Genomic DNA, 45362 nt, shown 5'->3' on the forward strand with positions numbered 1-45362 from the left:
CCATCGAAACCCGGCGCTTGCTTCACCGCAAATCCGCCGCTTAATCTGACCAACCAGATGCGCCAGACCCTCTCTTAGATCACGCCGCCAACTGGCCCAAAACCTCTGACGTCAAACACGGACTATCTCTGCAGTTCAATATTGTGCTTCTGAAAGTCTGTCGTGGAGTTTGTATGCGGATAGCTTTGATCCGGCACAGATACTCCGAGGAACTCACAGAGCGGCTCCCATCCTGAGCCCAGTTCATATACGAGAAGACGGTCCGCCGGGATCACTGACTTCACCTCGGCAACATGCGCCTCGAAGTCTTTTATTGCCCGTTCCTCGGTGTCGAAGCGGTCGGCGAGAAAGACATCCACGAACTCCTGGATTTGGCGCATATGTGGCGCCTCCGGCGGCATTTCGGTTTCGCGAAAAACTTTGATCGTTTTCGAGTAGGACGCATACCAGCCCTCCGGATCACGCACCGACAGGATTACCTTCGCGTTCGGGTAGTATTCAGCCGACTCGCGCCAAAGATGGGCGCCAGGCCAGTCGACCTGCGACCGATAGCCGTCGAACAACAGGTCGAGATCCAACGGCGACCCACCACAAAAATAATCATGCCATGGACCCGCTTTCTCCGGATTGTCCCGGATCTCATGCATGTGGTGGCAAGGTCCGAAGCCGAGAACCGCCAATGCTTCACGGAGGGAGTCCGTGCCAGTACGCCCGAAGCCGGCGCCAATAATTTCGAGGGCCATCAGATGAAATCCTTGCTGCGATGTGGAAGCTTTACCCGAACTACAGTGCGGCCCGAAGCAGTCTCTGGCAATACCCTACATGATGTAAGTCGCCCGGTGCCCACCGGTACTGGATATTCACGGCGTCAAGGAAAGGACCGCTCTGGGCTCCGCGCAGTCATCCGACTTTTTTGCTCAGATGCCTATTATTCGGGGTAAAGCTGGAGTTGGCGGTAGCGAAACGGCGATTTCAGGTCCGAATGTCAGCTTCATTCCTGGAGCAGCCATTCGCAAAAATTCGAGCAGCGTCTATTGTGCGGGACTTAGCCGCCTTTTGCTCACGCGGCTACTGCTGACGCAGAATCAGTTCGCACTCGCCTAAGAGATATTGCTGCGCAACAGCGCACGTCACCGAAGCCGTCATTGCCTGCCTCTTTTGAGGGTCGCATCAAGACCGTACCTTTGCGGTACCATGCATGGACACGAAAAAGAACGGGCGGGAAGTCGCTGAAGCCCCGATTGGAAAGACAGACCAATCTAGCGCCGTGAGGACGACGGTTGTGCGGGACCAGTCGATGCGGGTGGTCGGAGCGCTTTCAAGATCGAAATTCGTCAATGTAAGGTCCCGCGTTTCACAAGGACGCACCTTCAGCCTGTGCGGTCCAAGGACCATGGCGGTGCGATAGCGATAGCTGTCGTGCGTGCGATCGTGATCGTCGGCATGCGGCAGACCTAAGCAGACCGACCGCCAGAACGACGCCGACCCTGGCTGACGCCTTCCGGCACAGCCGCGCGCCATGCAGTCGTGCCTTTGCACCTTGCACAGATACGCTGGCCGAATCCTTCGCTCCAAAACGAAGTATTACACCGCAGGCAGAACCGCGGCTTCGGCACATCGCCGATCGCGCGGATGGGATGATCCATCAGGGCGTCTTCTAACTTTGATCGCATCAGATCCTCGCGTTCATTTGACCCCTGAAATTACGCTTTCAACGTCAATCGGAAACGGATGACATGCGCGGTCGGCATGGCATCCCTTCGTTTTCGGCGTCGTGAATTTCCGAACGGTCCCGCAAACGCTCCTGTTCGGTTCCGGTTTCGGTCTTGGTATCGAGGACATCCTTGTCTGTCTGTGCCGTCCGCGATCCCGAGTAGAGATGGCGCAATTGCGCCTCCGACACCCCGTCTGCCTGCATGACGAGTTGCACCATCGGATCGGCCAGCATTTCTTCGAGAAAGACCTGTGAGAGGTCCTTTCCGGACAGTTTGTCTTTCGCGCGGGCATGGTCGAGATCGGCCAGCGACACTGACAGGCTCCGCGTCAATCCCGGATGGGACAGGCGTGGGTGCAGTTGGACCACAACCGAAGCCCTCCAGGCTTCCGGGTCCTTGTGACCAGGAGGCGAAGCGAGTTCCGTCTCGATATCATACTCACCGGCTGGAAGCGTTTCGTCAAAGCCGGGAAGTTTGAAAGGCCGGTCAAAAACCACGACGGTCTTGGCTGTTTGATCGTCCATTGCGTTTGATCCTTTCAATTGAGCAGTTTTCCGCGACATGGAGCAAAACCAGCCGCTTCCGGTGCATTCTTCAGGTTTTCTTCTGCCCGGGAGAACCCGCATTTGCAGCAGTGCCCGGCGCCTTGAATGGCGGTTCTTTTTTCGACGGTTCTGCAGGTTTGGATTTCAGTATGGCACCGACCTTGGTCGTCAGGAGTTTGAAATACATGTTCTTCATCCTTTTTGGGTGTTCCGCCGGAATTTCCGGGCCTTGATCAGGCTCGAATTCTCGAACGCGGCTTATTTGTATATGTGTATTGACCGGCCACTTTACTATGGCGCGGTGTCGGTTAAGTCGGCGGCACAAGACCGTCGTAGGCCCCGCTGGGATCATCTGGACGTTATACCAGGGTCAGGAAGGGGTGGGTCTCGCGGTCCTTGGCACTTCCGTTAATCCTTTGCTTGCCGTGAACAACCTTGGCGACATCTGGGGCCCTCATCGCTCGCATGAGGGCGCTGTGGTTCATGCCCATTTTCATCTCGGAGCCAACGGACACGGCGGAATTGGCTGTGTCGACAACGATGTGGTCGCTTGTCGCGCCGATAAACGTGATTCCTGAGGGAAACGTAAGACCGCTTGTGTCGGTGTCCTGTTGCCCGACAGCAAGGATCGTTCGGGCTCGGAGGTCATCACTCGGAACCAATTTGAGCATCCCAAGCTCCGGAGCAATTGACGCAGGTGGTCTTGCGCTTGGTTTGTCCCTACTTTCGATCACCTCGGCAAAAAGGGCAAACGCGTCCGTATGAAGGCCAGTGATCGGTTGCCCTGTCACGGGGTCGGTGCCCAACAGGATCGCCTCGCCGAGGCGGAGGTTGTTGACGCGCCCGGTTGAACCTTCGCCAAGCGCCCATGGCAAATTGGCTGATCCACCTCCTGAAACAAGCCCGACAAAAGGTCCGCAAGCGCCTTCGACTTGGTCGGCCAGTCGCGAGAGCATGTCCATGTCACCGGCCGTCGGTGCCACGTTTCCCATGCAGGCGAAATTTGCAGCGATGCCTTTGAGCGCAACACCGGGTGTCGCGCTGACCCGAGTAGCGAAGTCGTTAAGGTTCTCGGGCAAAATGCCTTCGCGCATATCTCCCATTTCGACCATCAGGATGACACCGTGCGACGTTCCTTGTTGCTTCGCTGCTGCGCCAAGCTTCAGGATTGTGTCCATCTCTGTGTTGTAGCTCGCGTCACAATACCGGACGACGTCTTCCATTTCGCTCACCAGCGGAGCGCGGATCATAGAGATCGGGCATTTGATCCCTTCCATCCGCATCCGAACGACGTTCTTGATGCGTGCGTCGGCCAGACCGACAACGCCGCCGTCCAGCATCGCCACGGCCACGTCAGGATGCCCGCAGACGGCCTTGGTCACTCCGGTGACCGATATGCCGCGCGCGCACAGGCGACGGACGAGATATCGCGCGTTTGCCTGGATCTTGCCCAGATCAATTTCCACCCGCGGCGAGGTCATTCCGCGGCCGCAAGAGGCACGGGCCGTAACTGCGGAAACGCGGCCAAGACCATGTCGCTCAGGTGCACTTCAGGCCGGGCCAGCGCGTCCGTTACCGGAATGCCGAAGTCGCGTGAAAGACTGTCAATTGCACGAATGACTTCGGTGCCCGTCATCGCTTCGTGATTCAGTGTGATACCAATCACCCGTGTGTCAGCAAAAGCTTCGATGAGGGCGATTTCGCTTTTCAGCCCGGGCATTGGCATGGCGGGAAAGTCGCAGCGGTGGGCCCGCTTGGGCGCATGTTGAAGAACAACACCGTGCGGCTGGCTGCCGCGCAGAATGAATGCCGAGGTGCAAAAGGCCGGATGGCTGAGCGCGCCTTGTCCTTCGATCAGGATGACATCCGGATCATCGCCGTGAGACGCCGCGACGATTAGGCGTTCAAGCTCCCCGCAGCAAAACTGGGGTGGCACCGCGTCCATGGCGATCCCGTATTTTGCGCCCTGCATAAGCCCTGTCTGGCCAGTGCCGACGAGGATAGTCTTGATACCGCGTGCGTTCAGTTCCCTGGCCAGAATAGTCGCAGTCGTCCGCTTGCCGATTGCACAATCTGTTCCCAATACGGCAATGCGAATTGCCTTCACCTCGGACACACTTCCGTCAAACAGACGCATGTCCTTGCTTGGCCGGGGTTTGCGGATATCGCGGATCGTCACGTTGGCCGCGTAAGCAGCGCTCGAAATCTCGGGATCATCACTGAGGTATTCGTGCAGGCCGCTGACGATGTTCATGCCGAGTGCGATTGCATCCAGCACTACCTCTCGATCTGCAGGTGACATCCTACCCGTAGAGGGGGCCATGCCATAGATCAAAGTGTCGGGGATATGCACTTCACGCGTCACCGCAGCCTCAAGATCTTCAACGATGGGTATGCCGTTGCTAACATTTTCCAGCACCTGACCGCTGTCGTGTCCTTCAAGTTTGCTGTCGATGACCGAAAGAACGCGATAGGCTTGGCTGTGACGAACAAGACCGTTTGCGGTTTTCCCGTCAATCTGCCCGAAGTTCCCTTCACAATAGACCATCGCTGTGGGCACCCCCATTGTTATAGCTTTTTTGCCGCGAGATCGACGGGATGCGGATACGTCAGGTGGGGCTTGAGGGCCCATCGTGGACAGCCTTGCCATCGGGTTTTTTGCAATATCAGATTCCATGGTCATTCCTTTACCGGGCGGGCTTATCCGGGGCCGGTCGTTTGAAGCGTTCGTGCCGGTAGCCGCGTTTCAAATTTGGATTGCGCGCGTTAGTCGTTCAGGACGCAACGCCCTTGCGAGCGCTGGAAATTCCGATGGCACTCCCACCGGTTTCCCGATCTGTCGAGATGCGCATTGTCAGGGAGTTCAATCTCTGTGCAGCCGTCGTCGGACTCTGCAAAGCCGCGATTACACTTCCAGCCTGAGCCATAGCTTCTTGCATCGTAGAAATATGCGTTCTCCGGGACGACAACAGCTTCACAGGTGTCATCGCGTTCGAAATAGCCCCGCTCACATGTCCAAGGCTGCCCGTATCCGGACCCATTCAGAAAGGCGTTCTCCGGGACCACGATTGCGACGCATGTGTCGCCTTCGACCTGGTAACCACGGTTGCAAAGCCAAGCGGCGCCATAGGAGTCAGCCGACAGATACGCATTGTCCGGCACAACGACTTCGAGGCAAATGTCGTCGACCTTCGTATAGCCACGAATGCAGTTCCATCTCTGTCCCGACGGGTCGAGATATCCGCCGTCGGGCACGACGACCTCAAGACAAGTCGCGTCATCGACCTCCTGAAACCCATGTAAGCACTCCCAGCCTGCGCCATAGGTTCGGTTGGTGGCATAGGCGTTCTCCGGAACGATGATGGCAAGGCAGGTATCGACGTCACGCCGGTATCCACGATCACATTCCCATTCCTCGCCATAGCTTCTGGCGGTGGCGTTGGCAGGCATAGGCGCATCCTGCGCAAACGCAGGGAAAGCGAAGGACGCGAACACACCGGCCACGGCTACCATCCTCACGATCAGCCTTGAAAACGGGCGTGTCGTTGGTTCTCCGTGGCGTCTCATTGGCACTTCCTTTGCAAACCGGAGTCCGTCGGTCGCCGCGCGTGTCTTCGTCAGCCCAAGCGTCAGCGTTCCGGTGACCCGTCGGATGGGCGCGATTGGTGGCGAGGAGCCATTGAAACCTGGTCCCGGCGGCATGCCTTCGTTTTCGGCCACCTGGATCGAGAAGTCCTGCGGGACTATCGGATGAGTGCTACCGGTCATCGCTGGGACAACTTGTGCAAAGCCGCAGCGGCAAGAGCATGTTCCTTCTGGTGGTAGTCGCCGCGGAACTTGCCATTGACCCGCACCTCCCAGATGCCATTTCTTTCGCGGACCTGAACTCCACTTCGCTGCACCGGCCGGCCCGTGGAAGAACCCTGCTCTCCTCTGCTTCTCGGCGGCTCGGGATTCTTGTCGGTCACGTCCGGCTCCTTCACTTTGGGCGCGCGCGCTTCTCCGAGGAGCATCACAGCGCGAATGAATTCTTCCGCGTAGTCGTCGGTTTCGCGGTGGTCGTGTTCGTGCCGGGCCATGCGCATCGGTTCGACGAACCGTTCTCGCAGGTGGTCGATGAAACGTGGCTCGGTGCGGGCCATGTAGGCGATCAGGGCCTGAAGCACCTTTTCATGGGCGAGCACACGCCGTTCGAGATCGGTTGTCTCGGGTGACGCTATCGGCATGGCGCGGTTCACCCTTCATCGACCGCGCGTTCCGCGCGCTCCGGTGATGCATCGACATCAAGGGCTGCCAAACAAGCCTGCGCGATGTCTCGGTCAGGGGCATCGGTTCCCGGCATGGTCGCCCAGCCTGCCGCCATTAGTGCGTCGCGCCTCTGGTAGGTCGAGGCGGCCCGGATCGTGGCCAGCGTGGCCGCCCGTGCCGGGTCGGAGCGCGCCATGTCGAGGCAGACCGGTACCATTGAGGCGACGACATCGTTTCGGGACATCGCCACCGCCCGGTCATTCGAAGTGCCGCCGGTCACCCAGCCGCCCCACGTGAATCCGACGACACCGACAAAGACAGCGCCGATCACGGCACCATAGATACCGGGTTTGAGCCATTCGGGAGTTTTCATTTCAAGTCCTCCTGCGGAGAAAGCGCCGCATCGCTGTGATTGTTCGTTTCGGTTGTGGCCGCATCCCGGCTCAGCGCTTCTTTCAGGTCTTTTTCAGAAATGGCCCTCAACTCGGAACGTCCTGCATGAGTGCCCCTGCCGCGCACTGTCAGGTAGGTCGCCGTCCGTCGGTAGGCCTCGAAGCTCAGACCATGGAGAAGCTCTTCTTCGACGAGAACTTCGTAGTCGCCCGGGGGTAAATCGCCCGGGTATCCTGAAAAGGTGAACGGGTTCGAAAACGTCACCGTCGATCTGGTCGACCGCATGGTCATCTCTGGTCTCCGCAATGTTGGCAGATCCGTCGCTCACCACTGTTGGCGGCACCTCGAAACCGGGGCCTGATCAGTCGAGCGATTTCTCTTTTTGTACGTCAGGATCGTTCGACCGGTGCTGACGCAGGTTAGTCCCGGACGCTGAATCGGTTGCGAACTCTTTTGTGGACAGCCGTCAGCACTGATCTGTGTAAGGGCACTGGGGTCAACTTTCGCGTAGCCTTCGGGGCAAACAGGGCAATCTGCGGTCCTGTAACCAAGGAATGGAATGGCAATGACCGAATCCAATATTCTCAACCCGCACCCGCCTGAGTATGAGCAATTTCTCCATGCTTCGGTCGGCGAGGACCGGAACGGATCCGTTGTGACGCTCCTCTCCACGCTTGCGCGGCTTGGGCTGGACCCCTGGACAGAAACCACTGACATGGTCACGCTGGGGCGCGACGCGGCGCGCGCGAGGTTGGAGGCATTGCTTTCTCAATTTCGGGACGTTCCGATGCTTGCAAGCGAACACGGCAGGGTCGCACGAGAACTAAGCCAACTACTTCCCGAAAGCCCGAAGTCAAAGACCCTGGGGCAAGGAACTTCAGCGGTCGCCGACAGTCGCTTGGGGACTATGGGGGTATTCTGGGCAATAGCCACAATTATTTTTGTGCTGTTTCAGATGTTCATGGTTGGCGGGCCGGGGTCTGGTGAATGACCGTTTCCACTCAGACATCGACGCCGATGGGTCATTCTGCGCACAAGATCGGGACGCTTTCGCCACGCGAACAGGGCGTTCTTTGGGACATGGAGGAACATTTCTGGACCAGTGGTGCCGACAACGCGCGGGCGACGACAGCAACCAACGCCGTTATGATATTCCCTTATCCGCCTGGCATCCTTCAGGGCGACCAGATCTGGACACATCTAAAGCAGAGCAACGGCTGGCGCTCTGTCGTCATGGCCGAACGGCGCGTGATTCGGTGTCATGACATCGCCATTCTCACCTACCGTGTCTCGGCGGAGAAAGCCGACGTGTCGATCTACAAGGCACTCTGCGCCTCAACCTACCTCAACGATGATGACACCTGGCTGAGGATCTCCCACCAGCAAACCATGGTGGCCTGAATGCCGCAGTGTCATTCAACCTGCCGCACGCGCCGGGACTAACCTGCGTCAGTGCGGTGGGGCGTTGATATCGGCTAGAAGAGATGTACCCGCCGAGTATTTGGTAGGGCATTTTTTCCGAGTACCTGAGAAGCGTGTGGGCTTGCCGAACCCCAATAGGTCGGCATGTCGGCGCGCTTCTTATTTCTCGGAACGTCCATGAAAGGACAATTCCATGAGTGAAAAAAACCAAACTGCGAAAAACCAGACCGTGAAACACATGGCCTCGGTCAAGGCTGTCTGGGACAAGGCGCCCGAAGGCCCCAAAAAGGTCGCAGCGCTGAAGCACTATCAGGCCGCTGAAAAGGCCCATGAAGCCGAAAACGACGAAGAGGCCCACAACGAGCTCAAGCAAGCGAGCCGCGCACTGATGTAATGTCGGTATGCCTGTGAAAAGACGACAGGGCCGCCCAAACTTAGGGCGGCTTTTTTACGGCAAGAGAGGCCTCGACTGATCGAGATAGGCCGGATCGAAATCCGCCAACGCAACCAGCCCCTCGTAGTCATCGAACGTGACACGCCCGCCTCGAAACGTGACGAGCCCGCCTTCGCGGAGTTTGCGAAGGACGCGGTTGACGTGAATGGCGCTTAACCCCAACGCATCCGCCAGATGGTATTGCGTGAGCGGGCAGTCATAACCTTCCCTGCTTCCCTTACCGACTAGCGACAGTCTAACACCAAGTTCCAGCAGGAAATGCGCCATGCGCGCATCAGCATCGCGCCTCCCTAGACCAACAAGATGTTCGACGACCATCGCCTCATCCCGCGATACGGCCCAGAGAATGGCCGTAGCCAGCCGGGGCGTTTCTGCGAAGGCTTGCAGAAGATCGCTCACCAGAACTTCTGCGGCTTCGATATCAACGATTGGCTCAATGCCATGATCGGATGTGTGCAAAAGAACGCTTCGCAGCCCCAGAAAATCCCCCGGTATCTGGAAATCAACAATTTGCCGCGACCCGTCAGCCTGGATCTTGTAAGAAACGACCCAGCCCTCCGCCAAGATGTAAGCAGCTTGTTCGGATTGACCCTGATGAACCAAGTCGCGACCTGCAGCGAAAGATTTCCTCCGCTGATGCAAACGCTCAAGAACGGCCAGCTCAGTCTCCGACAGTGCAACAAACGCGGAGAGCTTTTGAGTGAGTGGACTGGCTTCGATGTTCATTTTCGGTCCCTCCCGAACCGGCGCAAACTTCAGGAAGATTTCGGCGTTGAGACTGATTTCGATCAGTACGGGATACCAAACTCTTTGCGAGGTTGTGACGATCAAGACCCAACCCGGTCGTTATACAACGAACGAAAGTGGAATGCCCGATGTCAGACCAACGAGACCCCGCAGGCATGGCAGCCTTGTCGATTTGCGAAGCCCTCCTACTTGCCCTGCATGAACGCAATCTGCTGCCGGAACGCGAATTTGTCGGCATTCTCCGCGATGCGGCAGCGCTCCACGAGAATGCCCAAGGCCCAGAGGCCGAGCGAAAATTGCATACCGCGACCGCCAAACTGATCAATGAAATCATCGTTGGCGGCAACCTATCGCGACGCTCGTAACGCCGATCCTCTTACGTTGGATAAGAAAAGCCTAAATGCTCAGCCTCTCAACCCGTTTTTGGGTCGGTCGGCTCGGTCTTTGCTTCAGGAGGTCGTTTGGTTGCAGTCTGCGGTTTCGTATCTTTTTCTTGCGAGGCCTTTTTGTCGGCGGCCTCTTTCTTCGCCAAGTCGTTAAACGACATTCTGGCTTTCCTTTTCTGGCTGCCAGGGTATCCGGCAGCTTGTGATCCATAGTGGATCAATGCTCTCTTGGCAAAGGGAACATTGGCCAAAGCACTGAGTGCACCTTGTAATCCTCCCCGGCAGCCACCACGTTTTATGGGCTACTGACCTCCATTCGACCCTCTGTTTTCCTTCACTGGCTCGCAGCGCTCGACACTGTCGTGAGAAGCCGGGCTGCCGCATGTTGTGGGCAGCGATAAAGTAAGGAAAATTCACATGGCCAATGGCACAGTGAAATGGTTCAACACCACCAAAGGATTTGGCTTTATTGCCCCTGAGACAGGTGGGAAAGATGTATTTCTGCACATCTCCGCACTCGAGAAGTCGGGCATGACCACCCTGAACGACGATCAGAAGGTGACCTTCGACGTCGAGGCCGGCCGTGATGGCCGCGAAAGCGCAACCAACATCGCGCTTGCCTGATCTTTACAAATGGGCGCTCATTTGGAGCGCCCCATCGCCCGACGGCCATTTGTTTCTTAGTTTTCTTCCACCGACTAACGCAGCAGTTCCATTGCCCGGATCGGTAACCACCGAACTGGCGCTGCACTGGCGCTGCGACCTGCCATCCTCAGGAGGCCAGCCGATGCCAGACTACACAGCGCCGAACAGATCAGATGCGGGACGTGGCGTCTTCAAGGCTATGTCGAAGAAATCGAAGGCCAAGTACACCGATAAAGAAGCCCCTATGTCGATCCGCATGGGCGAATATGGCCGATATCAGATCAAGTCCGCTTGTGTCGCGGGCGTATACACGGCTCGGGCATTCCCAAAGCCGCCGACGAAAGCCCGTGGTTTGATTGCCGAGGCAACCGGTAAGACCGAAGAAGCCGCGATCGCCGCTTTGCATTGCGTCATCGATGCGCGTGAAACCCGCAGGAGCGAGGACCGAAGGACAGATCCAAGCACCGGGACACAGGTACCAACATCCGACGAATACGTGGAGGCCCTCAACACTGTAAATCTGACAAAATCGCAAGGCGCCATGTTGATGGCGTTATCGCTGGCGGAAGCGGACGGGCTGACAGAGGAGAGGGTCGCGAATGCGGGCAGTTACAAATCCACTGCCTCAGCCAAAAAAGCGCTAGCAAGCGCGGGTCGAATGATTGCTGGATATTTGTCTACAGAGACAGGTTCCAAGGTGCCTTCAACGAGTTTGGATGGAGTTGCGCTGATTGGATTTTGCAGTGATTCCGGACACGAAGAGAAGCCCGGGAACTGGATACTGCACCCCGAACTTTGCGCCGCCATCCGTATCGCTACATGAGCCAAAGAGTTAGCCGTCTGAGTGATTGGTCAATTGGGGTTGATTACCAATTCGATCGATCTTGATCTATTCAGGGATGACTGAGGCGACCAGACAACAAATAGATTTTTGGCGGTGCTGGTCATTTTATGTCAAACGTGATGCGTGCGGCGGGTCGGCCCACCAAGGCGAGCGGCTCCAGCCGCTCGCCCAATGCCTAAAGGTCAATATTCTCCGCAATACCCAGCGCATCTTCGAGTTCAACTCCCAAGTAGCGCACCGTGCTGTCGACCTTTGTGTGTCCTAGCAAGAGCTGAACTGCGCGCAGGTTAGCTGTTTTCCGGTAGATCTCAGCAACTTTGGTTCGGCGAAGCGAATGCGTTCCGTATCCGGTTGATTCCAGACCAATTGACGACACCCAATCGTGCACCAACCGACCATATTGACGGGTTGAGATATGCGGGCGATCGTGAAAGCGGCTGGGAAACATGAACGAGCAAGCCAACATTTCGGGTGATTTGACCCAAGCCAGGACAGTTTCCCTTGTGTTTTCCGTCAGTTCAAACTGAACAGGTCGTTTGGTTTTGCTCTGGATGACCGAAACACGTTCTCGGACGCGGTCCACTTTGACCAGATCGACCACAGAAAGCCTGACCAGATCACACCCGCGTAGCTTGCTGTCGATGGCCACGTTAAATAGCGCCAGATCGCGAAGGTTGTTCGCCAGTTCCAGTCGCGCTCGGATCGCCCAAACCTGTTTTGGTAGCAGCGGTCGCTTCTGGCCGACGATCCGCCCCTTGTTCCAGGCTTTACGTTTCGGGGTGACAACAGGAAGTTGGACTCGAGGCATGATTTGCCCTCCCTGCCGCCCTCCGAACCCAAGCATCAGCACCGCGCTGACGTTGGAATGCTACTCGCAAACCTGATTGTAACTGATCTACCGCCCGTGGGTTTGTGCTCCGAACATAATAGCAGCCCGAATGAATGGCTGGATTCACCGCCGCCTTGCCGCGCTGAGATCTCAGCGCCTGCAGCAATTTCCGTGCTGCGAGCGCGCGCAGCGAGGAATCAAGACTTCTGCTGTGGGCTCGAAGGGGACATCTGACAGAAATGCGCCGATGTCCGGACCGCGGACCTACTACAAAACCTGAGCGCATAACGGCCCCGATTGAATGGCGAAAAACGGAGTGAACTGCGTTTTGCACCAATTCCTACTTTCCGGCTCTGGTTAACTTTTACCAAGGCGCAATTTGTGTTGGATTGGTCGGGACGCAAAGCTCGGGCGCACTGATCCTCGAACTCCATTCGAAGTCTGATAAATCATCGCGGCACCTCGTGGCTCGTGGGCCTGGAGCATGCGTGAGATGTCCTTACGTATGCGTCCTTGATATGATTGGTTCAATCGGCCATCCTTGGATTTGTCACGGGCAGATTGCGCTGTTTGATCCGCCCCCGGAACCTTCAGAAGGGCGCCAATGCGATTTCGAAGTTGGATCGTCACCACCTTGGTGATTGGAATCGCGCTTGCAGTGCTCTCTGTCCTAATTGTCCTGCAGCACAACGCGCTCTACTCCCAACTGCTGCGCCAGCGCATCGCCGTCATAGCCCAGACGACGGCAGAGACGTTCCGACCAGTTCTCGACCTTGGCCTGCCGATATCGATGCTACGGGATGGCGACAGCATCGTGGCCCGTGGCATGTACATTGATCCCAAGATCGTGGCGGTGCACGCGATAAACCCCAGTGGCATCGTCGCCCATACCACGGGAACGAAACCCACAACACTGCCACAGGATGTGCTGACAGCCATGCGGCTTGCGGACGGCGACTTCTGGGGGCACGAGACCGCGGACACGCTTTATAGCGGCTTTTCCATTCGCCGAGCGCAAGACGGGCCGGTATTGGGGGCCGTTATCGTGGAATATCCGCATGAGCTCCTGGAAACTGCGTCGCAAGACATTGTACGTATCACGTTGCGCAGCGCACTTGTGATCCTGATCGGAACATCCACTCTCGCTTTCATTCTGATCTATCTGGTTCTCGACCGACCGCGGCGCAGACTGGCGGAGCTTTTGAGTACCTACAGCCATGGAAAAGCTGTTGCGTCCGCCGTGCCGCCGGACAGATCGCCAGAACATGGGGCTCTCGACGCAGAGTTCTCGCGTCTGGCGCGGAGCCTGCACGACGCCGAGGCGGCCTATGACGAGGCGCAGCGGGCCATTGCCGCCTCTGCGGAGGGCCGGCCGTTCTCTTCCCAGTCCCCGTCCGCTCAGACCGAAGAGGTTTCACCGGAGCGAACTGGCCGGTTGAAAACCCTGATACTTGCGCAGGTTCTGCCGATCACGATTGTCTTGCTCATTGCCTCGGCCATGATGCTGGGCACGGTGCTTATGCGTGCCGTCACCAGATCGGTCGAGCCTGAACTCGCTGCGCGAACCGACCTGATCGGTACCGTCGTCAGCGAGAACGTCCAGCACGCTCTCGACAGCGGAATAGGCCTCGATGAGATCGTCGGGGCGGACCAGTTCTTTGGCGACATGCTCAAGCGGCTGCCGGAAGTGGCCTACATCGCCATCGCAACCGGGCGGATCGTGATTGAGGCAGGCGAGCGCATCGACCCCTATCTCGCGCCGCCGAGAGAGCGGCGCGGCGTGCGGAGCCATCCGATCCTGCATGACGGCAAAGAGATCGCCTATGTTGTCATCGACATAGACCCGCGCCTGATCGCGCAACGGTTCCGGGACGTCTTGCTTGACGAAACGGTGATCCTGCTGGTGACGGTCCTGCTTGCGTGGGAGGTGATGCTGCTGCTCACCGGACGCACTCTGACAGGCGGATTGGCGCGGCTGCAAAGGCTGAGCGCCATGCAGGCGGCGGGCGATTTCTCTCGGCGGGTCGCTGTCGTCGGACAGGATTCGGTTCAGGCAATCCTGAGCAGTGTCTCGAACCGAGCCGAGACACTGCACGGGGCCTTTGCCAAGGCTGTCGAGACCGCCACCGCACCGGGCCGCGCCGCTCTCCAGTCCGTCGGCGGGCGGTTCGGTCTCTCTCCGGGCGGACCAAAGCTGCTGGAGACATCGTCCTTTTCCGACATTCGGCTTGCGCTCTTTCTGTTTGCAGCGGCGGACGAATTACCGCTGGCTTTTTTGCCGATCTATACCCGCGCGGCGGACAATCTTTGGCCATGGCTGAACCAATCCGTCCTGATCTCGTTGCCGCTTGCCGGTTACCTGTTGGCCATCGTGATCATGTCGCCCTATGCGCGCGTGCTGGTCGAGCGCTTCGGGGTCAGGGGGCTCTTTTTCGCCGCGGCAATCCCGACGCTGGCCGCGCATATCGGCCTGTTCGCGGCCAGCACGGCTCAGGAGATCATCCTCTGGCGCGCGGTTACCGGTTTCGGTTACGCGCTCGTGACCCTTGCCGCACAGGACTATGTTCTGAGCGTCGCAACCAAGGCAGACCGGGATCGAATGCTTGGCATCTTCAGCCTCGTCCTCTTTGGCGGCGTGTTTTCCGGAGTGGCGCTGGGTGGCGTGTTGGCCGACCGACTGGGGCCATCGAATGTCTTTCTGGTCAGTGCCGCCTTGATTGCGGCATCCGCCCTGCTGAGCTGGAAATTGATTGCGCCCGACATCGGCCGGATAGACATGGAAGAGGCCGCCACACCGACCCGAGGCGCGAAATGGCGTGTTCTGGCTGATGGGCATCTCGCCGCCCTGATTTTCGGAATTGCCATCCCTGGGGCAGTGGTCTTGCAGGCCTTTGTCTCCTACCTCGCCGCGCTCACCCTGAACGCGCAGGGAGCGTCGGCAGCCGAAATCGGCCGGATTCTCATGCTCTACTTCGTCACGGTCATGGCAGTCAGCCCGCTTGCAGGGCGCCTGGAAGGCCTGTTGCGGATGCCCGGCACGGTTCTTTGTATCCTCGGAGCGGCCCTTGCCGGAATCTCCTTGCTTCCCATTGCCGCGGCGCCGTCCCAGCTGACCATGGCGCTTGCCATGATCGGCACCGGCGCGGGCGGCGCGCTGGTGCGGGGAACCCAGGTTTCCCTTGCCCTGAGCCTCTCGGAGGCGAAAGTCACCGGGCTCGGACCTGCAACCGTCCTTGGCGCCCTGCGCACCGGTGAACGCCTTGGCAGTGTTGTCGGCCTCATCCTTGTGGCTTGGCTCTCGGGAGCAACGGGGCACGCTGCCGCGACGCTGGCAATCGCGGTGTGGACGATGGCCGGAGGTGCCCTTTTCGCCGTCATGGGCGGCATGAATTTCTTGACATCGCAGCGGTCTGACCGGTGACTGTTCTTGTTGATCCGACTGAAGTACCCGATGAAAACTGTCGTTTCAAAACTTGCTATGGTCTTTTGTCTTCATGTTTCCTTCTCTGTCCCGGCGTGGGCAGATACGAAAGTCATTCTCGGGGTATTCTACTACGGGTGCGATGAACTGTGCCACGGCGTACAATCGGAATTGGCGCAAAGCGGCTATGATGTCGAATTGGACGTCCGCGATCTTCAGCAGGACATTTCGCGCCTGCCGGCGCTGCTTGAAGAGGCACGGGCCAACAAGGTGGATCTCGTCATTACGCATGGGACTAGTGCAACGCTGGGAACGATCGGACGGTTGGAGGATTTCGGCGACCCGCGGTTCCTATCCGATATTCCGGTTGTCTTCACTCAGGTGGCCGACCCATTCGGCACCGGTATCGCCGAAAGCTTCGCACGTAGCGGGCGCGAAAATGTTGCGGGCACCTTCAATCGCGTTCCCGAGGCCGTGAACATTGAGGTCGTGCGCAGTTACGACGTCAAGTTCGACCGGCTCGGCCTTCTTTACAACAGCAACGAAGAGAACTCGGTCATCAAGCGCGACGAACTTGCCGCGCTCGCCCCGACACTTGGCGTGGAATTGATTGCGCTCGAGGTCCAGCCAGGTGTCTCGGGGCCGCCAGATCCCGCGCAGATCCCTGCGCGGATGGCCGAACTGGCCGCAGCCGGTGTCGAATGGCTTTACCTCATCTTCGTTCCTTCGTCAGAACGGAACACTGTTCACAGAGTCTGCGGTCGAGAATGGCATCGCAATCGTCAGTCCCTACGAGGTTCTCGTGCGCAACGACAGCGCGCTTCTGTCGATCGCGGCACGGGAAGAGGATGTGGGCCGCCTCGCCGCGCGACAGGCGCTGACCATCCTGCGCGACGGCATCGCCCCGAGGGACCTCCCGATCCTAAGCGCGACCGATTTCGCATATGTCGTCAATATGGACGTCGCCCGGAAACTCGACAAAATCCCGCCCTTCGCCTTCCTGCAGATAGCCGAGACGGTTCAGCACTGATCACGGGCGATTGGCAGTGGCCTGTCGGTGGACCCGGACTGCCTTAGCAAGCCAACGGTCACGAGAGTCGCGAAAATCCCGCCGAGACCCGATTATCGGCCTGATCGCAAACTCCGACCAAGCCTCCATTTCTTCACCGCACCCTGATAGGATCCATGGGCGTGACAGGTGACATCGTAGCGAATCCGCTTTGCTTGACATGCCTGGGCTTTTCACCTTGTCTCACCCATAGCTTCAAGAAGGGGAGAGGCCGATGCGCAGCTTGAACGTCTTGATGGCGGTATCCGTGCTCATGGCATTTTCTGTGTCTCCGTCAATCGCAGAGACGAAGAGGATTTTCGCCATTACCTTCGACATGTGCGATCCCATCTGCGAGGGCTTTCAGGCCGAGGTCGAGGAAAGCGGCTTTGATGTCGAGATCGTCTGGCGCGACTATGAACTGGACAAGTCTCGCCTGCCGGGCCTGGTCGCCGAAGCCCGTGAGCTTGAGGCAGACCTGATCCTGACGAACGGCACGAACGCGACACTCGGTGTCGTCGGCACCTTTGACGATCTCGGGGACGACGGATTTATCGGCGAGATCCCCGTCGTGTTTACGAATGTCGCAAATCCCTTCAGCGCAGGTATCGCCGTTGATTTCGATGGCACCGGTCGTGCCAACGTGGCCGGCACGTTCAACCGGCCGGAGGAAGCCCTGAACATCCAGGTCATCAAGACCTATGACGACAGCTTTGATACGCTGGGCCTCCTGTACAATTCGGACGAGGCGAACTCGGTGATCAAGCATGATGAATTGGTGGACCTGTCCCGGACTATGGGCTTCAATCTGGTCGCGGTCGACATGTCCCAGAACGGCGCGCGCCCGGAGCCAGAGGACCTGCCAGCTTGGCTGGACCGACTGAAAGAAGCGGGTGTTCGCTGGATCTATATCGGCTCGAGTTCGTTCCTGCAAAGGAACGCAGACGCGTTCACGCGTGGCGCAATTGTTCGCGACATGGCGGTGGTGAGCCCATACGAGCACCTCGTGCGCAAAAGCGATGCGCTGATCTCCGTGGCAGCGCACCTCAAGGATGTTGGACGGCTTGCCGCGCAACAGGCCCTGAGGATACTGCGCGACGGCGAAAGTCCTGGCGACTTGCCGATCGTTCGCGCCGCCGACTTTGCCATTGTCGTGAACATGGACGTCGCGCGGGAGCTGAACAGAATGCCGCCCTTCGCCTTTCTTCAGATTGCAGATACGGTTCATGACTGACCGCGAAAACTGAAACCGGTTCCGCTGCGCGGAAAAAATCTCGATTGGCCATTGTATGCCTAATACAATGGCCGTTCTGTGGAGAAAGTCGTCATTATTACACCGCGCAGCAATCGACAATATGGGCTCGCTGCCGACATTCTCTGCGGCTCGCACCGACTGGCAGTTTGAGCCCTTTGCGGTCGTCCGCCTCCTGGTATCCTCTCGCATGTGCAGTACGCCGCGAACGGCGCTTTGCGGCCATCCAAAACACGTCCTACGAATGATAGCGGTGCGGGACAAAACCGCCTTGTGCACCTGCAGCTATTGCTTACGCAGCATCGGTTCGCGGTCGCAGTACGCAAATTTCTTGCACGGCGACGCAGACACCGAAGCGGCCGTTCAAAGCAGCTAAAGTTAATAGAAAATCATCGGCACAGTCGCAGCAGCGAAATCAGGCATGCGAGATTCTGCCAAATGTGACTTTCCATCTCTATTGGCTTTGTGGCCTGACAGTCGTTCGCTAGGCGGATTGCAAAAGACCTTGGAACGCTAGCGCGTCGATCGGTAGTCGCTGGGTGATTTGCCAAACTTATCGCGAAACGCGCGGTTGAAGGGACCGATGGACGCAAAACCCACGTCGTAGGCAATTGACAGGATCGGCGTGTCGGCTCGTACAGGATCGGACAGGATCGCTTTAGCTGCATCGATCCTTCGTTCGTTGACAAACTGCGCGAAGTTTCGGTACCCGAGCCCCTTGTTGATCGCTCGCCGGACACGATGTTCCGGCGCATCCACATGTGCCGCAAGTTGTGCAATCGAAAGCCCCTCTTGCCGCCAGATGTTCTCCGCCATGGCCGCCTCCACCCTTTGCAGGACCGCTGCATCGGCGGCTGAAAGTATGGCTATGGGTCTCGGCTTGTTTGCACTCTGACCTGACCACAGATCATCCGAGATCCGGGTCGCCCAGATGAGAAACAGGATCGTCAAACACAGAAATGCTGATGCATGCAGCGGGTACGCCACGGGTGGCAGGTCAGCATCGAGTCGCAGAAGTTCGACCAGCGAAATTCCGAGACCGGTCAGTGCCATCAGCGCCACGAACCATCGTCGAAAACGCCGGCGGCTTTCGACCAGGTCGCCGGCAGCTGTGGACAGTGCGATGTACAGCAACCCCGCATAGAGCAGGACGACAAGGATGCCTCTGACGGTTGCCGCGAAGGGAAGAACCGGCGCAAGCCAGGCGCCAAACGCGACAAGGGCGGCCACTGCGCCGTGCCAGAGCCGGTAATCCGGCCGATCAAGGAACAGTTCCGCCCCGGCCCAGATAGCCAGGATAGGAACCACGCCGGCCGTCACGACGAGAACTGCTTTCAGCGAGGTCCCATAGAGATCGAGGTTCGGCGTTGAGACCAGCAGGTAGGCGCCCAGCCCGAAGCATAGCGCTGGCACCGACAGGCTTCTTGGCCACTGGGTACGGTCAGCCAAGAAGATGAGCGCGCAGAGCGCGAGCGCGGTCACCGCACCGCCTCTGAAGAGCAGGTCAAGTCTCATCAGCAGGTCATCCATGACCAAAGCGAACCGCAGATTGGCCGATCGGTCAACCAGGTCGGATCGCCGGATCTCGAGAATCCGCGCCGATTCCGGAAACTTCGCGGTGCATTCCGAAAACGGCGCGCGTTCTTACTCCGGTTCCGCAATGTGGACTGAAGCAACGCAATCAGGAGCACAGAATGCCGGATCAATGCCTTTTCACTCACCTCGCCGGGGTCTTTTCCGGCGTCCTTACCGCAGATTTCCTGCGTTACGCGATTGGCGCAGGCGGCGTGTACCTGATCGTCAACCTCCTTCTCGCCGCCCGACTCAGCGCCTGGAAGATCAGGGCCGGCGATCCGCCCGGCGGTCAGATCCGGCGTGAGGTCCTGGCCAGCCTGCGCACGGTTCTTGTCTTCGCGCTGAACGGGACGCTGATCGTGTTGGGGGCCGAAGCGGGGATCGTCCCGATCTATACTGAGATCGGTGCTTATGGCTGGGCTTATTTGGCCTTCAGTACTGCCGTTCTTATTGTAGCGCACGATGCCTGGTTCTATTGGTCGCACCGGCTGCTGCATTATCCGCCGCTATTCCTGCGTTTTCACCGGCTGCATCACCGCTCGCACAATCCGACGCCCTTCACCTCCTACAGTTTCGATCTGGGCGAGGCGATTGCGAATGCCATCTTCCTGCCATTGATCCTGCTCGTCCTGCCCGCCCATCCGGTCGCGATTCTCATATTCGTCACGCACATGATGCTGCGGAACTCCCTGGGGCATTCGGGGTACGAGCTGTTCCCGTCCAACCGTCATGGCCGACCGCTGTTCGACTGGATGACCACCGTCACTCATCATGACCTCCACCACGCCCACGCGGGTTATAACCTCGGTCTCTACTTCACTTGGTGGGATCGCTGGATGGGGACAGAACACCCGGACTACCACGAAGAATTCCGACGGGTCGCACGGCCGGTTTCGGGACCGGAGGTGCGAGCCATATTTCTCGCCGCCGCCATTCTTATTGGTCTCGGCGCCAGTGAGGCTCGTGCCGACGCTTTGATCGGTGCATATGCCTCTCCAGGTCTTGGGATCATCTTGCAGTTCGCGCCCTGCGAGACTGACAATGCGGGAACCTGTGGTCGGTTGGTCTGGGCCTGGGATCCTGCCGATACCCCGCACGCGCAACCGGGCGATAACATCGTCACTGACCTGCGACGTTCTGGAGAAGGCTGGTCGGGTCAACTTCTTAATCCCGAAGACGGGCGCACTTATCGAGGTGCGATTGCGCGGCATGGGCCTGAAACTATCATCCTGAAAGGCTGCGCCGGTCCTTTCTGCACCACGCAACGCTGGCACTCGGTGCGCGCACTCCGCCGCGTCCTCAACAGCGTTGATTGATCCCCATACTAGAAACATGGAGACTCAAAATGACCAAACCTGAATTCATTGCCCGCCAGGGGCGCCACCCGACAGGACTGCTCGGCGCGATCGTCGCCCGCGTCATGGCCCGCGAAACGCGACCCGAGAACAACCGTGCCCTTGATTTGCTTGACCTCGCGGATTGTGACCGCCTGATCGACATCGGCTGTGGCCATGGCGAGACGCTATTCACGGCGGATCGAAAGGTGCGTTTGAGGGAAAGCGCAGGTGTCGACTTCTCCGATGTCATGCTGAGGCGCGCCCGTGCCCGCAACCTCGAGGCTGTCTGGGACATGCGGCTCACACTGCAACGTGCCGACACTGCGTCGCTGCCCTTTGACACGAACCGGTTCGACAAGGCGCTTTCGGTGCACACAATCTACTTCTGGCCGGAGCCGGCCGCGCATCTCGCCGAAGCGTTCCGCGTGCTTCGCCCACACGGCCGGTTCGTGCTATGCTACCGGTCGACGGCGGATCAGCGAGCCGTGGACGGGTTCCCCGACACGATCTACCGCTTTCCGAGTGTGCAAGAGACAGAAGACACGCTGCGGCTGGTCGGCTTTGACCAGCCCGAAACGTTGACCGCAAATCTAGCCGGGCGTTTGACGCATTGGACCATCGCCGAGAAACCCGCGCCCGTGGATGGCGTTCGTCAACCGTCTTGCGATGATAGTGCGCCCTGTCGCGACATCGAGATTACGAAGGAATCTTGAGATGACCGGTTACAATTATGAGCCGTTTTCGTCTGACGAGGTTGATTTCCACGCCCCCGGCGGTCCGGAGATTGGCACGAAGGCCTCGGATGCGCGCGTGTTTGATACTACAGGCGAGCCTAGCAAGTTGCTGGATTTTGAGGGCGACTTTTTGGTCCTTGAGATCGGAACCATCACGTGTCCTCTGTTCCAAAGCCGCCGCAGAGCAATGTCTGGTCTTCGTGATGTGGCAAGCATTGTTCTTTATGTGCGCGAGGCGCATCCCGGTGCGAACATCGCCGCGCATCGGACGATTGAGGACAAGATCGCGAGTGCCCGCCGCCTCGTCGACGAAGATGGTGAAACGCGCCGCGTTCTGATCGACGATCTGGATGGCACGGCTCATCGGGCCTATGGCGAGCTGCCCAACTCGGTTTTCATCATAAACCGCAACGGCTGTGTCGTGTTCAAATCCGACTGGAACGACCCGGCAGCCACCGCGAAGGCCTTGCAGGCGTTGGGAGCAAGCCAGCCGATCCGCGCAAAAAGCCTCTTCCGCCCTGCAAGGCCCTCGGTCGCGCTTTTCACGCTTGGTCGCGCGGGCAAGGGCTCGGCCCAGGATTTCCTTAGGAGCTTTCCCTAACTCTTCTGGAACAATCTGATCAAGCGCAATCTGCATGTACTGCTTGGCCGTCCCGTTGAGGTGACAGGCGACATCACCTGTTAGCGGAGGATCGGGCTATGCCGAAAGGCTTGTCGCCACCTCGCGCCCGTCCTCGCGCCATTCCGGCAAACCGCCTTCCAGCCGTCGCGCATTGAACCCTCGGCTCCGCAGGGCTGCGACAGCCTGATGCGCGTAGACGCAATAGGGTCCACGGCAATAGGCGACGATTTCGTCCTCCATTGCGAGCTTGGGGAGGATCCCGTCCAACTGCGCCAGCGTGATGTTCAGCGCGCCGGGAACGTGCGCCATGGTGTATTCGTCCTTCGGTCTCACGTCGAGCACGGTGACGGAACCTTCCGCGAGCCGGGCGGCAAGGTCCGCGCGGCTGAGGGGCTCCGGTGCGTCCTCGCCGCCCGATAGGCCCCGCAAGATGCGCTCGACCTGCGCGAGGTTCCGCTCCGCCACGATGCGCAGTAGGTCCATCAGCTCCAGCGTCTTCGCGTCGGTCAGCCGATAGATCATCGCCTTGCCTTCGCGGCGGCTGGTGACGAGGCCCGCGCGGCGCAGCTGCTGCAAATGCTGCGAACAGTTGGCGAGGGTCAATCCCGTCTTCTCGGCCAGCCGCTCCACCCCGCGCTCGCCCTGCGCGAGTTGTTCGAGCAGCGAGAGTCGGGCCGGAGCCGACAGAGCGCGGGCGACGCGCGCGTATTCCTCCAGAAGTGCAGTCTTCGGGCAGATTGACACGGGACGCCTCCAGACGGTAAATCATTCAAGCGATAACTTGAATGATAGAGATTCCGTCGCGCCCCACAAGCCCGAAGTCTAAGACCCATGTCCGAGACCATCCTTGCTGTCGAACCGACCATCCGCCTTGCCGCTTTTCTCGGCGTCCTAGTTGCCATGGCACTGTGGGAGGTGGCGGCGCCACGGAGACGTCGGGAGATCCCACGCGTTATCCGCTGGACGAACAACCTGGCTCTCGTGGTGCTCGATACAGTGATCCTGCGGCTTAGCTTCCCGATCCTCGCGGTCGCGCTTGCTGTGATGGCCGAAGAGCGCGACTGGGGTTTGTTCAACAACATCGACATACCGGTCTGGGCTGCCGTCGTCGTATCGATGCTGCTGCTCGATCTCGCGATCTACCTCCAGCACGTCATGTTCCACGCGGTGCCGGGGCTTTGGCGGCTGCACCGGATGCACCACGCCGATCTCGACTTCGACGCGACAACAGGGCTGCGGTTTCACCCGTTGGAAATCCTGATTTCGATGGGGATCAAGCTGGCAGTTGTCGCGGCGCTCGGCCCGCCTGCGGTGGCGGTGCTTCTGTTCGAAGTGATGCTTAACGCCACGGCGCTCTTCAACCACGCCAACATCGACCTGCCGCGCCCGGTGGACCGGGTGCTGCGCCTCTTCGTCGTGACCCCCGACATGCACCGCGTCCACCATTCGGTTGACCCACGCGAGACCAACTCGAACTTCGGGTTCAACCTGCCGTGGTGGGACAGGCTGCTCGGCACCTACATCGCCCAGCCGATCAGGGGGCACGAGGGGATGGATATAGGCATCGAGCAATTCCGCACGCGTCGTGATCTCTGGATAGACAGGATGCTGATCCAACCGTTGCGCGGCCCTGCCAGAGGCGGTGCGCTGGAACCACAGATGTCTGTGAAGGACCGGGCGAGATAAACTTGGGCGACTTGGGGCAAGGCATTCCTTGCGCCCAAATTTGCGAGAATCGCTGAGGTTACCCGACAAATTTCGCTGCTCGCGACGCGAATGGTCGTTCTCTGCGGCTCGCACCGACTGGCGGTCAGAGCCCCGAGCCGACATTGCCGCACAGCGTAGGCGCTGCGGATGCATTGGGCGGCTTTCGGTCGATTGCAGACTATGTTCCTCAGGGTGATGAAAGCGAACACTGCGGGACAGACCGGACTTTTGCTGATGCAGCTATCGCTTTTGCGCCAATCGCTCGCACCTGCAGCGGTGTCTATTGGAAAAGCCGGAAATCTACACCAGACCAGTCGTTCAATCACATCATGCGCAGCTATTCGATACTTCGCAATTCTCGCACCAGAACTCTGGGCTTTGAGCAAGACGTCGTGTGGATCAAGGTCGTGTATTTTATGCTTGCGGGAAAGAGTGCTGTGATACGCGCTTGTTCTTAGAGATATCGCAGTCTGCTTCAAACTTCCAAAGCCACAAGAAAGGTTGCAATAGATTGAATTGCAGCATCCATGTCGTCGCTCGCGGCGAATTCTTCTGGTTTGTGGCTAACCCCGTCTTCGCAGCGGACAAACAGCATCGCGATTGGACAGAGGTCTGCCATGGCCGATGCGTCATGTGTGGCCCCGGACGGCAGGCGCGGCGCGGTTGGGCAGATTGCGCCGGTAGCAGTCGACAGGGCGTCAATCAGATCGCGATTACATGGTACGGCGGGTTGTTCATAGGTACGTTCCATCGAAAACCCTACGCGACGCCCGCCCGAGATGTTATCGCCCAGGGATCGTGCCAATCTTGCGAAATCGTCGCGGACGGTGTCGTTCAGCGCCCGAATCTCCAAGGTCAATTCAACCGCGCGTGGGATCGCGTTCACTACGTTAGGATGCAAGGACAATGCGCCAATGGTCGCCCGCAGATCGGTGGCCTGTTTCGCCGCGTCATGGATGGCTGAAATGAAATCCGAGGCGGCCACCAGAGCATCACGGCGGCCGTCCATGGGAACTGTACCGGCATGACCCGTATCGCCAGTGAATGTGACAGTGTTCCGCTCGATGCCACAGATGCCCGTGACAACCCCAAGCGCGCTATCCTTTGCCTCCAGCACCGGTCCTTGTTCGATATGGACCTCCAGATAGCCCAATGTCTTGGCGTGGTCCCGTGCCAGTGACGCGACGCAGTCCGGATCACCCCCAAAGCGGGCAAGCGCGGCCCGAAGGGATACCCCGTCTTTGTCCGCCATATCCAGGATCGCCGGATCAAAGGTGCCTGCCAAAGCGCGCGGCCCCATCAGGGCCGTGGGAAACCGAACGCCTTCTTCGTCGGCAAAGGCGAGGACTTCGACTGAAAAGGGCAGTTCGATCCCGTCTGCCACAAGTTTCTCAAGCGCGAGGCACCCCAAGACAACGCCCATGATCCCGTCGTATCGTCCGCCATTCCTCACAGAATCCTGGTGAGATCCGATCAAGAATGTCGGCGCGCCCTTTGGCCCTTCCGTGCGACCGATGAGTGTGCCGGCCGCGTCCATATGCACTCTTAGGCCAGCCTGTGACATCCATGAGCGAATGACATCCAGCGCAGCCTCGTGCTGGGGCGTAAAGGGAAACCGCGTAACGCCTTTTCTATCAACGCTGCATCTGGCGATATCCGACAACCGGTCTTGTGCGCACTGTCCCCAGCTCATGGTAACCTCTAATTTATCATGATAAATATTTCCCTACACATAGACGCTTGAGGTGTCTATGATTTTATCATGATAAAATTTGAGGTGCAGTATGGACGGTAACGGCACACCGTCGCCCAAGCCAAAACGATCGCGACCGGTTCGGGTTGCGGATGAAATCAAACAATGGGTGGTCGAACGTGATCTGAAGGCAGGTGACAAGCTGCCCAATGAAAGCGCGATGATTGAGCAGTTTGGTGTATCTAAGGGTACTGTCCGTGAAGCGCTGCGCATTCTCGAGGCGCAAGGCCTGATCGTGACCAAGACCGGCCCCGGCGGTGGAAGCATTGTAGGAGAGGTTTCCACTGAGCGCGCCCGGTCCCTCTTAGCCAATTACTTTTACTTTCAGAACCTGTCCATCGCCGACATCTATCAAATGCGGAAAGTTCTGGAGCCCGAACTCGCCGCCAGCCTTGCCGGGCGGCTTGACTTAGGACAGCTGGAGGAATTGCACAGCCTTGCGCTGAGACACCCTGAACCTGCGACTTCTGCCGATGAAGAGAAAGAGCAGCACATCAGCTCTCTGGTTTTCCATGCCCGGCTATCGGATTTCGCTGGCAATCGGTTGCTTGGCTTTGTCATCGGGTTCATGGCCCAGACGCTGACCGACCTTACAGTCTATCGCCAGTTATATGATCCACCCAACGTCGACCTTTGGCGTAAGGGGCGGGAACACCAGCTGCAACTGGTAGAGGCCCTGCGGCAGGGCGAACCGGAACAGGCCCGCAAGATCATGTATTCGCATATGCAGATCGCAGAAGAACTGATGTGCGTTCAGGAAGCCCATTTGCAGCGGCGGTTTCTGGGAGAGTAATGTGGTCCTGACAGAGCGCATGTTGCGCGACATCCATGACGAGATTTTTCGTCAGGACAATTGGGGTACGCCAGCCCAGTATATTCCGGAATTGGCGAACGTTCCTTCGAACAGGTTCGCGATGAGCGTTTGTCTGGCAAACGGCGAATGCCTAAACGTCGGGGCTGCGGATGACCCCTTCTCGATACAAAGCGTGTCCAAGGTCTTTTCCCTTGCGGCGACGCTGGGGCGCATCGGCGACCAATTGTGGAGCCGAGTCGGGCGCGAACCATCCGGCACGTCGTTTGACTCCGTCGTCCTGCTGGAACGCGAGAAGGGCCGCCCCCGCAATCCCTTTGTGAACGCTGGGGCAATTGTCACGACCGATGTGCTTTTGTCCGGACGGCAACCCAAACAGGCCCTCGCTGAAATTCTTGGTCTGGTCCGAACTCTGGCGGAAACCGACGACATTCATATCAACGAACGTGTCGCAGCGTCGGAAAAATCGACGGGCGCCCGTAACAAGGCTTTGGCACATTACCTTCAATCGCATGGCAACCTCGAAAATGCGCCGGACCTGACCCTTGGGACCTATTTCCATCAATGCGCAATCGAGATGACAACACGGCAGCTCGCCCTTGCCGGTAGATCGCTTGCCCGGCTTGCGACCGGCCCGAACGTGATCTCGCCCCGGCATGCGCGGCGTATCAATGCGTTGATGATGACATGCGGCCACTATGACGGGTCAGGAGAGTTCGCCTATCAGGTCGGCCTGCCCGGCAAGAGCGGGGTCGGGGGCGGAATTATGGTGATCGCGCCGAAGGTCGCGTCAATCGCGATCTGGTCGCCGGGGCTGAACCACTATGGGAACTCACATGCAGGCACCCGCGCGGCGGCGATGCTGGCGCGGGCGACAGGCTGGTCGGTGTTTTAGGGTGGCAGCGATTACTCGGGGGCGCGAGATTTATCCAAGAGAACGGGAACCTCTGACAACCAATCGCAATACGGGGGTTGCCGGGTCCGGTGGCATAAGCTCTCCAATTCCGAGATGGGATCATCGCTGTGATCGATGCGCAAATCCAACGGGGCACGATCCGGGGCAAGTACCAGCAGCGCAGCGGATAACACCCCTCGACTATCGCCGCCGGCCTGTTTTGCGGCGCTCAGAACGCGAAGCATTCGGTCAGCAACTGAAATATCGTCTGTCCGCGCGGCAGACATCATGGACTCCAGCACCTCTGGCCCTTTCAGCATGTTTCCGGCGATGGCTATTCCTGGTTCCGTGATGTGGTTCGCATAGGCAACGCTATCGGCCCCGGTGAATCCGTGGGCGCGGGCTTGACGGTCAAGTGCGATCAGCTGGCGATGTCCGCGCCCCGGATCGCTCTTGGTCACCGCCTCAACAGCCTCTTTTGCCGATTGCCCCTGATGCATAGCCCGCAACACGTTATCCCGCCAGAACGTACTGGGCGCTGTTCCCTGCGAAGCCACCAGGCCTGATTCGATATCGCCGCGCAGAACCCACCCCCCCACACAGAGACTTCCTGTGGCTGCGGCGGCGGCAAAAGTGCCTGTTTTCTTGTCGAAAGTCAGAATCGAGAAGGTCATTCAACTGCCCTAACACATTTTTCTTGTATTTATCATGATAATTTGCGTGAATGCAATTCATCATGATAAATAACAGGGAGACACCTTATGAAACTGCTGAAACTGTCCCGCAGGGCAATGCTGGCTGCTGGTGCAGCCACGGCACTTGCTCTCTCTCCGCTCGCGGCCCAGGCTCAGACGCCCGATGATGTCTTGATCGTTGGGCAGATCGCCGAACCCAAGGCGCTTGACCCGGCCGCCGTGACCGCCGTCAACGATTTCCGCATCCTGATGAACGTCTATGACGGGCTGGTGCGCTACAAGGACGGCACGCTTGAAGTCGAACCTTCGCTGGCCACATCTTGGGACATTAGTGAAGATGGCACGGTCTACACCTTCAACCTGCGCGACGGCGTGACCTTTCATGACGGCAGCGCCTTCAATGCCGAAGCGGTCAAATTCAACTTCGACCGGATGCTTGACGAAAATCATCCCTACCACAACACCGGTCCGTTCCCGTTGTCGTTCTTCTTCTCGGCCGTCGAGAATGTCGAGGTCGTAGACGATCTGACCGTTCGTTTCACCCTGAACGCGCCCTATGCGCCGTTCCTGTCGAACCTTGCCTATCCCACCGGCCTGATCGTTTCGCCGGCCGCTGTCGAACAGCATGGCGCCGAATTCGGTCGCAACCCGTCCGGCACCGGCGCCTTCAAATTCGCAGAATGGCGGTCGAACGAAGCAGTGGTCATCGAGGCCAACGCGGACTATTGGGACGGCGCGCCCGAATTGCAGGCCGTCGTCTTCCGTCCGATCACCGACGCCAACACCCGCACCGCCGAGATGCTTGCAGGCGGCATCGACCTGATGGTCGAAGTGCCCCCGGTCGCGCTGAGCGAGTTTCAGGGCGAAACCTACACCGTGCACGAACAGGCCGGGCCCCACGTCTGGTTTCTGATCCTGAACGCCAAGGAAGGCCCCTTTGCCGATGTCCGCGTTCGTCAGGCCGCGAACTATGCGATCAACAAGGAAGCGATCGTGAACGACGTGCTGGAAGGCACCGCCGCCGTTGCCGCTGGCCCGACTCCGCCTGCGTTCGCCTGGGCCTACAACGAAAGCCTGGAACCCTATCCCTACGACCCCGACAAGGCGCGCGAACTGCTTGCCGAGGCGGGTGCCGAGGGCGCCGAATTGACATTCTACGTCACCGAGGGCGGGTCGGGGATGCTGGATCCCGTGGCCATGGGCACCGCGATCCAGGCCGACCTTCAGGCAGTTGGCCTGACCGTCAACATCGAGACTTATGAATGGAACACCTTCCTTGGCGAGGTGAATCCGGGCCTTGAAGGCAAGGCGGACATGGCCGAAATGGCGTGGATGACCAACGACCCAGACACGCTTCCGTTCCTTGCCCTGCGTACGAATGCATGGCCGGATCAGGGCGGATTCAACTCCGGCTACTACTCCAACCCGAAGGTTGACGAACTACTGGAAGCCGCCCGCGTAGCCACCGATCAGGCAGAGCGCGCGCGCCTGTATCAGGAGATGCAGGTGATCGTGCAGGAAGACGCGCCCTGGGTCTTCGTGGCCAACTGGAAGCAGAATGCGGTGACATCCGACCGTGTCGAGAATTTCTCGCTCCAGCCGTCGTTCTTCCTGCTGCTGGATGACGTGACCAAGAACTAAAGCGACTGGTGCAGCCGCGCGCCTTGCGCGGCTGCACATTTCCGGGAGGGGGCAATGGCAGGCTATATCCTGAAAAGGCTGATTTCCGCGATTCCGGTTCTGTTCGGCATTTCGATCATTGTTTTCGTAATCATGGCCATGATCCCCGGTGACCCTGCCACAGCCATTCTCGGGTCCTACGCCACCCCGGAAAACGTGGAAAAACTCAACCGCGACCTCGGTCTGGACAAGCCGATGGTGCAGCGATATTTCATCTGGCTTGGCAACATGCTTCAGGGCGATTTCGGGCGCAGCTTCTCACTGAACCGGGCGGTCCTGGACGAGGTGCTTGACCGTTTCGGGGCGACGTTGATCCTGGCGGGCACGGCCTTTGTCCTGTGTTCAATCCTCGGCATCGCCGCGGGCGTCGTATCGGCGGCACGGCAATACGGCCTGGCCGACAAGACCATCACTTTTGCGGTTCTTCTGGGTATCTCCATTCCATCGTTTTTCCTTGGTATGATGATGATCCTCATCTTTGCGGTGAAACTGCGATGGTTCCCGGTCTCAGGCATGTGGCCCATCTATGGCGCACGCGACCTGTCTGCGCTCATCAGCCACCTGACCCTGCCCGCGCTGGCGCTGGCGGTGGTGGCAACCGGGGTCATCGCTCGATTGTCGCGTTCGGCCATGCTCGAGGTGCTGCGTCAGGATTTCATCCGTACCGCGCGGGCCAAGGGCGTGCATGAACGCTCGGTCATCTGGCGGCATGCCCTGCGTGCCGCGATGGTCAGCATCATTCCGGTTCTGGGGGTGCAGGCCGGGTTCGTCCTGTCCGGGGCGGTCTATATCGAAATGGTGTTCCAGTGGCCCGGGGTCGGGCGGATGCTGGTCGATGCCATCCTCAAACGGGACATCCTGCTGGTGCAGGGCGGCGTGGTCTTCGTCGCCGCCTGCTATGTGATGTTCAACATCGCGGTCGATGTCGCACAAAGCCTGCTCGACCCGAGGATCAAGACATGATGGCCTTCCTGAAGCTTCTGGCGCGCAACCGACTTGCGCTAGGCGGGTTGATCGTGATGGGGCTGGTCGTCGTGCTTGCGCTGATCACGCCGCTTCTGCCGCTGGCCGATCCCGATGTGACCAACACGGCGAACCGGTTCAAGCGGCCGTTTTCCGACGGCGCCCTGCTGGGCACCGATCACCTCGGGCGCGATCTTCTCAGCCGCCTGATCTGGGGCACGCGCCTGTCACTGGCCGTGGGTTTCGCCGCCGCGATCGTCGCCGCGACGCTTGGCGCGGCCATCGGCATCATCGCGGGCTATAACGGCGGGCGCACGGACAACATCATCATGCGCGGCGTCGACATGCTGATGGCCTTCCCCTACATCCTACTGGCGCTGGCCATTGTCGCAGCCCTTGGGCCGGGGCTGATGAACGCGCTGATCGCGGTCGCGGCGGTCAACATCCCGTTCTTTGCCCGAAACATTCGTGGAATCACCGTGGGCATCGCCCATAAGGAATTCGTCGACGCAGCACGGCTGTCGGGCATGACAGATGCGCGCATCATCCTGACCGAGGTGCTGCCCAACGTGATCCCGGTGATCGTGATCGCCATGTCCACAACGATCGGCTGGATGATCCTTGAAACCGCCGGTCTCAGCTTTCTGGGCCTCGGGTCGCAGCCGCCGCAGGCCGACCTTGGCTCCATGCTGGGCGAGGCGCGCTCGGCGCTGATCACCAATCCGCATACCTCGGTCGTGCCGGGCGCGATGATCCTGATCATCGTCATGGCCATCAACCTTCTGGGTGACGGCGTGCGCGACGCGCTGGACCCGCGCCTGAAATCCGGCGCCCTGTCGCGCCCGATGCCGACAACCATGGTCAAACGGACCGGACCGGTCCCGGAAGCCAAACCCGACACCTTATTGGCACTGCGTGGATTGAAAACGCAATTTCACGTCAAGGACCGCGTCTACAACGCCGTCGGCGGTGTCGATTTGCAGGTGAACCCCGGCGAATGCCTAGGGGTGATCGGCGAAAGCGGCTCCGGCAAATCCGTCACCGCGCTCAGCATCATGGGGCTTGTGGCCTCACCCCCCGGCGTGATCACCGGCGGCGCGGTCCACTACAAGGGCGAGGATCTGATCGGCGCGCCCTATGAAAAACTGCGGTCGCTCAGGGGCGACAGGATCGCCTACATCTTTCAGGATCCGCTGGCCACGCTGCACCCGCTCTATACTGTTGGCGACCAGTTGATCGAGGCGGTTCGGGCACATCACCCGTTTGATCGGCACAAGGCGCGCGCACACGCCATCAACCTGTTGAAATCAGTGCGTATCCCGAATGCGGAACAGCGTGTCGACAGCTACCCGCACGAAATGTCGGGCGGCATGCGGCAGCGCGTGGGGATTGCCATGGCGCTGGCCAACGAGCCCGAGGTCATCATCGCAGATGAACCGACCACGGCACTGGATGTGACCGTGCAGGCGCAAATCCTGTCGTTGCTGGATGACCTGCGGCGGGAACGCGGGTTGGCCATTATCTTCATCACCCATGACTTCGGCGTGGTCGCCCAGCTGTGCGACCGGGTCGCGGTGATGTACGCGGGCCGGATCGTCGAGGAAGGCCCGACACAGACTATCCTGAACGCACCCGCCCACCCCTATACGGCGCGGCTGATGGCCTGTGTGCCCGAACTGGGCCAGGGACGCCGCGAACTGGCTGCCATTCCCGGCCTGCCCCCCGTGGTGGACAAACTGCCCGAGGGATGCGCCTTTGCAGAGCGTTGCCACAAGGCAAGCGACGCTTGTCGGCGGGGCAACATCGCGCTTGCGCCGCACACCTCCGACAGCCTTGTGCGTTGCATCACCCCGGAACTCCCCGCGCAGGAGGTACTCCAATGACCGCTGCTCTCAAGCTGACAAGCCTTGGCAAGGTCTTTCCTGTCGGCAAGCGCCTTTTCGGCCCACCAAAGGCGCTGGTGCGTGCCGTGCAACCCTTGTCCCTGACGGTAGAAGAAGGCGAAACCCTTGGCATTGTCGGAGAGTCGGGCTGCGGAAAATCCACGCTCGCGCGGATGCTCGTCGGTCTCCTGCCGCCCAGCTCCGGCACGATCGAGATCAATGGCGAACCACTGGACAACGCCGATCCGGCCTTGTTCGGGCGGAAGATCCAATATGTGTTCCAGGACCCGATCAGCAGCCTCAACCCGCGCAAGACGATCCGTCAGATCATGGAAGCGCCGTTGAAGCACCTTCACAACATGCCCGCGGCGGCCCGTGCGGACCGCATACGGGAGATCTTTGCCGCAGTGAACCTGCGCGAGGAATTTCTGGATCGCTATCCGCATGAGTTCTCGGGCGGGCAGGCGCAGCGGATCGGCATTGCCCGCGCACTGGCCGCGGATGCGCGGATCCTCATCCTCGACGAACCCGTTTCGGCGCTGGACGTGTCGGTGCAGGCGCAGGTTCTGAACCTGCTGGCCGATTTGAAGCAGCAATTCGGTCTGACCTATCTGTTCATCAGCCACGACCTTGCCGTGGTCGAGGCGGTCAGCGACCGGGTCGCGGTGCTCTATTTCGGCGCGGTGGTCGAGGTCGGCCCGGCGGACCAGGTCTTTGCGCATCCCAAGCATCCCTATACCAAGCTTCTGGCTGAAAGTGCGCCTGTGGTCGGACGCCCGTTGACCGCGCCGGAGGGGCGGGAAACCGAATTGCCAGACCCGCTGAACCCGCCAAAAGGCTGCGCCTTCCGGGCGCGGTGTGCCTTTGCCAGCGACTTATGCGAGCGCGAAGCGCCGCGTCTTGAAAAGCAGTCAGATGGTGTGTGGACAGCCTGCTACCACCCCCTCGCAGACTCAAAGTAGGTAACGAGGTTTTCGGGGTCGCGTGGCGATCCAAAGCGGTTGAGGGCGTCCAGATTGTCGTTTCCTTATGGAAACCCGGGTCTCTTGGGTTGAATGTCCACATTCCTTTCTTCTGAACAACGAGCGTTGATTTGCTCGTGCAGCAAAGACACAGCTGCGTGCGCACGCAGCACGAAATAGCAATAGCAATCATGGGCTCAGTCGTTGAATCCGCCGCCCCCGGGCGGAATGCCCGCTGTCGATTAACCAACGGCGCGCAATCATCTTGAAGGTTCGAAATATCCGTGCATTTGCAGATGTTTTTCAGGCAAGTGCTGAAACCTTGCGAAAGGCCGGTCTCGAAGCGCGATGGTGTCGCGGATCGCTGCGGCACCGCATGGCGGGAGAGAGCCCAGACCTACTGATGCAGCACAGAGCGCTAATGATTACAAATGCGTGTGAAGCAGACGTTGTCGCAGGTCATGACGCAAGAAGCAGTCGTTTCTGCTGGTCTGTCGATGCCGCGATGGGGTAAGCATCATGGCAATTCGCAAAACTGGCACGTAGAAAGAAGGGCCGGTCACTTCCATTCCTTGGTTTCCCGAGCGAATTCTTCGAGGTAGTCGACCAATGCGTTTGAAGCGGCAATGGCCGCCGTCGTGTCTCCGTTTGCGACATCAAGCAGCAACCGAGCGTGCAGCTCGGCCGCAATGTTGAAGTCTTCTTTCTTCATGTGGAAAATCCAGAAACGGCGCGACAATCCCTGGACAACACGCATCGTTTTCTTTGAAAATTCGTTGTGACATGCCTCGACAACCAGGTCATGGGCCGTTCTAACAGCCGACAGGGCCTGGGGACGCGAGGCAGGCGGAGCCTTACTGACTTCTAACAACTCTTCACCGAAGGTCCTCATGATCTGCCGGTCCTCTTCTGTGGCCCGGATTGCCGCATATTCGGCGGCAAAGTTCTGCAAGGGGCGCCGAATTTCGAGCAACCGCAACTGAACATCCGGTTCCACTTCGGTAATCTGAATGCCACGGCGTTGCTTGATGACCACAAGGCCCTCGAATTCGAGGCGCTGCAATGCCTCGCGCACGGGGGTTCGGCCGAATCCGACGACTTCAGCAAGCTCTTTTTCGGAATACATCACGCCCGGCTTCAACTCGGTCAGGACGATCATTTCCTCAAGCTTCTGAAAGGTGGCCTCGGCGTCTGAAAGGGTTTTCACGGTCTTGTCCATATCTCTATATTTGCCTGCAATCCCCATGCCTTGTCCACTTCATCCGACCCAAATCAGGAAAATGGCAGCTCGCACAGGGTGCCGCCAAGCACACGCCCCTCTTTTCGCACCTCGACATGGTCGCCCGGGCGATACACCCGGGAAACCAGAGCGAAGCCGATGTTTTGGCCAAGCTTGCGCGACCAGGTGCCGTTGGTCATGTCACCGACCTTGATCCCACCAACCTGGATGTCGTACCACCGCGCATGGTTCGGCGACGGCATTTCGCCCTCAAGAACCACACCCAGCTGGTGACGCCTTGGACCCTCGTCCTTGATCCGGCGAAGTGCCTTGATGCCGATCACGCCGTCATCCACGTCCAGATCAACATACTTGCCAAGCCGGACCTCGAAAGGGTTGGTCGCATCATCGGAATCCCCACCGTAGGACAAAAGGCCGCTTTCGATCCGTTCACAGGGGTTTGGGTATCCCGGACCGATCCCGAATGGCGCGCCCGCCTCACGCACGATGTTCCAAAGCTCGGTTCCGCGGGATCCGTCCATCAGGTAAATCTCAAAGCCGCCTTGTTTCGAGAATCCGGATCGGGCGATCTTGACCGGAATGCCGCCGATCTCGGCATCGCCGAACCAGAAGTATTTCAGGTTCCGCACCCAATCCCCGAAGATCGACGCCACGACATCTGCCGCCATCGGGCCCTGAACGGCCATCGGCGAAACGTCGGGTTCGGTGATGTCCACCTCAAATCCGCGTTCGGCAGCGATGCAGCGCGCCCAAAGTTTGACGTCACTGTCCGCGATCGAGAACCAGAACAGTTCGTCGTCCAGCTTGTTGACAACCGGGTCATTGATAAGAGTTCCGGCGTGATTGCACATCGGTACATACTTGCCTTGGCCAACCACCTGTCCGGAAAGATCGCGCGGAGAAAGGATCTGTGCGAGACGCGCAGCGTCGCGTCCCTTGATCTGAACCTGCCTCTGGCCGCCTACGTCCCACATGCTGACACCGTTCATCAACCGGTCATATTCCGCATCGGCATCGCCATATCCCAGTGGGATCAGCATCTGGTTATAGGGCGTGAATGAGGTGACGCCTTCTGCAAGGGTTGCCTCGTAATAGGGCGATGGGCGCAAGCGGGTATGAGGGGCGATTTCCGGCATCTTGGGGCCTTTTGCTTTCCGGTCAAACCGGGTTGGGTTGAAAGTGGTTTTTGAAGGTCTGGCGCAACGCCTGACGGTCGAGCTTGCCCAGCACCGTTCGAGGCAACGCTTTGAGAGTGACGACATCATCCGGAAGCTGCCATTTCGCGAACCGACCGGTTGACATGAGCTCTCGAGAAATTCGCTCGATCTCGATCGCTTCTCCGGCCACGGCCACGCAGAGGGGTCGTTCTCCCCATCGCGGATGTTGCACACCGATGACGACGCATTCCTCCACTCCGGCGATCTGCGAAATCTGCCTCTCCAGCGCGGCTGGGGAAACCCACTCGCCGCCGGACTTGATCAGGTCCTTCTTGCGGTCCTGCAGGTGCAGGGTGCCGGTTCGGTCAATCTCGGCCGTATCACCGGTTGCGAACCAACCGGCCTGTCGCGCCGAGCCCTTTTGGCCGTGATACCGCTCGACGACACACGGGCCGCGAACCAGCAGTTCCTGCGTTCCATCTTCGGACTCTGCCAGCGAAAGTTCGGTCAGCGGCAGCGGCTGGCCCTGCATTGGCGGGACCTCGCCTACTTCGGGCGGCAAGTGCTGCATCGTCGCCGCACTCAGCGTTTCCGTCATGCCCCAGCACAGCATGGAGGTGACACCTGCCGCCCTGAGGATCGACAAGGTTTCAGAACGCGGTGCCGTGCCGCCCATCAGGATACGCAGCCCGGTGAGGTTTGCCTTTCGCAAGGCGATTTCCGGGGCAATGCGGGCAATCACCTCGGGAACGGCGCCGGTGAAGGTGATCTTCTGCTGGGTCAGGATGTCCGGAACTTGATCTGCCTGGATCGGCCCTGAAAGCACCGAGATATCCGCCCCGCACATGAATGCCGAATAGGGAACACCCCAGCCTGCGCCGTGGCAGAAAGGAACCATGAGCAGCACATTGTCGGAATGACTGATGCCGTAGCCATCGACCATTGCCTCGGTCAGGGCGTGCAGCGTCAGCGCGCGGTGAGAATAGCCGACACCTTTGGGCCGCCCCGTGGTGCCACTGGTATAACAGAGCACGGCTGGGGCATTTTCATCGGTTACCGCAGCCTCAATCGCATCAGGGTTCGGCGGGCCAGACCCCAGAAGGGCATCGAAACTGGTGACGTCTCCGCCCGCACCTTCACTCAGAGACAAGATATCCAGATCAGGGCGGGCCTTGCGCAATTCAGCAAGCAAATCGGCGAATTCGGCATCAATGAACAATAAGCGGTCGTCAGCGTCTTCAAGGATATAGGCGATTTCCTCGACCGGCAGACGCGTGTTGATGGCGTGGAACACGCCGCCCGCCAGCGGCACGGCCCACATCAGCTGCAAATGCCGAATTCCGTTTGCGGCGAGCGTCGCAACCCGTTGGCCGGGTTCGAGACCACGCGCCTGCAACGCGTTTGCCAAGGCAAGAACATCGTGGGCGAACTGATCATAGCTTTGTTCGACAACCGATCGGTCCGGACCAAAGCACCGTATGCGGCGCCCGGTACCGATGGTACGGCCGCGCTCGAAAAGTCGATAAAGTGTCAGTGGATCGGTCATTCCATTCTTTCCACAATACCCTCAGACCATGCCGAACTTCCGAAGCGTGGCTTGTGCGGCTCCGGTTGCGAGACAACGCTCGAATGACGCCATCGCGCGGTCGTCCATCTCAACCGCATCCCGGTCAATCGGCCCCGCGCACAGCTGTTTGGTTGCCGCAACCGCGTGGGCCGGTAGCGCAGCCAGCCGGGTGGCATAGTCGAGTGCGGCCTTGGCCGCGCTGCCTTCGGCCAGGAAGTCCGCTAACCCGATCCGATATGCGGTTTCACCGGAAAACCCTTCTGCCCCCCAAAGGATATGCCGCGCCGTATAGGCCCCCAGTCGCGCCTGCATCGCGGCAATGCCATAGGCGGCGTTCCAGCCGATGGGAACCTCTGGAAGGGCCCATTTTGCATCCGCGCTGGAAAAAACCACGTCACAGGATGCAGCATAGACCGCGCCACCGCCGATGGCGTACCCGTCGACAGCGGCAATGATCGGTTTCGGGTGACGATTGAAGCTGCGGGCCAGCGCCGCCATTTCGCGTTCGTCTGCGATCATTTCTCCGACGCTCTGACCGGAGAGAGCCTTGAGATCGCTGCCTGCTCCGAAGCCATGCGAATATCCCTGCAAAACAATTGCATTGACACCTTCATCGCGGGCGGCGCGCTCTAGCGCCCCGGCCAGCGCCCGTGTCACTGCAAGATCCATTGAATTGCGCCGCTCGGGCCGGTCCAGCGCCAGGGTCAGAACCGCCCCGTGATCGATCTCGCGCAGGCCTTCCGTCATCAGATTTTCACTCCAAACCGGGCATATGAGGCCCTGGCGACCTCGTGCTTGCAGCTTTCATGAAACATCTGGTTGGCCATCAGATCGAGCACCTGGCTGTTTTCACCCGCCGCCGGTGCACAAAGCCGCTTGGTCGCCGTAACGGCGTGTTCCGGCAGTGCCGTGAGCTTGGTCGCGTATTCGTGCGCTGCCTCGGCCGCGCGGCCCTCGGCAAGGAAATCCGCCAATCCCAGACGAACGGCTTCTTCGCCATCGAACGGATCGACGCCCCAGCAGACATGGCGGGTCACATAAGGCCCGCAACGGGCGAGGAATGCCTGGACACCCCAGCCGGGGTTCCAGCCCAACGCCACCTCGGGCAAATGCCAGCGGGCGTTCTTCGCAGTGAAAACCACGTCGCAGGACACCGTGAACACCATGCCGCCGCCCATGGTGAACCCGTCCACCGCCGCGATCACCGGCGTATCCATGAAACAGAACGAGCGGGCCACGGCAGCTTTTTCACGTTCTGCCGCGGAGATCTGGTCGAGGTTGAACGTGGCGAGTTCCTTCAGGTCGCTGCCGGCACAGAAGCCATGTTCCTTGCCGCGCAGGATAATCGCCTTGATCTCCGGGTCGCGGTCCAGTTCCGCCGTGACCTCGGCGATCCTGTGGGCAAGCCCGAGGCTCATGGCGTTGCGGACCTCGGGGCGGTCGATGGACAACGTGGCGACAGCGCCATCACGGGTGATTTCGAGCATGAAGGTTTTCCTTTACGTGAAGAGTTTCGGATCCATCGGGGGGATTTGATCGGGCACGCGCACCGGCGCAAAGCCCATCAAGTCGAGCACCTGGGCTTTCGGGTCGATCCCCGGGGCAACTTCGAGAAGTTCCAGACCGTCCGGCGTCACCGCAAAGACGGCACGTTCGGTGACAAAATGGGCGGTCTGACCACGCTCACGCACACCGGTCAGCAGCGGGTAGGTGATCTGTTCGACACTTGAGACGAATTTCGAAACCTTGCCTTCCTGCAGGATCGTCAGCTTGCCCCCTGTGGCGTCGACCTTCAGCCCGCCGGTGGTGAAGGTGCCGTTGAAGATCAGGTTGGTGGCGTTGTGTGCGATGTCGATGAACCCGCCCGATCCGGGATTGGCGCTCCCGAATTTCGAGACGTTGATATTGCCCTCAGCATCAAACTGGGCAAAGGCCAGCGCGCAGGTTTTGCACAGGCCCGCATGGATCGCATCAAACTGGGTTACGCCATCAAGCAGGGCATCGGGGTTGTAATTGGCCGAGAACTGCCAGCCCGAGGTGACGATGCCTCCGTATGAGCCGTGCTCGGTGGTGGAGGGGTAGTCATAGATGCCATCGCCATCGAACCGGCCTTCGGTGGCAAAGATCGTCGGGATCGAGGACGAGGCGCCGAACCCGTAGATCGTCAGTTCATTTTTATTGATCATGCTGGCAGAACGGCGGGCAATCACCGTCGGCGCACCGGGTTTCAGCGGTTGCAGCTCGCGCGGGTCCATCCGCGTCTGGCCCAGGAACCGGGCGTCGTCCTGAATGCCGGTGACCAGTTGCTGGTCAGGATCGACCACCACTTGATCGACCAGGACCCCGGGCACCTTGACCATATGCGCATGGCGCTCGCCGGGTTCATAGGTGCGCTTGACCTGGGCAATCACCTTGCCGCCGCAGGCCTTGACCGCCAGCGCGATCGCCAGGTTGGACGACACCAGGGGATCGTCCTCAAAACACAGGTTGCCGTGTTTGTCGGCCGACGTTGCCCGGATGATGCCGTAATCGAGATGCTGGCTCGGAAAGAAAAGGTGCGGCTTGCCGCGGAAATCGACCTTTTCGACAATGTCTTCGGTGGTACGCGGTGTGACCTTGCCGCCATCCAGATCGGGGTCGACAAAGGTGCCGATGCCGACCTCGGTCAGATATCCGGGGCTGCGCCGCGCAATCTCGCGCAGCCAATGCATCATGACGCCGATATGAAAGGTGTAGGCCTCGATCTTGTTGGCCCGGACCTGCCCCATCGACCGGGGGCGTTCGCCGGTCTTCGGATCGGGCGGGTTGATGAACGACCCGGTGATCAACCGCTTGGTCATGCCGTCGTGCATCAGGTTATCAATGCCCTTGATCGCGCCGTTGTCGCCCCCGAAGCAGGGGACATAAAGCGTCAGATCGCCCGGCGCACCGGTATCAAGGTAACGCTGCCCCAAGCTGCGCAGCAGCTTTTCCGGGACGATCCAGCCGATGACGCCAACGATGGCCAGCGTGGCACCGGACGGAATGTCGGCAACGGCGGTTTCGAATTCGGTGATCTTACTCATGGGATCCTCACATCAACACGGATGGCAGCCAGAGGGCGATTTGCGGAAAGGCGATCAGCAGTCCGATGGCCAGCGCCTGCAGGAAGATGAACGGCCAGAATGAGCTGTAGATGTCGCCCATCGTGATGTCGTCGGGTGCGACACCTTTCAGGTAGAATGCGGCCGGGCCGAAGGGCGGCGTCAGATAGGACATCTGCATGTTCATGGTGAACAGAACGCCGAACCAGATCGGGTCATAGCCGAAGCCGATGATGATCGGCACGAAGATAGGCATGGTCAGAAGCAGGATGCCGATCCAGTCCATGAACATGCCAAGCACAAAGAGGATCAGCATCATCACGATCAGGATCGCCAGCGGCGACCAGTCGAGCCCGTTGATGGCCGAGGTGACATAGGCCGCACCGCCGAAGAAATTGTAGACGCCGATGAGGGCGGTTGCGCCGAACACGATCCACATGATCATGCCACAGATGCGCAGGGTCTGATTGCAGACGTCCCGGATGAGACCGAGCGAGAAGGTGCCCTTGACCGCGGCCGAGATCAGCGCGCCGATGACACCCATGGCGGCGGCTTCGATAAAGGACGTGATGCCGGTATAGATACAGGTCAGCACCCAGGCGGCCACGGCGACAGGCAAGATGGCACCACGCATAACCGCCATCTTCTCGGCGCGTGGCATGTCGCGTTCTTCAGGCGGAAGCGGCGGCGCCTTGTCCGGCCAGATCGTCGCCGTCACCATGACATAGACCACATATAGGCCGGCCAGCATCAAGCCGGGCAGTAGCACGGCAAGGAACAGCTCACCCACACCAGTATCCGTGGTCAGCCCATAAACGATCAGCACGATCGACGGCGGGATCATCGTACCGAGGGACCCCCCGGCACAAACAACGCCCACGGCCAATTTCTTGTCGTATCCGCGTTTCAGCATTTCCGGCAGGGCGATCAGGCCCAAGAGGACGATCTCGCCGCCGATGATGCCGGACATTGCGGCCAGCAGAACCGAAACCGCCAGTGTCTGAACCGCCAGTCCGCCGCGTATCTTGCCGCCCAGCATCGACATGGCACGAAACAGATCGTTGGTGACCCCTGATTTCTCCAGAACCAGCCCCATCATCACGAAGAGCGGCACCGCCACGAAGGAAAAATCCGCCATCAGATCGTAGATGCGGGTGGCGATGAGGCTGAGACCCGTCGGGCCGAACTCCATCAGGATCAGGGCTGCGGCCATGATCCCCGTGGAAAAGGCCAGCGGCACGCCCGCGAACAATAAAAACAGGATGCCGATGACAAGGATCAGCGTGATCAGTCCGATACCCATGATCCTATGCCACCAGGCGTTTCATCGAACGGAAGATTTGCGTCACGGCGATCACGCACATGATGCCCGCGCTGACCAGCAACACGGATTTCAGGATCATCGGCAAGGGCGAGTCCCAACTGGTTCCGGTTGTTTCATTGAGTTTGATCGACAGGCGTGCATTGACCCATGCGCCATAGCCCACCAATGCCAGATACGCTGCGGCAACGATGGCCGCCAGCAAGTCCAGCCACCGCTGCACCCGCTCAGGCACGTTGTCGTAGATCGCGGTAATCCTGATATGGCTGCCTTCGTAAAGCACAACGATGCCGCCAATCGCGAAACAGCCCCCAACCAGCATGACGACCATGTCCTGCACCCAAATCCGCGGTGCATTAAAGCCGTAACGCATCACCACCTCAAAGCCGATGATGGCGACGCAGATGGCAAAGCCATAGCTGGCAATCTCGACCGGTTTCAGCACCCAGGGGAGAGACGGGCTGCGCGCATCGGGCTCTGGCAGTTCCATGGTGGTCCTCGAAGAAAAAAGCCGGGCCGATCACGGCCCGGCAGTTGGAAGAGATCAGTCGATCTGACCGATGGATTTCAGCCAGGCGATCTGGCTTTCGTAGACTTCCTGGGCGTGGGGGCTTTTTGCCGCCGTTGCTGCCCAGATTTCCTGTGCAGCCGCGCGGAACTTGGCGCGTTCTTCCGGCGCCCAGTCGATCAGGGTGATGCCCTTTTCTTCGGCCGCCGCCAGCACCTCGGCGTCTGCCTTTTCGAAAGTCTGAAGCATATCAAGCGCCAACGTCCGCACACCAAGTTCTAGAAGGGTCTGGGTTTTGGCATCCAGGCTGTTCCAGGTTTCGAGATTCATCGATACGTCGCCCATCGGGATCGAGTGGATGCCCGGATAGATCGCGTAGGGTGCGACATTATGCAGGCCCGCGCCGTCGTTGATCGAAATCGTCGACCAGTCCGTGGCCGAGATCACACCCTTTTCGAGCGAGGTGTAAACCTCGGAACCGTGCACCGAAACGGGCGCCGCTCCGATTGCCCGGAAAAGATCGGAAGACGGCCCCTCAGGCATTCGTATCTTCACGCCTTCAAATTCGGCAACCGTACGGATCGGTTCCTTCATGGGGATGGATTCCACGCCCCACGGCACCGGCCCGATAAAGTATAGCCCATGCTCGGCATAGATATTGCGGGCCAGTTCAAGGCCACCGCCCTGATAGTACCAGGTGAGAAACTGATAGACGTTGGAATAGCCCGCGTTCATTTCGCACAGCAGGCCGAAGGCCGCGTCGACACCGGCATAGTAGCATGGCGTGCTCTTTTGCATATCGAGAATGCCCGAGCCTACGGCCTGCAGCGTCTGGTTGTGGGCGACAATGGCCTTGTTGGGAAGGACAGTGATGTTGATGTCCCCGCCCGAGGCCGCAGTCATGTTAGCCGCGAATTGTTCAATGACGAGTTGAGGCGCAGATCCGCCGCCCCAGAATGACTGGAGTTTCCAGTCGTAGCTGTCCGACAGCGACGCTGTCGCCGACAGAGCCAGCGCTGCAGCACCAGCCATCAGGGATTTTGCAAAATTCATGGGTTTCCTCCTAGGGTTGGACATTGATTGCTTTTGGAAAGTCCGTAAAATCAGTCCAGTGCGGCCCCTTCGCGGTTCAGGATGTCGCGAACGTCTTCGCCTCGGATGTTGCGCAGGGCGACGCCGTCACGCAGCGCGATGTCCGCTGCCACAGCCGCCGCGTGGCCATAACCAAAGCATTGTGCAGTGACCCTGGCAGAGGCCAAGGCCTCGTGTTCAGCGGAAAGACAGCGCCCGGCGACTATGATGTTCTCGCCAATCTCGGGAATGAGCGTGCCGAAAGGAATTTCGTAATAGTCGTCCAGCAGCCATTCGACCTTGGGCTTCTGGCCGGAATGCAACTCGATCGGCCAGGGGCAGCGCACGACACCATCGGCATGTTTGTGGCGCCCCACCACGTCCTGGTTGGTCAGACGTTTGACCCCGACAATCGAGCGGGTCTGGCGAATACCGACCTCGACCCCGGTATCGACGACATAGCTGTCAGCACAGCCCGGCACCTTGTCCTTTAGGAACCGCGCATATTCCCGAACCTGATGGCGGGCGACGATTTCTGCTTCTGTGTGATCAACCGGGTTGGTCACATCCAGATCGCGCCCGTCACGGCCCAGGATGCGGGTGGCGTTGACCATGAGCTCGTTCGGGCGCGAGGTCGGAAAGATCCAGATCTTCTTGCGCGGAAGATGGTAATTGCCGCTGTTCTCGGCCTCGATCAACGCCTCGACGACGTGTGCCGGGCTGATCGTGTTATCGCCCCAGTACTCCAGGTAAGCGCCCACATCGACATTGCCCAACCGGAAGATCATCGTCGGGTTCTGGATGGTGCCGTCCTGCCCCTTGGTGGTCGCCCAGCCGGCGCGGTGCACGACATCGGCGTCGCCACTGGCATCAACAACCAGCTTGGCTTCAATCCTGGCCAGGCCGGATTTCGTGTCAACTATCACGCCACGCACGGCAGCCCCATCTCGCAGCACGCCCACGACGCGGGAATGGTAGAGAATGTTCACGCCTGCATCGGACAAAAAGTCGTCCGCGTTTTCGCGCCACATGTGCGGGTCATGCGTGACCGTCCAGGTTTTGCCATAGCGCTGCGGTTCCGTAAGACCGCCACGCGCGATCAACCGCTTGCGGAACTCGTCGGCAAAACCGAACACGACTTGCTCGGCACGATTGGCGTTCCGATCGCTGGACATGTAGAGACCGCAAATCGTGCCCGACATACCGGCAACCGCTCCACCGCCGCAGAAACCGTAGCGCTCGATCATGAGAACCTGATGCCCTTTTCGGGCGATGTTCGTTGCTGCCGAGACACCCGCAGCGCCACCACCGGCAACGATCACGTCAAACTGGCCCAGGCTTGGGATCGCTGCTTCGTTAAGCACTCCTTGAATCGCGTAATCGTCGGAAAGCATGGCGTCGCCCTGTTCGAATTATTGATACCTCATCTGATATATCATTAGATATAGTTCGGTCAATGAATCTGGCAGCGCTCCTAATTACCAGCGCAAGGCAGTCTCTATGAGTTTGAAAACATGAAGAATAATCGAACAAGGAACTTCTGTAAGGAACGACCCTTCAGCACATTTCCAGGCTCACGGTTTCTGCTTTCAGATGCCAACGCCGGAAAGTGGCCAGTTGATTCCCTCGGTTCCAGGACGGATGTCCTTGGCGTTCGGAACTATCCTTTGCGATAGAACACACTGTGAAACTTCAGACAGATTGAGATTGCGCAACGAGATATCGAATGGCCGCTGCGGGGACGTTGCGACGGTGTGTCGGCGACAAAGGAGAGGACCTTCCTTGTGCCATTTCTCTTGAAGCGAAATACCGCAATGCAAAGCAAACCAGACACTGCAGTCAATTAGCT

46 protein-coding genes are annotated in these 45362 nt (G+C 59.3%); 19 read left to right on the forward strand and 27 right to left on the reverse strand.

The window, feature by feature from the left end:
* Positions 1–122 precede the first annotated feature (122 nt).
* The 9 genes from AC2FMY_RS20650 to AC2FMY_RS20690 all read right to left on the reverse strand — a co-directional run bounded on the left by AC2FMY_RS20650 (position 123) and on the right by AC2FMY_RS20690 (position 7192).
* Positions 123–743, reverse strand: a complete 621-nt coding sequence (locus AC2FMY_RS20650) for a sulfotransferase family protein (RefSeq protein WP_480748572.1) — start codon at positions 741–743, stop codon at positions 123–125.
* Between the two features lie 974 nt (positions 744–1717).
* Positions 1718–2239: a hypothetical protein gene (locus AC2FMY_RS20655; protein WP_496747199.1), complete on the reverse strand. Its 522-nt coding sequence runs from the start codon at positions 2237–2239 to the stop codon at positions 1718–1720.
* A 70-nt stretch (positions 2240–2309) separates the two neighbouring features.
* Positions 2310–2447, reverse strand: coding sequence for a hypothetical protein (locus AC2FMY_RS20660; protein ID WP_480748545.1), 138 nt, complete (start codon positions 2445–2447; stop codon positions 2310–2312).
* A 172-nt stretch (positions 2448–2619) separates the two neighbouring features.
* Positions 2620–3741, reverse strand: a complete 1122-nt coding sequence (locus AC2FMY_RS20665) for an alanine/ornithine racemase family PLP-dependent enzyme (protein ID WP_496807984.1) — start codon at positions 3739–3741, stop codon at positions 2620–2622.
* Positions 3738–4826, reverse strand: a complete 1089-nt coding sequence (locus tag AC2FMY_RS20670) for an N-acetyltransferase DgcN family protein (RefSeq protein ID WP_496807985.1) — start codon at positions 4824–4826, stop codon at positions 3738–3740. The genes AC2FMY_RS20665 and AC2FMY_RS20670 overlap by 4 nt, the downstream gene beginning before the upstream one ends.
* A 200-nt stretch (positions 4827–5026) precedes the next feature.
* Complete coding sequence (locus AC2FMY_RS20675; protein ID WP_496807986.1) at positions 5027–6028, reverse strand: hypothetical protein; 1002 nt, start codon at positions 6026–6028, stop codon at positions 5027–5029.
* The gene (locus AC2FMY_RS20680; RefSeq protein ID WP_480748549.1) at positions 6025–6486 is read right to left on the reverse strand and encodes a hypothetical protein; all 462 of its coding nucleotides are present in this window, start codon (positions 6484–6486) and stop codon (positions 6025–6027) included. Before AC2FMY_RS20680 ends, AC2FMY_RS20675 begins: the two co-directional genes overlap by 4 nt.
* A gap of 8 nt (positions 6487–6494) precedes the next feature.
* The gene (locus AC2FMY_RS20685) at positions 6495–6881 is read right to left on the reverse strand and encodes a hypothetical protein (RefSeq protein ID WP_496747211.1); all 387 of its coding nucleotides are present in this window, start codon (positions 6879–6881) and stop codon (positions 6495–6497) included.
* Entirely contained in the window at positions 6878–7192 is a 315-nt protein-coding gene (locus tag AC2FMY_RS20690) for a hypothetical protein (RefSeq protein ID WP_480748551.1), read from the reverse strand. The genes AC2FMY_RS20685 and AC2FMY_RS20690 overlap by 4 nt, the downstream gene beginning before the upstream one ends.
* Positions 7193–7466: 274 nt before the next feature.
* On the opposite strand from AC2FMY_RS20690, the gene AC2FMY_RS20695 reads away from it, so the two are divergent.
* The 3 genes from AC2FMY_RS20695 (at position 7467) to AC2FMY_RS20705 (ending at position 8717) form a co-directional block, all read left to right on the forward strand.
* Positions 7467–7892 (forward strand): hypothetical protein, encoded by a 426-nt coding sequence (locus AC2FMY_RS20695; protein ID WP_496807987.1) that lies wholly within the window; start codon positions 7467–7469, stop codon positions 7890–7892.
* On the forward strand, positions 7889–8302 hold the full coding sequence (locus AC2FMY_RS20700; protein WP_496807988.1) for a hypothetical protein: 414 nt from the start codon (positions 7889–7891) through the stop codon (positions 8300–8302). Before AC2FMY_RS20695 ends, AC2FMY_RS20700 begins: the two co-directional genes overlap by 4 nt.
* A 214-nt stretch (positions 8303–8516) precedes the next feature.
* Positions 8517–8717, forward strand: a complete 201-nt coding sequence (locus tag AC2FMY_RS20705; protein ID WP_496807989.1) for a hypothetical protein — start codon at positions 8517–8519, stop codon at positions 8715–8717.
* A 54-nt stretch (positions 8718–8771) separates the two neighbouring features.
* Here AC2FMY_RS20705 and AC2FMY_RS20710 read toward each other — a convergent pair whose 3' ends face one another.
* Positions 8772–9503: a Crp/Fnr family transcriptional regulator gene (locus AC2FMY_RS20710; RefSeq protein ID WP_496807990.1), complete on the reverse strand. Its 732-nt coding sequence runs from the start codon at positions 9501–9503 to the stop codon at positions 8772–8774.
* Between the two features lie 149 nt (positions 9504–9652).
* Between AC2FMY_RS20710 and AC2FMY_RS20715 the strand changes: the two genes are divergently transcribed.
* Complete coding sequence (locus tag AC2FMY_RS20715; protein WP_480748556.1) at positions 9653–9889, forward strand: hypothetical protein; 237 nt, start codon at positions 9653–9655, stop codon at positions 9887–9889.
* A gap of 47 nt (positions 9890–9936) precedes the next feature.
* On the opposite strand, the gene AC2FMY_RS20720 is transcribed toward AC2FMY_RS20715, so the two are convergent.
* On the reverse strand, positions 9937–10071 hold the full coding sequence (locus tag AC2FMY_RS20720) for a hypothetical protein (protein WP_496747218.1): 135 nt from the start codon (positions 10069–10071) through the stop codon (positions 9937–9939).
* A gap of 256 nt (positions 10072–10327) precedes the next feature.
* Between AC2FMY_RS20720 and AC2FMY_RS20725 the strand changes: the two genes are divergently transcribed.
* A complete protein-coding gene (locus AC2FMY_RS20725; protein WP_224825428.1) occupies positions 10328–10534 on the forward strand; it encodes a cold-shock protein in 207 nt (68 codons plus the stop codon).
* Entirely contained in the window at positions 10497–11378 is an 882-nt protein-coding gene (locus AC2FMY_RS20730) for a hypothetical protein (protein ID WP_496747220.1), read from the forward strand. Before AC2FMY_RS20725 ends, AC2FMY_RS20730 begins: the two co-directional genes overlap by 38 nt.
* Positions 11379–11574: 196 nt before the next feature.
* On the opposite strand, the gene AC2FMY_RS20735 is transcribed toward AC2FMY_RS20730, so the two are convergent.
* Positions 11575–12207 carry a tyrosine-type recombinase/integrase gene (locus AC2FMY_RS20735; RefSeq protein WP_496747239.1) on the reverse strand — a complete coding sequence of 211 codons (633 nt, stop codon included), beginning with the start codon at positions 12205–12207 and terminating at the stop codon, positions 11575–11577.
* A gap of 625 nt (positions 12208–12832) precedes the next feature.
* Here AC2FMY_RS20735 and AC2FMY_RS20740 point away from each other — a divergent pair.
* The gene (locus AC2FMY_RS20740; RefSeq protein ID WP_496807991.1) at positions 12833–15649 is read left to right on the forward strand and encodes an MFS transporter; all 2817 of its coding nucleotides are present in this window, start codon (positions 12833–12835) and stop codon (positions 15647–15649) included.
* A 30-nt stretch (positions 15650–15679) separates the two neighbouring features.
* Complete coding sequence (locus tag AC2FMY_RS20745; RefSeq protein ID WP_496747196.1) at positions 15680–16726, forward strand: ABC transporter substrate binding protein; 1047 nt, start codon at positions 15680–15682, stop codon at positions 16724–16726.
* Positions 16727–16913: 187 nt separating this feature from the next.
* Here AC2FMY_RS20745 and AC2FMY_RS20750 read toward each other — a convergent pair whose 3' ends face one another.
* Positions 16914–17036, reverse strand: coding sequence for a hypothetical protein (locus tag AC2FMY_RS20750; protein ID WP_496807992.1), 123 nt, complete (start codon positions 17034–17036; stop codon positions 16914–16916).
* On the opposite strand from AC2FMY_RS20750, the gene AC2FMY_RS20755 reads away from it, so the two are divergent.
* Entirely contained in the window at positions 17035–17931 is an 897-nt protein-coding gene (locus tag AC2FMY_RS20755; RefSeq protein WP_496807993.1) for an ABC transporter substrate-binding protein, read from the forward strand. The genes AC2FMY_RS20750 and AC2FMY_RS20755 overlap by 2 nt on opposite strands.
* A gap of 531 nt (positions 17932–18462) precedes the next feature.
* On the opposite strand, the gene AC2FMY_RS20760 is transcribed toward AC2FMY_RS20755, so the two are convergent.
* Positions 18463–19479, reverse strand: a complete 1017-nt coding sequence (locus AC2FMY_RS20760) for a helix-turn-helix domain-containing protein (protein ID WP_496807994.1) — start codon at positions 19477–19479, stop codon at positions 18463–18465.
* 164 nt (positions 19480–19643) lie between these two features.
* Here AC2FMY_RS20760 and AC2FMY_RS20765 point away from each other — a divergent pair, with 164 nt between their 5' ends.
* The 3 genes from AC2FMY_RS20765 to AC2FMY_RS20775 are packed head-to-tail and all read left to right on the forward strand — an operon-like array spanning position 19644 to position 22196.
* Entirely contained in the window at positions 19644–20840 is a 1197-nt protein-coding gene (locus AC2FMY_RS20765) for a sterol desaturase family protein (protein WP_496807995.1), read from the forward strand.
* 29 nt (positions 20841–20869) lie between these two features.
* A complete protein-coding gene (locus AC2FMY_RS20770; protein WP_496807996.1) occupies positions 20870–21574 on the forward strand; it encodes a class I SAM-dependent methyltransferase in 705 nt (234 codons plus the stop codon).
* Position 21575: 1 nt separating this feature from the next.
* Positions 21576–22196, forward strand: coding sequence for a deiodinase-like protein (locus AC2FMY_RS20775; RefSeq protein ID WP_496807997.1), 621 nt, complete (start codon positions 21576–21578; stop codon positions 22194–22196).
* A 96-nt stretch (positions 22197–22292) separates the two neighbouring features.
* Here AC2FMY_RS20775 and AC2FMY_RS20780 read toward each other — a convergent pair whose 3' ends face one another.
* Complete coding sequence (locus tag AC2FMY_RS20780; protein ID WP_496807998.1) at positions 22293–22961, reverse strand: ArsR/SmtB family transcription factor; 669 nt, start codon at positions 22959–22961, stop codon at positions 22293–22295.
* 87 nt (positions 22962–23048) lie between these two features.
* On the opposite strand from AC2FMY_RS20780, the gene AC2FMY_RS20785 reads away from it, so the two are divergent.
* A complete protein-coding gene (locus AC2FMY_RS20785) occupies positions 23049–23903 on the forward strand; it encodes a sterol desaturase family protein (protein WP_496754474.1) in 855 nt (284 codons plus the stop codon).
* 496 nt (positions 23904–24399) lie between these two features.
* Here AC2FMY_RS20785 and AC2FMY_RS20790 read toward each other — a convergent pair whose 3' ends face one another.
* The gene (locus AC2FMY_RS20790; protein ID WP_480748543.1) at positions 24400–25617 is read right to left on the reverse strand and encodes a M20 family metallo-hydrolase; all 1218 of its coding nucleotides are present in this window, start codon (positions 25615–25617) and stop codon (positions 24400–24402) included.
* Between the two features lie 91 nt (positions 25618–25708).
* Between AC2FMY_RS20790 and AC2FMY_RS20795 the strand changes: the two genes are divergently transcribed.
* Together AC2FMY_RS20795 and AC2FMY_RS20800 are read left to right on the forward strand one after the other, a co-directional pair.
* The gene (locus AC2FMY_RS20795; RefSeq protein ID WP_300068294.1) at positions 25709–26470 is read left to right on the forward strand and encodes a FadR/GntR family transcriptional regulator; all 762 of its coding nucleotides are present in this window, start codon (positions 25709–25711) and stop codon (positions 26468–26470) included.
* 19 nt (positions 26471–26489) lie between these two features.
* Positions 26490–27383 (forward strand): glutaminase, encoded by an 894-nt coding sequence (locus AC2FMY_RS20800; RefSeq protein ID WP_480748781.1) that lies wholly within the window; start codon positions 26490–26492, stop codon positions 27381–27383.
* A gap of 11 nt (positions 27384–27394) precedes the next feature.
* Here the strand turns inward: AC2FMY_RS20800 and AC2FMY_RS20805 are convergent, their stop codons facing one another.
* Positions 27395–28057 (reverse strand): DUF1028 domain-containing protein, encoded by a 663-nt coding sequence (locus tag AC2FMY_RS20805; protein ID WP_300068291.1) that lies wholly within the window; start codon positions 28055–28057, stop codon positions 27395–27397.
* Between the two features lie 87 nt (positions 28058–28144).
* Here AC2FMY_RS20805 and AC2FMY_RS20810 point away from each other — a divergent pair, with 87 nt between their 5' ends.
* Genes AC2FMY_RS20810 through AC2FMY_RS20825 form a run of 4 tightly spaced genes read left to right on the forward strand, consistent with a single transcriptional unit; the run spans position 28145 to position 33566 of the window.
* The gene (locus tag AC2FMY_RS20810) at positions 28145–29719 is read left to right on the forward strand and encodes an ABC transporter substrate-binding protein (RefSeq protein WP_496746714.1); all 1575 of its coding nucleotides are present in this window, start codon (positions 28145–28147) and stop codon (positions 29717–29719) included.
* 54 nt (positions 29720–29773) lie between these two features.
* Positions 29774–30721: an ABC transporter permease gene (locus AC2FMY_RS20815; RefSeq protein WP_300068285.1), complete on the forward strand. Its 948-nt coding sequence runs from the start codon at positions 29774–29776 to the stop codon at positions 30719–30721.
* Complete coding sequence (locus AC2FMY_RS20820) at positions 30721–32604, forward strand: dipeptide/oligopeptide/nickel ABC transporter permease/ATP-binding protein (RefSeq protein WP_496746722.1); 1884 nt, start codon at positions 30721–30723, stop codon at positions 32602–32604. Before AC2FMY_RS20815 ends, AC2FMY_RS20820 begins: the two co-directional genes overlap by 1 nt.
* Positions 32601–33566 (forward strand): ABC transporter ATP-binding protein, encoded by a 966-nt coding sequence (locus AC2FMY_RS20825; protein ID WP_496807999.1) that lies wholly within the window; start codon positions 32601–32603, stop codon positions 33564–33566. The genes AC2FMY_RS20820 and AC2FMY_RS20825 overlap by 4 nt, the downstream gene beginning before the upstream one ends.
* Before the next feature lie 559 nt (positions 33567–34125).
* Here the strand turns inward: AC2FMY_RS20825 and AC2FMY_RS20830 are convergent.
* The 10 genes from AC2FMY_RS20830 to AC2FMY_RS20875 all read right to left on the reverse strand — a co-directional run bounded on the left by AC2FMY_RS20830 (position 34126) and on the right by AC2FMY_RS20875 (position 44907).
* On the reverse strand, positions 34126–34773 hold the full coding sequence (locus AC2FMY_RS20830; protein ID WP_480747848.1) for a GntR family transcriptional regulator: 648 nt from the start codon (positions 34771–34773) through the stop codon (positions 34126–34128).
* A gap of 65 nt (positions 34774–34838) precedes the next feature.
* Positions 34839–35942, reverse strand: coding sequence for a glycine cleavage T C-terminal barrel domain-containing protein (locus tag AC2FMY_RS20835; RefSeq protein ID WP_480747849.1), 1104 nt, complete (start codon positions 35940–35942; stop codon positions 34839–34841).
* Between the two features lie 22 nt (positions 35943–35964).
* Positions 35965–37509, reverse strand: coding sequence for an AMP-binding protein (locus tag AC2FMY_RS20840; RefSeq protein WP_480747850.1), 1545 nt, complete (start codon positions 37507–37509; stop codon positions 35965–35967).
* A gap of 21 nt (positions 37510–37530) precedes the next feature.
* Positions 37531–38277, reverse strand: a complete 747-nt coding sequence (locus AC2FMY_RS20845; protein ID WP_480747851.1) for an enoyl-CoA hydratase/isomerase family protein — start codon at positions 38275–38277, stop codon at positions 37531–37533.
* Positions 38277–39017, reverse strand: a complete 741-nt coding sequence (locus tag AC2FMY_RS20850; RefSeq protein ID WP_480747852.1) for an enoyl-CoA hydratase/isomerase family protein — start codon at positions 39015–39017, stop codon at positions 38277–38279. The genes AC2FMY_RS20845 and AC2FMY_RS20850 overlap by 1 nt, the downstream gene beginning before the upstream one ends.
* A 12-nt stretch (positions 39018–39029) precedes the next feature.
* Entirely contained in the window at positions 39030–40595 is a 1566-nt protein-coding gene (locus AC2FMY_RS20855; RefSeq protein ID WP_496748281.1) for a CoA-transferase, read from the reverse strand.
* Between the two features lie 7 nt (positions 40596–40602).
* Positions 40603–41916 (reverse strand): TRAP transporter large permease, encoded by a 1314-nt coding sequence (locus tag AC2FMY_RS20860; protein ID WP_480747854.1) that lies wholly within the window; start codon positions 41914–41916, stop codon positions 40603–40605.
* 4 nt (positions 41917–41920) lie between these two features.
* Positions 41921–42424, reverse strand: a complete 504-nt coding sequence (locus AC2FMY_RS20865) for a TRAP transporter small permease subunit (RefSeq protein WP_480747855.1) — start codon at positions 42422–42424, stop codon at positions 41921–41923.
* A 54-nt stretch (positions 42425–42478) separates the two neighbouring features.
* Positions 42479–43495, reverse strand: a complete 1017-nt coding sequence (gene dctP / locus AC2FMY_RS20870; RefSeq protein ID WP_480747856.1) for a TRAP transporter substrate-binding protein DctP — start codon at positions 43493–43495, stop codon at positions 42479–42481.
* A gap of 50 nt (positions 43496–43545) precedes the next feature.
* Positions 43546–44907: an FAD-dependent oxidoreductase gene (locus tag AC2FMY_RS20875; protein ID WP_480747857.1), complete on the reverse strand. Its 1362-nt coding sequence runs from the start codon at positions 44905–44907 to the stop codon at positions 43546–43548.
* Between the last annotated feature and the right edge of the window lie 455 nt (positions 44908–45362).

This window comes from Ruegeria sp. YKSE079 (genome assembly GCF_059612845.1).

What these genes read in the sequence shown, in the direction of transcription:
- AC2FMY_RS20650 (WP_480748572.1), bottom strand. Translation starts at nt 743, where the DNA reads ATGGCCCTCGAAATTATTGGCGCCGGCTTCGGGCGTACTGGCACGGAC.
- AC2FMY_RS20655 (WP_496747199.1), bottom strand. Translation starts at nt 2,239, where the DNA reads ATGGACGATCAAACAGCCAAGACCGTCGTGGTTTTTGACCGGCCTTTC.
- AC2FMY_RS20660 (WP_480748545.1), bottom strand. Translation starts at nt 2,447, where the DNA reads ATGTATTTCAAACTCCTGACGACCAAGGTCGGTGCCATACTGAAATCC.
- AC2FMY_RS20665 (WP_496807984.1), bottom strand. Translation starts at nt 3,741, where the DNA reads ATGACCTCGCCGCGGGTGGAAATTGATCTGGGCAAGATCCAGGCAAAC.
- AC2FMY_RS20670 (WP_496807985.1), bottom strand. Translation starts at nt 4,826, where the DNA reads ATGGGGGTGCCCACAGCGATGGTCTATTGTGAAGGGAACTTCGGGCAG.
- AC2FMY_RS20675 (WP_496807986.1), bottom strand. Translation starts at nt 6,028, where the DNA reads ATGACCGGTAGCACTCATCCGATAGTCCCGCAGGACTTCTCGATCCAG.
- AC2FMY_RS20680 (WP_480748549.1), bottom strand. Translation starts at nt 6,486, where the DNA reads ATGCCGATAGCGTCACCCGAGACAACCGATCTCGAACGGCGTGTGCTC.
- AC2FMY_RS20685 (WP_496747211.1), bottom strand. Translation starts at nt 6,881, where the DNA reads ATGAAAACTCCCGAATGGCTCAAACCCGGTATCTATGGTGCCGTGATC.
- AC2FMY_RS20690 (WP_480748551.1), bottom strand. Translation starts at nt 7,192, where the DNA reads ATGACCATGCGGTCGACCAGATCGACGGTGACGTTTTCGAACCCGTTC.
- AC2FMY_RS20695 (WP_496807987.1), top strand. Translation starts at nt 7,467, where the DNA reads ATGACCGAATCCAATATTCTCAACCCGCACCCGCCTGAGTATGAGCAA.
- AC2FMY_RS20700 (WP_496807988.1), top strand. Translation starts at nt 7,889, where the DNA reads ATGACCGTTTCCACTCAGACATCGACGCCGATGGGTCATTCTGCGCAC.
- AC2FMY_RS20705 (WP_496807989.1), top strand. Translation starts at nt 8,517, where the DNA reads ATGAGTGAAAAAAACCAAACTGCGAAAAACCAGACCGTGAAACACATG.
- AC2FMY_RS20710 (WP_496807990.1), bottom strand. Translation starts at nt 9,503, where the DNA reads ATGAACATCGAAGCCAGTCCACTCACTCAAAAGCTCTCCGCGTTTGTT.
- AC2FMY_RS20715 (WP_480748556.1), top strand. Translation starts at nt 9,653, where the DNA reads ATGTCAGACCAACGAGACCCCGCAGGCATGGCAGCCTTGTCGATTTGC.
- AC2FMY_RS20720 (WP_496747218.1), bottom strand. Translation starts at nt 10,071, where the DNA reads ATGTCGTTTAACGACTTGGCGAAGAAAGAGGCCGCCGACAAAAAGGCC.
- AC2FMY_RS20725 (WP_224825428.1), top strand. Translation starts at nt 10,328, where the DNA reads ATGGCCAATGGCACAGTGAAATGGTTCAACACCACCAAAGGATTTGGC.
- AC2FMY_RS20730 (WP_496747220.1), top strand. Translation starts at nt 10,497, where the DNA reads ATGGCCGCGAAAGCGCAACCAACATCGCGCTTGCCTGATCTTTACAAA.
- AC2FMY_RS20735 (WP_496747239.1), bottom strand. Translation starts at nt 12,207, where the DNA reads ATGCCTCGAGTCCAACTTCCTGTTGTCACCCCGAAACGTAAAGCCTGG.
- AC2FMY_RS20740 (WP_496807991.1), top strand. Translation starts at nt 12,833, where the DNA reads ATGCGATTTCGAAGTTGGATCGTCACCACCTTGGTGATTGGAATCGCG.
- AC2FMY_RS20745 (WP_496747196.1), top strand. Translation starts at nt 15,680, where the DNA reads ATGAAAACTGTCGTTTCAAAACTTGCTATGGTCTTTTGTCTTCATGTT.
- AC2FMY_RS20755 (WP_496807993.1), top strand. Translation starts at nt 17,035, where the DNA reads ATGTGCGATCCCATCTGCGAGGGCTTTCAGGCCGAGGTCGAGGAAAGC.
- AC2FMY_RS20750 (WP_496807992.1), bottom strand. Translation starts at nt 17,036, where the DNA reads ATGTCGAAGGTAATGGCGAAAATCCTCTTCGTCTCTGCGATTGACGGA.
- AC2FMY_RS20760 (WP_496807994.1), bottom strand. Translation starts at nt 19,479, where the DNA reads ATGGATGACCTGCTGATGAGACTTGACCTGCTCTTCAGAGGCGGTGCG.
- AC2FMY_RS20765 (WP_496807995.1), top strand. Translation starts at nt 19,644, where the DNA reads ATGCCGGATCAATGCCTTTTCACTCACCTCGCCGGGGTCTTTTCCGGC.
- AC2FMY_RS20770 (WP_496807996.1), top strand. Translation starts at nt 20,870, where the DNA reads ATGACCAAACCTGAATTCATTGCCCGCCAGGGGCGCCACCCGACAGGA.
- AC2FMY_RS20775 (WP_496807997.1), top strand. Translation starts at nt 21,576, where the DNA reads ATGACCGGTTACAATTATGAGCCGTTTTCGTCTGACGAGGTTGATTTC.
- AC2FMY_RS20785 (WP_496754474.1), top strand. Translation starts at nt 23,049, where the DNA reads ATGTCCGAGACCATCCTTGCTGTCGAACCGACCATCCGCCTTGCCGCT.
- AC2FMY_RS20790 (WP_480748543.1), bottom strand. Translation starts at nt 25,617, where the DNA reads ATGAGCTGGGGACAGTGCGCACAAGACCGGTTGTCGGATATCGCCAGA.
- AC2FMY_RS20795 (WP_300068294.1), top strand. Translation starts at nt 25,709, where the DNA reads ATGGACGGTAACGGCACACCGTCGCCCAAGCCAAAACGATCGCGACCG.
- AC2FMY_RS20800 (WP_480748781.1), top strand. Translation starts at nt 26,490, where the DNA reads ATGTTGCGCGACATCCATGACGAGATTTTTCGTCAGGACAATTGGGGT.
- AC2FMY_RS20805 (WP_300068291.1), bottom strand. Translation starts at nt 28,057, where the DNA reads ATGACCTTCTCGATTCTGACTTTCGACAAGAAAACAGGCACTTTTGCC.
- AC2FMY_RS20810 (WP_496746714.1), top strand. Translation starts at nt 28,145, where the DNA reads ATGAAACTGCTGAAACTGTCCCGCAGGGCAATGCTGGCTGCTGGTGCA.
- AC2FMY_RS20815 (WP_300068285.1), top strand. Translation starts at nt 29,774, where the DNA reads ATGGCAGGCTATATCCTGAAAAGGCTGATTTCCGCGATTCCGGTTCTG.
- AC2FMY_RS20820 (WP_496746722.1), top strand. Translation starts at nt 30,721, where the DNA reads ATGGCCTTCCTGAAGCTTCTGGCGCGCAACCGACTTGCGCTAGGCGGG.
- AC2FMY_RS20825 (WP_496807999.1), top strand. Translation starts at nt 32,601, where the DNA reads ATGACCGCTGCTCTCAAGCTGACAAGCCTTGGCAAGGTCTTTCCTGTC.
- AC2FMY_RS20835 (WP_480747849.1), bottom strand. Translation starts at nt 35,942, where the DNA reads ATGCCGGAAATCGCCCCTCATACCCGCTTGCGCCCATCGCCCTATTAC.
- AC2FMY_RS20840 (WP_480747850.1), bottom strand. Translation starts at nt 37,509, where the DNA reads ATGACCGATCCACTGACACTTTATCGACTTTTCGAGCGCGGCCGTACC.
- AC2FMY_RS20845 (WP_480747851.1), bottom strand. Translation starts at nt 38,277, where the DNA reads ATGACGGAAGGCCTGCGCGAGATCGATCACGGGGCGGTTCTGACCCTG.
- AC2FMY_RS20850 (WP_480747852.1), bottom strand. Translation starts at nt 39,017, where the DNA reads ATGCTCGAAATCACCCGTGATGGCGCTGTCGCCACGTTGTCCATCGAC.
- AC2FMY_RS20855 (WP_496748281.1), bottom strand. Translation starts at nt 40,595, where the DNA reads ATGAGTAAGATCACCGAATTCGAAACCGCCGTTGCCGACATTCCGTCC.
- AC2FMY_RS20860 (WP_480747854.1), bottom strand. Translation starts at nt 41,916, where the DNA reads ATGGGTATCGGACTGATCACGCTGATCCTTGTCATCGGCATCCTGTTT.
- AC2FMY_RS20865 (WP_480747855.1), bottom strand. Translation starts at nt 42,424, where the DNA reads ATGGAACTGCCAGAGCCCGATGCGCGCAGCCCGTCTCTCCCCTGGGTG.
- dctP (WP_480747856.1), bottom strand. Translation starts at nt 43,495, where the DNA reads ATGAATTTTGCAAAATCCCTGATGGCTGGTGCTGCAGCGCTGGCTCTG.
- AC2FMY_RS20875 (WP_480747857.1), bottom strand. Translation starts at nt 44,907, where the DNA reads ATGCTTTCCGACGATTACGCGATTCAAGGAGTGCTTAACGAAGCAGCG.